At 59.5% G+C, this 57,671-nt stretch carries 48 protein-coding genes, 1 tRNA gene, 1 pseudogene and 1 riboswitch (1 of these 51 running past the window's edge); of the genes and pseudogenes, 31 read left to right on the plus strand and 19 right to left on the minus strand.

Translation table 11 applies throughout. The features are described 5' to 3' along the window. The coding region (locus BMZ42_RS12945; protein ID WP_175556715.1) for an ATP-binding protein at positions 1-191 on the plus strand (191 nt) is incomplete at its 5' end. A gap of 149 nt (positions 192-340) precedes the next feature. On the opposite strand, the pseudogene BMZ42_RS12950 reads toward BMZ42_RS12945, so the two are convergent. Both BMZ42_RS12950 and BMZ42_RS12955 read right to left on the minus strand, forming a co-directional pair. Then, positions 341-979, minus strand: a pseudogene (locus tag BMZ42_RS12950) (MmgE/PrpD family protein); the annotation flags it as partial. Then, positions 976-1,341, minus strand: coding sequence for an acyl-CoA thioesterase (locus BMZ42_RS12955; protein WP_420492470.1), 366 nt, complete (start codon positions 1,339-1,341; stop codon positions 976-978). The gene BMZ42_RS12955 and the pseudogene BMZ42_RS12950, both read right to left, overlap by 4 nt. A gap of 195 nt (positions 1,342-1,536) precedes the next feature. Here BMZ42_RS12955 and BMZ42_RS12960 point away from each other — a divergent pair, with 195 nt between their 5' ends. The 3 genes from BMZ42_RS12960 to BMZ42_RS12970 all read left to right on the plus strand — a co-directional run bounded on the left by BMZ42_RS12960 (position 1,537) and on the right by BMZ42_RS12970 (position 5,518). Beyond that, complete coding sequence (locus BMZ42_RS12960; protein ID WP_091523108.1) at positions 1,537-2,955, plus strand: short-chain fatty acyl-CoA regulator family protein; 1,419 nt, start codon at positions 1,537-1,539, stop codon at positions 2,953-2,955. A gap of 150 nt (positions 2,956-3,105) precedes the next feature. Next, positions 3,106-3,317: riboswitch (cobalamin riboswitch) on the plus strand. A gap of 97 nt (positions 3,318-3,414) precedes the next feature. Continuing rightward, complete coding sequence (locus BMZ42_RS12965) at positions 3,415-4,461, plus strand: DUF1852 domain-containing protein (protein ID WP_091523111.1); 1,047 nt, start codon at positions 3,415-3,417, stop codon at positions 4,459-4,461. Positions 4,462-4,489: 28 nt separating this feature from the next. Then, complete coding sequence (locus BMZ42_RS12970) at positions 4,490-5,518, plus strand: methionine synthase (RefSeq protein WP_091523114.1); 1,029 nt, start codon at positions 4,490-4,492, stop codon at positions 5,516-5,518. 397 nt (positions 5,519-5,915) lie between these two features. Here the strand turns inward: BMZ42_RS12970 and BMZ42_RS12975 are convergent, their stop codons facing one another. The 3 genes from BMZ42_RS12975 to BMZ42_RS12980 form a co-directional block, all read right to left on the minus strand. Next, entirely contained in the window at positions 5,916-6,617 is a 702-nt protein-coding gene (locus tag BMZ42_RS12975) for a VIT1/CCC1 transporter family protein (protein WP_091523116.1), read from the minus strand. 5 nt (positions 6,618-6,622) lie between these two features. Beyond that, complete coding sequence (locus tag BMZ42_RS18400; protein WP_280139873.1) at positions 6,623-6,754, minus strand: hypothetical protein; 132 nt, start codon at positions 6,752-6,754, stop codon at positions 6,623-6,625. A 214-nt stretch (positions 6,755-6,968) separates the two neighbouring features. Beyond that, positions 6,969-7,418 (minus strand): pyridoxamine 5'-phosphate oxidase family protein, encoded by a 450-nt coding sequence (locus tag BMZ42_RS12980; protein WP_091523118.1) that lies wholly within the window; start codon positions 7,416-7,418, stop codon positions 6,969-6,971. Between the two features lie 177 nt (positions 7,419-7,595). On the opposite strand from BMZ42_RS12980, the gene BMZ42_RS18405 reads away from it, so the two are divergent. After that, complete coding sequence (locus BMZ42_RS18405; RefSeq protein ID WP_280139874.1) at positions 7,596-7,724, plus strand: hypothetical protein; 129 nt, start codon at positions 7,596-7,598, stop codon at positions 7,722-7,724. Between the two features lie 316 nt (positions 7,725-8,040). Here BMZ42_RS18405 and BMZ42_RS12985 read toward each other — a convergent pair. Further along, positions 8,041-8,114: transfer RNA gene (locus tag BMZ42_RS12985), tRNA-Gln, on the minus strand. Between the two features lie 242 nt (positions 8,115-8,356). Here BMZ42_RS12985 and BMZ42_RS12990 point away from each other — a divergent pair. After that, complete coding sequence (locus BMZ42_RS12990; protein WP_175556716.1) at positions 8,357-9,799, plus strand: Ppx/GppA phosphatase family protein; 1,443 nt, start codon at positions 8,357-8,359, stop codon at positions 9,797-9,799. After that, on the plus strand, positions 9,796-10,542 hold the full coding sequence (locus BMZ42_RS12995) for an RlmE family RNA methyltransferase (RefSeq protein ID WP_091523124.1): 747 nt from the start codon (positions 9,796-9,798) through the stop codon (positions 10,540-10,542). Before BMZ42_RS12990 ends, BMZ42_RS12995 begins: the two co-directional genes overlap by 4 nt. Before the next feature lie 221 nt (positions 10,543-10,763). Here BMZ42_RS12995 and BMZ42_RS13000 read toward each other — a convergent pair whose 3' ends face one another. Beyond that, a complete protein-coding gene (locus tag BMZ42_RS13000; RefSeq protein ID WP_091523126.1) occupies positions 10,764-11,945 on the minus strand; it encodes an amino acid aminotransferase in 1,182 nt (393 codons plus the stop codon). Between the two features lie 132 nt (positions 11,946-12,077). Beyond that, entirely contained in the window at positions 12,078-12,491 is a 414-nt protein-coding gene (rnk, locus tag BMZ42_RS18495) for a nucleoside diphosphate kinase regulator (RefSeq protein WP_091523129.1), read from the minus strand. Between the two features lie 209 nt (positions 12,492-12,700). Between rnk and BMZ42_RS13010 the strand changes: the two genes are divergently transcribed. Continuing rightward, the gene (locus BMZ42_RS13010) at positions 12,701-13,885 is read left to right on the plus strand and encodes an NAD(P)/FAD-dependent oxidoreductase (protein WP_342028954.1); all 1,185 of its coding nucleotides are present in this window, start codon (positions 12,701-12,703) and stop codon (positions 13,883-13,885) included. A 130-nt stretch (positions 13,886-14,015) separates the two neighbouring features. Here BMZ42_RS13010 and pbpC read toward each other — a convergent pair whose 3' ends face one another. From pbpC to BMZ42_RS13030, 4 genes are all read right to left on the minus strand, one after another. After that, positions 14,016-16,109, minus strand: coding sequence for a penicillin-binding protein 1C (gene pbpC, locus BMZ42_RS13015; RefSeq protein ID WP_420492471.1), 2,094 nt, complete (start codon positions 16,107-16,109; stop codon positions 14,016-14,018). A 19-nt stretch (positions 16,110-16,128) separates the two neighbouring features. Then, entirely contained in the window at positions 16,129-21,588 is a 5,460-nt protein-coding gene (locus tag BMZ42_RS13020; RefSeq protein ID WP_091523134.1) for an alpha-2-macroglobulin family protein, read from the minus strand. Between the two features lie 112 nt (positions 21,589-21,700). Then, the gene (locus BMZ42_RS13025) at positions 21,701-22,291 is read right to left on the minus strand and encodes a transglycosylase SLT domain-containing protein (RefSeq protein ID WP_091523136.1); all 591 of its coding nucleotides are present in this window, start codon (positions 22,289-22,291) and stop codon (positions 21,701-21,703) included. A gap of 78 nt (positions 22,292-22,369) precedes the next feature. Continuing rightward, positions 22,370-23,137 (minus strand): bestrophin-like domain, encoded by a 768-nt coding sequence (locus BMZ42_RS13030; protein WP_091523138.1) that lies wholly within the window; start codon positions 23,135-23,137, stop codon positions 22,370-22,372. A 232-nt stretch (positions 23,138-23,369) separates the two neighbouring features. Between BMZ42_RS13030 and BMZ42_RS13035 the strand changes: the two genes are divergently transcribed. The 4 genes from BMZ42_RS13035 to BMZ42_RS13050 all read left to right on the plus strand — a co-directional run bounded on the left by BMZ42_RS13035 (position 23,370) and on the right by BMZ42_RS13050 (position 27,577). Continuing rightward, positions 23,370-24,737, plus strand: a complete 1,368-nt coding sequence (locus BMZ42_RS13035) for an NAD(P)-dependent oxidoreductase (RefSeq protein ID WP_091523312.1) — start codon at positions 23,370-23,372, stop codon at positions 24,735-24,737. A 2-nt stretch (positions 24,738-24,739) separates the two neighbouring features. Continuing rightward, positions 24,740-26,053 carry an NAD-dependent dihydropyrimidine dehydrogenase subunit PreA gene (gene preA, locus BMZ42_RS13040; RefSeq protein ID WP_091523141.1) on the plus strand — a complete coding sequence of 438 codons (1,314 nt, stop codon included), beginning with the start codon at positions 24,740-24,742 and terminating at the stop codon, positions 26,051-26,053. 261 nt (positions 26,054-26,314) lie between these two features. Next, complete coding sequence (locus BMZ42_RS13045; RefSeq protein WP_244523256.1) at positions 26,315-27,271, plus strand: DMT family transporter; 957 nt, start codon at positions 26,315-26,317, stop codon at positions 27,269-27,271. A 63-nt stretch (positions 27,272-27,334) separates the two neighbouring features. Further along, complete coding sequence (locus BMZ42_RS13050; protein ID WP_091523143.1) at positions 27,335-27,577, plus strand: hypothetical protein; 243 nt, start codon at positions 27,335-27,337, stop codon at positions 27,575-27,577. Between the two features lie 17 nt (positions 27,578-27,594). Here BMZ42_RS13050 and BMZ42_RS13055 read toward each other — a convergent pair whose 3' ends face one another. Continuing rightward, on the minus strand, positions 27,595-28,224 hold the full coding sequence (locus tag BMZ42_RS13055; RefSeq protein WP_091523145.1) for a TetR family transcriptional regulator C-terminal domain-containing protein: 630 nt from the start codon (positions 28,222-28,224) through the stop codon (positions 27,595-27,597). Between the two features lie 234 nt (positions 28,225-28,458). Here BMZ42_RS13055 and aptA point away from each other — a divergent pair, with 234 nt between their 5' ends. The 8 genes from aptA (at position 28,459) to BMZ42_RS13095 (ending at position 38,259) form a co-directional block, all read left to right on the plus strand. Further along, on the plus strand, positions 28,459-29,787 hold the full coding sequence (aptA, locus tag BMZ42_RS13060) for an omega-aminotransferase AptA (RefSeq protein WP_091523147.1): 1,329 nt from the start codon (positions 28,459-28,461) through the stop codon (positions 29,785-29,787). A gap of 74 nt (positions 29,788-29,861) precedes the next feature. Beyond that, the gene (locus BMZ42_RS13065) at positions 29,862-31,112 is read left to right on the plus strand and encodes a Zn-dependent hydrolase (RefSeq protein ID WP_091523150.1); all 1,251 of its coding nucleotides are present in this window, start codon (positions 29,862-29,864) and stop codon (positions 31,110-31,112) included. A 467-nt stretch (positions 31,113-31,579) separates the two neighbouring features. Next, entirely contained in the window at positions 31,580-33,031 is a 1,452-nt protein-coding gene (hydA, locus tag BMZ42_RS13070) for a dihydropyrimidinase (RefSeq protein ID WP_091523152.1), read from the plus strand. Between the two features lie 8 nt (positions 33,032-33,039). Then, positions 33,040-33,861 (plus strand): ABC transporter ATP-binding protein, encoded by an 822-nt coding sequence (locus BMZ42_RS13075; protein WP_091523317.1) that lies wholly within the window; start codon positions 33,040-33,042, stop codon positions 33,859-33,861. Between the two features lie 5 nt (positions 33,862-33,866). Next, the gene (locus tag BMZ42_RS13080) at positions 33,867-34,745 is read left to right on the plus strand and encodes an ABC transporter permease (protein WP_091523155.1); all 879 of its coding nucleotides are present in this window, start codon (positions 33,867-33,869) and stop codon (positions 34,743-34,745) included. After that, complete coding sequence (locus BMZ42_RS13085) at positions 34,742-35,857, plus strand: ABC transporter permease (protein ID WP_091523157.1); 1,116 nt, start codon at positions 34,742-34,744, stop codon at positions 35,855-35,857. The genes BMZ42_RS13080 and BMZ42_RS13085 overlap by 4 nt, the downstream gene beginning before the upstream one ends. A 21-nt stretch (positions 35,858-35,878) precedes the next feature. After that, the gene (locus BMZ42_RS13090) at positions 35,879-36,844 is read left to right on the plus strand and encodes an ABC transporter substrate-binding protein (RefSeq protein ID WP_091523160.1); all 966 of its coding nucleotides are present in this window, start codon (positions 35,879-35,881) and stop codon (positions 36,842-36,844) included. A gap of 131 nt (positions 36,845-36,975) precedes the next feature. Continuing rightward, positions 36,976-38,259 carry a cystathionine gamma-synthase family protein gene (locus BMZ42_RS13095; RefSeq protein ID WP_091523161.1) on the plus strand — a complete coding sequence of 428 codons (1,284 nt, stop codon included), beginning with the start codon at positions 36,976-36,978 and terminating at the stop codon, positions 38,257-38,259. A gap of 1 nt (position 38,260) precedes the next feature. On the opposite strand, the gene BMZ42_RS13100 is transcribed toward BMZ42_RS13095, so the two are convergent. Next, positions 38,261-39,154 (minus strand): helix-turn-helix domain-containing protein, encoded by an 894-nt coding sequence (locus BMZ42_RS13100; RefSeq protein WP_091523319.1) that lies wholly within the window; start codon positions 39,152-39,154, stop codon positions 38,261-38,263. Positions 39,155-39,268: 114 nt separating this feature from the next. Here BMZ42_RS13100 and pobA point away from each other — a divergent pair, with 114 nt between their 5' ends. From pobA to BMZ42_RS13125, 5 genes are read left to right on the plus strand one after another with little or no spacing between them, the layout of a single operon-like run. Further along, positions 39,269-40,438, plus strand: coding sequence for a 4-hydroxybenzoate 3-monooxygenase (gene pobA, locus BMZ42_RS13105; protein ID WP_091523164.1), 1,170 nt, complete (start codon positions 39,269-39,271; stop codon positions 40,436-40,438). Positions 40,439-40,459: 21 nt separating this feature from the next. Next, positions 40,460-40,855, plus strand: coding sequence for a 4-carboxymuconolactone decarboxylase (gene pcaC, locus BMZ42_RS13110; protein WP_091523167.1), 396 nt, complete (start codon positions 40,460-40,462; stop codon positions 40,853-40,855). After that, the gene (pcaH, locus tag BMZ42_RS13115; protein WP_091523170.1) at positions 40,852-41,607 is read left to right on the plus strand and encodes a protocatechuate 3,4-dioxygenase subunit beta; all 756 of its coding nucleotides are present in this window, start codon (positions 40,852-40,854) and stop codon (positions 41,605-41,607) included. The genes pcaC and pcaH overlap by 4 nt, the downstream gene beginning before the upstream one ends. A gap of 3 nt (positions 41,608-41,610) precedes the next feature. Continuing rightward, positions 41,611-42,225 (plus strand): protocatechuate 3,4-dioxygenase subunit alpha, encoded by a 615-nt coding sequence (pcaG, locus tag BMZ42_RS13120; protein WP_091523173.1) that lies wholly within the window; start codon positions 41,611-41,613, stop codon positions 42,223-42,225. Between the two features lie 12 nt (positions 42,226-42,237). After that, positions 42,238-43,296 (plus strand): 3-carboxy-cis,cis-muconate cycloisomerase, encoded by a 1,059-nt coding sequence (locus BMZ42_RS13125; RefSeq protein ID WP_091523174.1) that lies wholly within the window; start codon positions 42,238-42,240, stop codon positions 43,294-43,296. Between the two features lie 17 nt (positions 43,297-43,313). Here the strand turns inward: BMZ42_RS13125 and BMZ42_RS13130 are convergent, their stop codons facing one another. Then, complete coding sequence (locus BMZ42_RS13130; protein WP_091523177.1) at positions 43,314-44,480, minus strand: diphosphate--fructose-6-phosphate 1-phosphotransferase; 1,167 nt, start codon at positions 44,478-44,480, stop codon at positions 43,314-43,316. A gap of 149 nt (positions 44,481-44,629) precedes the next feature. Between BMZ42_RS13130 and BMZ42_RS13135 the strand changes: the two genes are divergently transcribed. The 5 genes from BMZ42_RS13135 (at position 44,630) to BMZ42_RS13155 (ending at position 51,467) form a co-directional block, all read left to right on the plus strand. After that, entirely contained in the window at positions 44,630-44,941 is a 312-nt protein-coding gene (locus BMZ42_RS13135) for a hypothetical protein (protein ID WP_091523179.1), read from the plus strand. A gap of 227 nt (positions 44,942-45,168) precedes the next feature. Next, positions 45,169-45,879, plus strand: a complete 711-nt coding sequence (locus BMZ42_RS13140) for a nitroreductase (protein ID WP_175556719.1) — start codon at positions 45,169-45,171, stop codon at positions 45,877-45,879. An 89-nt stretch (positions 45,880-45,968) separates the two neighbouring features. Then, complete coding sequence (locus BMZ42_RS13145; RefSeq protein WP_175556717.1) at positions 45,969-48,383, plus strand: mechanosensitive ion channel family protein; 2,415 nt, start codon at positions 45,969-45,971, stop codon at positions 48,381-48,383. 99 nt (positions 48,384-48,482) lie between these two features. Then, positions 48,483-48,752, plus strand: coding sequence for a hypothetical protein (locus tag BMZ42_RS13150; RefSeq protein ID WP_091523185.1), 270 nt, complete (start codon positions 48,483-48,485; stop codon positions 48,750-48,752). Positions 48,753-48,905: 153 nt separating this feature from the next. Next, the gene (locus tag BMZ42_RS13155; protein WP_091523187.1) at positions 48,906-51,467 is read left to right on the plus strand and encodes a GcvT family protein; all 2,562 of its coding nucleotides are present in this window, start codon (positions 48,906-48,908) and stop codon (positions 51,465-51,467) included. Positions 51,468-51,509: 42 nt separating this feature from the next. Here BMZ42_RS13155 and BMZ42_RS13160 read toward each other — a convergent pair whose 3' ends face one another. Next, on the minus strand, positions 51,510-52,442 hold the full coding sequence (locus BMZ42_RS13160) for a GlxA family transcriptional regulator (protein ID WP_420492472.1): 933 nt from the start codon (positions 52,440-52,442) through the stop codon (positions 51,510-51,512). Between the two features lie 541 nt (positions 52,443-52,983). Here BMZ42_RS13160 and BMZ42_RS13170 point away from each other — a divergent pair. Next, complete coding sequence (locus tag BMZ42_RS13170) at positions 52,984-53,880, plus strand: LysR family transcriptional regulator (RefSeq protein ID WP_091523195.1); 897 nt, start codon at positions 52,984-52,986, stop codon at positions 53,878-53,880. 16 nt (positions 53,881-53,896) lie between these two features. On the opposite strand, the gene BMZ42_RS13175 is transcribed toward BMZ42_RS13170, so the two are convergent. The 3 genes in view from BMZ42_RS13175 to BMZ42_RS13185 are tightly spaced (at most 49 nt apart) and all read right to left on the minus strand, a layout consistent with a single transcriptional unit that may run on beyond the window. Next, positions 53,897-54,781 (minus strand): alpha/beta hydrolase, encoded by an 885-nt coding sequence (locus BMZ42_RS13175; protein WP_091523198.1) that lies wholly within the window; start codon positions 54,779-54,781, stop codon positions 53,897-53,899. Positions 54,782-54,830: 49 nt separating this feature from the next. Next, positions 54,831-56,891, minus strand: a complete 2,061-nt coding sequence (locus BMZ42_RS13180; protein ID WP_091523200.1) for an ASKHA domain-containing protein — start codon at positions 56,889-56,891, stop codon at positions 54,831-54,833. A gap of 13 nt (positions 56,892-56,904) precedes the next feature. Next, positions 56,905-57,671, minus strand: the 3' portion of a protein-coding gene (locus BMZ42_RS13185) for a methyltetrahydrofolate cobalamin methyltransferase (RefSeq protein WP_091523202.1). The gene runs 184 nt beyond the window's last position; the window shows 767 of its 951 coding nt (coding positions 185-951); the start codon falls outside the window, past its right edge — the gene reads right to left on this strand; the stop codon is at positions 56,905-56,907.

A 57,671-nucleotide genomic window follows, 5' to 3' on the forward strand; every position in this document is an offset into this window, starting at 1 on the left:
TCCACCTCGTCTCGAAGCTTTACGAGCGCACCAGCGTCATCATCACCACCAATCTCGCTTTCGCAGAATGGCCGAGCGTCTTCGGCGACGCCAAGATGACGACCGCACTGCTGGACAGGCTCACGCACCACTGCGAAATCGTCGAGACCGGAAACGAATCCTGGCGCTTCAAAAGCCGCTCTCAAAGCTAAAGCCGAAAAGCCAATCAGCCGCGCCCGATCAGGCTGTGCAACCCCGACCAGCTTCGCCTGATCGGGCGCTAACCGGCGTGCCCTTCACAAGCTCTAACCGGGGTCCCTTTTACACGAAAAGGCGGGGTCCCGTTTCCACGGTCATTGACAATCTCGCCCTTGCGCGACTGGCGTGTGGTGGTGGTGACATGAAGTGCCTGCTGCACGGCCTGATAGATGGTCTCGACAGGCAAGCCGAGCGCTGTACCGATGCCGGCAGCGGCCGAAGGCCCGAGATGGGCGATATGGTCGATCTTGTGCTCATGCAGGCAGATGCCCTTCACCAGATTGACCTGTACCTCGTACCCGGTGGCGATGCCCTTGGCGAGCGCCGCGCCATTGAGGCCGACATGCTGGGCGACAGCGAGGATCGCCGGAATATTGTCGCCTGGATGTGAATAGTCGGCGGCGAGGAAGGTGTCGTGAAAGTCGAGTTCGCGTACTGCGACGCCATTGGCCCATGCCGCCCATTCCGGCGAAACGCGCTCCGCGGTCGAAAGTCCGAACACCGTCGCGCCGGGCAGGAAAGGATGCGCCTGCGCCTGCACACGGGCGCTGGCCACCGGACGGCGCGCCAGCGAGGCCGCGGCGACGGCTGCGTTGTCGATGATACGATTGCCGATCATCTCGATGACATCATCATCGAGCGCGACGTCATCGGCGGCAATGGAAGCAATCTTCCAGGCAAGCTGGTCCTCGCGAGCGAGATTTTCGGCGGATTTGTAAGTGCGAACCTTATGCTGCTTCACGGATGAAGCTCCTCTTTTGCTGGTTGATCTGAAACAGGCACGGGAACGGGGTGGCCCTTGTCGTCGACGGCGATCATCATGAAGCGGCCGGTGATGGCAGGGGTGGCATCCTTGCCGGTGCAATCCTCAGGCGCGATCTCAACGATCACCGTCATCGAGGACTGGCCCTGAAAGGCGATGTGCGCGCGGATCGCGATGATCGACCCCTGTGGGACCGGCCGGAAGAACTCGATACAGTCGGCTTTCGCCATCACGACCGGTCCGCGAGCATGTCGCGTGGCGCAGACAAAAGCGGCCTTGCCCATAATCTGCAGCGCATTGAGGCCGTAGAGCGGACCGTGAGCACTGGCCTGTTCCGACAAAATCATTTCCAGAAATTGGGCCTCGGGGAGGCTCGATGTGCTCGCCTGCATGTTCAATTTGAATTGCCCGGTGACTTTTCAAATTCACATTATCCGCATAGAATTAGTCCTATAAAGGACTGAAATTGCAGAGTTTTGTGAAGCCAAACTTGTGAAGATGCGAAGTTTGCGAAGTCCGAAGGAAGGAGCCTATACGTGAAGAAGGCCTTCATGGGGGTACGCCTGAAGCGGCTGCGCGAGGAGCGCAAGCTCACCCAGCAGGCGCTGGCCGACGCGCTCGGCATCTCGCTCTCCTACCTCAACCAGATCGAGAACAATCAGCGGCCGCTGACCGTCCCGGTGCTGTTGAAGCTCAACGCCGCATTCGGCATGGACGTGCAGCTCTTTTCGGACAATGACGATGCGCGGCTGATCGGCGAATTGCGCGAGGCGCTGGCTGATCCAACTGTCGGCGAGAACATCGCCCTGGCCGATCTGCGGGAACTGGCGAGCAACATGCCGGCGCTCGCCCGCGCCTTCATTTCCCAGAGCCGGAGATTGAAGCAGGCCAGCGAGCAGGCTGCTGCCTATGCGGCAAGGGTTGGAGACGACCGGCAAGGAGAGGGGGTCTCGTTACCGTCGACTCCTTTCGAGGAAGTGCGCGATTTCTTCTTCGCCAGCCGCAACTATGTCGATGCGCTCGACCGAGCGGCAGAAACCGTCGCCCAGGAACTCGGCATGCCGATCGGTCGAATGGCTTCGGCGCTGGCCGGCAGACTGGAAGTAAAGCACGGACTGCGGCTGGCTGATCTTGAGGAAGATGCAGACTCCGGCGTACAGCGAAAGTACGATCCTGCGACGCGCACCCTCCGGCTCTCGCGCCGGTTGCGTGCGGGACAGCAGGCGTTCCAGATGGCGACACAACTTGCCTTTTTAGAACAACGCGAACTCATGGATGCTCTGGTCGCAGACGGGGCGTTTTCCAACGAGGAAGCCCGCTCGCTTGCTCATATCGGCCTGGCAAACTATTTCGCCGGTGCGCTCGTTCTGCCCTATACGCCGTTTCTCCAACTGGCTGAGCGCCTGCGCTACGATATCGATCTGCTCGGCCGCGATTTCGGGGTCGGCTTCGAGACGGTCTGCCATCGGCTCAGCACGCTTCAGCGACCCGAGGCGCGTGGCGTGCCGTTCTTCTTCGTCCGCGTTGATCGTGCCGGCAACATCTCGAAGCGGCAGTCGGCGACGGATTTCCACTTCTCGCGTGTCGGCGGGACTTGCCCACTCTGGAACGTCTACGACGCCTTCTCCAATCCCGGCCAGATACTGACCCAAGTCGCGGAGATGCCGGACGGGCGCGCCTATCTCTGGATCGCCCGGATGGTGGAGAATTCGCGCGGCGGATACCGAACACCGACGAAAAGATTCGCAATCGGCCTTGGATGCGACCTGCACCACGCCGACCGGCTTGTCTATTCGCAAGGCATTGTCCAAGACCCGGTCGCACGAACACTGATCGGTGCCGGCTGCAAAGTGTGTGAACGGTCCGGCTGCTCTCAGCGAGCTTTCCCGCCGATCACGAAGACACTGGTCATCGACGACCGGCAGAGTTCATTCGCGCCGTATTCGACCGCCTGACATAGTCCGAAGATCATCGCGTGCTGGCGCCAGGAGGGCGCCTTGCCTCGGCTGCGCATCGCCAGATCGACTCTGGTAACTAGTCGTCTCATGCAAATGTAAATATATAAACATTTCTTTATATCGTATTGACTTTGCCGGCTGTTTGCCCGAGGGTGATCGTGTCATGGTTCTCTGGTCATCCTTGCGATGCGCCGGAGCTAAGAGGGAAGCCGGTGCGCGCGAATGCAATGCCGGAGCTGCCCCCGCAACTGTAAGCGGCGAGCCGAAATCCACTGATGTCACTGAGGCCTGGGCCTTGGGAAGACGGACGGAGGCTGCAACCCGCGAGCCAGGAGACCTGCCCTGACATGTAACGTCCACGGGCGGGGTGTCCCGGTGTGCCGTAGCGGAAGCCGCGTGGCGGTCTGTCTTGCTATGTGTCCGCTGATCCTTGCCCCCAACTTATTTGGGTAAGCCATGTCTCAAACCGCAACTCGAATTGCCGCCCCGGTCGTGACGATCGTTGATCCCCGGCCGAGCGCGACGGGAAACGACTTCACATTCCGCCTCAAGAGGATTCGCTTTGATGAGGATTACCGCCCCTCGGAAAATACGCGCATCACGACGAATTTTGCCAATCTGGCCAGAGGTGAGAACCGGCAGGAAAACCTGCGCAATGCGTTGAAGATGATCGATAATCGTTGCAATGCACTGGCGCATTGGGACAATCCCACGAGTGATCGCTACTCGGTAGAGCTTGAAATCATCTCCGTCGAGATGGACGTCGCTTCGGCAACGAGCGAACCCTTTCCGCTGATCGAAATGCTCAAGACGACCATCGTCGACAGGAAGACGAACCGACGCATCGACGGCATCGTCGGCAATAATTTCTCCTCTTATGTGCGCGATTACGATTTCAGCGTTGTCCTGCCTGCGTACAACAGGAACCGAACCGAATTCACCGTGCCCGACGATTTCGGTGTGCTGCATGGAAACCTGTTCAAGTGCTTCCTCGATTCCGATGTCTACAGGGAGAATTTCACCAAGCGGCCGGTCATATGCCTCAGCGCCTCGGGCAGCAGAACATACAGGCGGACGGAAAGCCGTCACCCCGTATTGGGGGTCGAATACCAGCAGGACGAATTGTCATCGACCGATCTGTATTTCCAGAAAATGGGATTGCAGGTTCGCTATTTCATGCCCCCGGACAGCGTTGCGCCTTTCGCGTTTTACCATCTTGGAGACCTGACCGGAGACTATACCAATCTGGAACTGATCGGCACGATCAGCACGATGGAGACCTTTCAGAAGATCTATCGACCCGAGATTTACAACGCCAACTCCGTCGCGGGCGTCCACTATCAGCCCAGCCTGAAGCATCAGGACTATTCGCTGACCCGCATCGTTTATGACCGCGAAGAACGTAGCCGGCTTGCCGTCGAGCAGGGAAAATTCACGGAAGAGCGGATCATCAAACCATACAAAGCCATCTTCGAGCGCTGGGTTGGCACCAATGCCCTTTGATCAACCGAACCACACAAGGTCATCTGTCTTGAAAAAACTCTTGCCCACGTCAACCGCCGGCAGCCTGCCGAAGCCCTCCTGGCTCGCGGAACCGGAAAAGCTCTGGTCTCCATGGAAGCTACAGGATGAGGAACTGATCGCAGGCAAGCAGGATGCTCTGCGTCTGTCCCTCGACGATCAGCGTCAGGCAGGCATCGATATCGTCAGTGATGGCGAGCAAACGCGCCAGCATTTCGTCACCACCTTTATCGAACATCTCGATGGCGTTGATTTCGAGAAGCGTGAAACTGTCAGAATTCGCAATCGCTATGATGCGAGCGTGCCGACGGTCGTCGGTGCGGTCTCCCGCCAAAAGCCGGTTTTTGTGGAAGATGCCAGATTTCTGCGTCAGCAGACCAGCCAGCCCATCAAATGGGCGCTGCCTGGTCCCATGACGATGATCGATACGCTTTATGATGCGCACTATAAAAGTCGCGAGAAACTGGCCTGGGAGTTCGCCAAAGTCCTCAATGAAGAAGCGAAGGAGCTGGAGGCTGCTGGCGTCGATATCATCCAGTTCGACGAACCCGCCTTCAATGTCTTCTTCGATGAGGTGAACGACTGGGGCATCGCCACCTTGGAGCGGGCCATCGAGGGGCTCACCTGCGAAACCGCCGTCCACATCTGCTACGGCTACGGCATCAAGGCCAATACGGACTGGAAGAACACGCTGGGGTCGGAGTGGCGGCAGTACGAGGAATCGTTCCCGAAACTGCAGCAATCCAGCATCGACCTGATCTCGCTGGAATGTCACAACTCGCATGTGCCGATCGACCTGATCGAACTCATCCGCGGCAAGAAAGTGATGGTCGGTGCCATCGATGTGGCGTCGAACACTATCGAGACCCCGGAGGAAGTCGCCGAAACCCTGCGAAAAGCGCTGAAATTCGTAAATGCAGACAAACTCTATCCCTGCACGAATTGCGGCATGGCCCCACTGTCCCGTCAGGTAGCCACCGGCAAGCTGAAGGCCTTGAGTGCAGGCGCAGAGATCGTCCGAAAGGAACTTTCCGCGTAAGGTTTGAGTTCAATCAGGTCCGCAGTAGGATTGTGGCGGTAAGCCTTCGCAGAAGGCGAGCCACGAGCTTTTGGGCAACATTCTGAGAATGCAGTGTAAAGGCGAACCGCGTGAAGTCGATGAGCGTGAGGGCGGTGGTCGACGCTCGCTTTCATCGCGATCGTTGAGAATCTGCCACTGACGCCAAGAGCTTAGTTCGCCGAATTGATCGGCGGGCTTGTTGGGTCGCTGCGTTTGCGGGCGACCCAATCTTGGAAGCGGCATCGTTCTGTAGAGTCATTCTTGCCACTCGCACCTGAGGCAGACGAGAGGCGATGTGAGATCATGGTACGTGCTGCTCTGATCGCGATCTAGCTAAATGTCTCGTAGGGCAGTGTCTGCGTAAGAGGCCACCTTATCAGACGCTCACGCCAAAGATCCGCCCTACACCAGCGGTGATCGCCATCGCTGCGGCTCCCCAGAAGAGCACCCGAAGCGTCGCCGGCAATTTGGGAGCACCGCCCGAATGAGCTCCCAGCGCTCCCAGCACCGCCAAGCATACCAGCGTCGATGAAACCACGACCGGAATGATTTTGTCTGTGGGTGCCAGAAGTGCCGAGGCGAGAGGAATTGCGGCAGCGACCGAGAATGTGAGCGCTGATGTGAGCGCCGCCTGTAAAGGTTTGGCAGCGTGAATTTCTGACAATCCAAGTTCCTCGCGTACATGGGCGCTGACCGCGTCGTGTTCTGTCAGCTCTCGAGCTACTAAAGCCGCGGTCCCGGCCGAAAGGCCACGAGATTCGAAGATAGAAGCAAGCTCAGCCTCTTCCTCTCGGGGGTTGTCCAGAATGGCAGCGCGTTCCCGCACGATATCCGCCCGCTCGACATCAGCTTGCGAGCTGACCGAAACATACTCGCCGGCGGCCATGGACATTGCCCCTGCCGCAAGAGCTGCGGCGCCCGCGACCAGAATTGCACTTCGACCAGGATCGGCGGCGGCGACGCCAACAATCAGCGAAGAGACGGAAACGATTCCATCGTTCGCTCCGAGCACGGCCGCGCGTAGCCAACCCGCTCTATCGATGAAGTGAGGCTCTTCGTGTGCCGATTTATATTCCATCGAAGTCAGTCTCCTGCAATGCCGTTCGGCATCTCACCATGCTGCGCGAGGATGATTGCCTCTTCCAGCACTTCACCTGTTTCTGCATCAAGCTGTTTGCAAGGCAGCGATAGCGCCAGCCGATCAACCAGCGTCACGCTCGGCCGGCTTGATCGCTTCGTCGGCGTCTTGAACGCCCATCTGCCGGGGCTGGATAATGCAAAACGTTCTTTGCCATCATCCGATATCCATTTTTGAGTTAGGCATGGGCTCTCTCCCTAGCCAAAGAGCCTGCTCTCGCAATGAATGTTTACCGCCATTCGCTGTGTTGGCGGCGCTGCTGTGAAGCGGCCGCTAAAATTAACCGTCGTTTTAGTCGTCGATGGCCTGTCTGCCTGTCATGTGCTCAATGACGATTCTGTAGAACAGATGTGGTGATATTGTTGCCAAGGGTGGTGTGACGGGCTTGAGCGCACCCGGCTCCCACCAATTGGCGTGCCTGCTCAGCAGGGACCATGCATGTTCTCGCTCGTGCTTGAAGCCAATTCTGTCTGGTAGTTCTTCAAAGACGCCATTGATGACAACGCTCTTCCAAGCTCGACCCTCGCCGAACTCGTCAATCTGAATGCACACTTTGGGATTGATCCGCATCCAGTCGACTTTTTGACCGGGCATCGAAAAGCTGTACAGGTAATTGCCAAAGAATGAGAACGTGATTGGAACGACGTATGGCTGACCATCTTTGGCGCATGCCAAGCGTCCTTGCCTGCTGGACGCTAGAAGAGCTTGAATCTGCTGTTTGTCTAACTCTCTGATAATCATCTCTCAGCCCTCAGAAAAGCCGTGCGACCCTAAAACAAATTCACCTTAAAACCGCCAAGCATGCAACATCTTGCTACCTTACGCGGAGCCCATCAAGCATGACAACGCTACCCGAAGCGCCGCGGACCCTACGCCGAGATCAACCTTCTTTCCTTTCCGTATGTGCTCCAGAAGCGTTTGCCCAAAACAGCTTTGGGCTGGCTAGGCTCGACGAATGCCGAGCTGCATGGGGCCGGCGAGGCAGCTGGCACCTATCGTGAGTATTTCATCGAGAACGCAGACTACACGACGGTCCGGTTCCATTAGGAACTGCGCATGATCACGATGCCGCCCTGACCAGAACGGGCGCGGTATTTTCTGCTAGGGTCTCGCCTCAGATGATGAGCTGCATACGGCGCTCCAGTGCAGCGGCGTCTTGTCTGCTCGAACGTGCGAGTTCCCGATCACGAATAGTTCCGGGATCCGCTGATGCCTTGGCTAGATCGCATGGCCGCGCTGGATTGGAGCGCTGTAGGGTGTCTGCAGCAGCAAGGTTTTCCACAGTCTCTTAAGCTAACAAAAGGTGCTAATGACCCCTGCTAGGGTAGAAATCTAAACATCTGATTTTGTTAAGAAAATATATTGGCTGGGGAACCTGGATTCGAACCAGGACTAACGGAGTCAGAGTCCGTGGGTCTACCGTTAACCTATTCCCCAAGAAGCGATTCTGATGCGATCCGCTTTGGTGCCGCCGCTTTGTGTTGCGGTGAACGAGGCCCGATATAGAGGCCGCGGATAAATAGTCAACCCTATTCTTGCAAGACAGGCTGCGTGTTGTGGAAAAATTGCACAGCGCTGGGTTGGTGTTTACCTCAAGCGCTGGTATCCTGACTCCAACGTAGAAAATCAAGGTGCCTGCAGCGTCCGGTTGGGCTCGCGCGGCGCTGAAGGATAATAATTTGAGAGACCCCCGAAAGGGCGCGAAAGCGTCGGATGAAGGGGCGTCAGGTGGACTGGAGGGCCCATCGCGGGCCAGGCAGCGACCTACTGAGCGGAACGCAAATGCTGTTCCTGCCAGAGACGGCCCGCATGAAGCGCGGGCTGATCAGGACGCCCATCAAGGCAAGGGCCCGCTGAAAAAGCGCCGCAAGAGGCGTCGCGGACGGAAGGTCTTTGCGCGTGACAAGGATGCGGTGCCGCCTGGGCCTGCGTCCGGGTCACCAGCGTGTGCGTCGGAAGGCAACGACACCGCGGCCGACGGCAGGCGCGTCTCAAACGGGCGGCGTGCCCCGGCGGCACACTTGTCTGGCAGCCGTTCTGAACCACGCCCCGCACAGCATCAGCCGACAGGATCCAAGGGCGGCCACGGCAAGTTTGGCAGCAGGTCTGCCGAATTGCCTGTCTACGCGGCCCTGGATCTGGGGACGAACAATTGCCGTCTCCTTGTCGCGGTTCCGACCGGGCCGGGACAGTTTCGGGTCATCGATGCGTTCTCGCGGATCGTTCGTCTGGGCGAGGGGCTTTCAACGTCAGGTCGCCTGAATGACAATGCGATGGATCGCGCTGTCGAAGCGTTGAAAGTGTGTGGCGACAAGCTGAGGGCGCGACAGGTCCGCAAGGCGCGGCTGATCGCTACCGAGGCGTGCAGAACCGCCGCCAATGGAAGCGACTTTCTGCGCAGGGTTGAGATTGAAGCGGGGCTCAAACTCGAGATCATCGACCGCAAGACGGAAGCACGACTGGCAGTTTCAGGATGCGGCTCTCTTGTCGAGCGCAATACTGATGGGGTGGTCCTGTTCGATATTGGTGGCGGTTCTTCGGAAATCGCACTGATCGACATTTCGCGTCACAGAACACCGCGCCTGGCGAATCACATTGTGTCCTGGACGTCGCTGCCGGTCGGCGTTGTCTCGCTTGCAGAACGTTTCGGCGGGCGTGAAGTGACCCCGGAAATTTTCGAGGCCATGGTTCTGGCCGTGATGCAGATGCTTGATGGCTTCGAGGGGCGTACGAAGTTGGCGCATCTGGGCGCGGACGCTCGTTTCTATCTACTTGGAACTTCCGGCACGGTGACGACACTTGCGGGGGTTCATCTCGGGCTGGAGCGCTATGACCGGCGGCAGGTCGACGGACTGTGGATGGACAATGCCAATGTCGATGCAATGATTTCCAAACTTTTGGGTTGGAATTTTGAAGCACGGATGGCCAATCCTTGCATCGGCGCGGATAGGGCCGATCTGGTTCTTGCGGGCTGCGCAATTCTCGAGGCGATTCGCAGATATTGGCCTTCCGAGCGAATCCGAGTGGCCGATCGCGGCCTGCGAGAAGGGATATTGTCCGAATTGATGGCAGATGATGGCGCCTGGCGGAATCCGCGTCGTCGAGGAGCGTTGGGTCGATGAAAAAACCTGGAAGCGGTACGCCGAAGACAAGTGGCGCACGCGTTCTCAAAACCCGTATCAAGAAGAAGCGGGGTCTGAAGAATTCGTCGCGGCGGTGGCTGGAGCGACATCTTAACGATCCCTATGTGCTGAGATCCAAGGCCGAAGGATACCGCTCGCGCGCAGCCTTCAAGCTGATCGAGATCGACGACAAGCACAAGCTGTTGCAGCCAGGTCAGAGGGTGATCGATCTTGGGGCTGCTCCTGGCGGCTGGTTGCAGGTTGCCGCGGCACGGGTGAAGTCGCCGGAGGATGCGCCAACTGTCGTGGGCATTGACTATCTTGGTCTAGATCCGGTTCCCGGCACCACGATCCTGGAGATGGATTTTCTTGATGACGACGCACCGGCGCGTTTGATGGAAACCCTTGGTGGCGCGCCGGACATCGTCATGTCGGATATGGCTGCGCCGACGACAGGCCATCGTCGAACCGACCATATCCGTACGATGCATCTGTGTGAGGTCGCGGCAGACTTCGCGGTGCAGGTGTTGAAGGAAGGAGGGCACTTCCTCGCCAAGACGTTCCAAGGCGGGACTGAAAGCACTCTCCTTGACCTGCTGAAGCGGAATTTTCGGACGGTGCAGCACGTCAAGCCACCGGCATCGCGAGAGGAATCGGTCGAGCTCTACATTCTCGCCAAGCACTTCAAGGGACGTGGTGAGGGGAGCGAAGCTGAACCTGAGGGAGAGTCGGCGGAGTCCTGAGAGACCGGCTTTGCCGATTGTCCCGTAAGTACTTGCTGTGAGGATCGCTGAGGTTGCAGACGGTTCGTTGCGGTGATCGGGGCGCGAATGGCGGGCCACCATCAGGGTGATGGTTAGCGAAAGCGCGTCGCGATCTTTCAGATTCGCTCCTTGCGCTTTAGCTTCTTGTTTTTACGCATGTCTTTGTCTCGAAACCGGTTCTCACTTTCGGAAGACATGCTTTAAAGGATCGAGATGACTTTTGCGGCAAGGTCGTCAAGCCTGTCGCCCGGCAGACCGGCGACGTTGAAGCGGCTGTCGCTGACAATGTAGACGCCGTGCTTCTCGCGCAATTCCATGACCTGTGTCTGTGTCAGGCCGAGACGGGAGAACATGCCGCGCTGGTTCGCGATAAAGTCGAAGCGCTCCGAGTTCGACTGGCGCCGCAGAGCTTCTGCAAAACCGTTACGAAGGCTCAACATACGCAGGCGGACCGATTCCAGTTCTGCCTGCCAGTTGGCGCGCAAATCGTCGTCATGCAGGACAATACGCACGCAAGCGGCAGCGTGATCGGGTGGCATTGACCAGATGCAACGTCCGACGCCGAGCAGTTGGCTGTAGGCGATGTCAGCTTCTGACCTGTTGCGACCCAGAATGATGGCGGCACCGGCGCGGTCGCGATAAACGGAAAAATTCTTGGAGCAGCTTGCCGCAACAAGCATCTCAGGGACGGTTTCTGCCAGAATCCGCACCCCGGCTGCGTCTTCCTCGAGACCTTCTCCGAAACCCTGATAGGCGATGTCGACAAGCGGAATCAGCCCTTTCCGGACCATAAGATCGGCCAGCGTTTTCCAGTGTTCCGGTGCGAGATCCGCGCCGGTCGGGTTGTGGCAGCAGCCGTGCAGCAGGACGACATCGCCCGCTGGAAGTTGCTCCAGCGCGTCGAGCATGGCATCGACGTCAACGCTGTTCGTATACGCATCAAAATATGGGTAGATGTTTGTCGTCAGGCCGGAAGCTGTGATGATTGGCACGTGGTTCGGCCAGGTTGGGCTGGGCACCCAAACCGTCGCATCGGGACGCGCGAGCCGCAGCAGATCTGACAGGGCTCGCAGCGCACCGGTTCCGCCGGGGGTCTGCGCTGCCCGCAACCGTGTGCGGTCAGCCTTGTCTCCCATCAGAAGACCGATCATCAATTCATTGAAAACGGTGTCTCCGGCAAGGCCGAGATAGCTTTTGGTCGCTTGCGTTTCATGCAGACGGCGCTCGGCTTTTCGGACTGCCTGCATGACCGGTGTCTTGCCGGTTGCGTCCTTGTAGACGCCTACGCCGAGATCGATTTTTTCCGCGCGCGGGTCGTCTCGGAACATCGACATAAGCATCAGGATGCCGTCGGGTGCAGCAGGATTAAGTGTCTCAAACATGAAAATCTACTCCACAAGCCGGCGCAACCAAGCCCCAAATCCACATGCAGTGCAACCTCTATGCGTGTGGGCAGAGTAGAAGGCTCGTGCATGTTGCAGTTATGCGTCGGTCGTCGCGCCGGGGAGAGATCCTCATGATGAGCTGTGTGGGTTGTCGACCCGCAACACGGTCAAGGCATGGCCGCGTCCGTCCGGGGTCATCCATTCCATCCCTTGTCCGGTAGACAGTCCTATCAGCGCGACACCCGCCGGTGTGAGGACAGAGACTTTTCCAGCATTTTCGTCTGCATCATCCGGGAAAACCAGTTCCGCGCGCCGGGCTTCTCCGGCTTCAGTACGCCAAACAACTGTTGAGCCCATGCGAATGACCGTGGCGGGGACGCGCGTGTCCGGAACTATCCTCGCGCGGCCAAGTTCTTCGCCCAATGTCTCGGAAAGCGTCTCATTGAGACTCGACGCCGAATTCAGGATGAGCGACAGACGGCCATGGTCATTCTCCCCGATAACTATCGGGCTTTTTCTCTCCCTGCGAAAGCTTCTCTGCATATCGGTCCGTCGGTTGTTGTGGAATGGTTCAGTGAATGTATGAAATTAAGTACAGGTTTCTGTTTTTACGCACGATTTCTGCGCCGAAAACCCGGTCTGGAACCGGGAAGATGTCTTGCATCGACAGATTTTTCTCCCGCTGCTACTGCGGTAGTTGCGGGTGAGGCAGAAAGGATAGTCGAGTGGCCGAGAGCGCGATTTCACGAGTGGTGATCATCGGAAGTGGACAGGCCGGCGTAGAGTGTGCGGCCGCGCTGAGGGCGCAGGGTTTTCCAGGCGCGATCTCCATCATCGGTGACGACCCTCATCTTCCATACCAGCGTCCGCCATTGTCGAAAGAATTTCTGAAAAGTGCAGCTGATTCATCGTTGCCACTTAAAGGTGAGGCCTTTTATGCAGCTAACAATATCGACCTATGCTTGGGCGTAGCTGTCCATTTCATTGAGCGAGATGCTGGCCGGGTCATTCTCGGCAATGGCGATGTGATCCCCTACGATCATCTCGTAATTGCCACTGGCGCCCGCAACCGTTTCCCACCTGTCGTGGGCCTCGATCCAGACAAGGTGCTGGAACTACGAACGCTTGCAGACGCCCAGGAGATGACAAGCAGACTCGATCAGCTGCGAACGATCGTGATAATCGGTGGCGGCTTCATCGGGCTTGAGGTCGCGGCGCTGTTGCGACAACGGCAGGTCGATGTGCATGTCGTGGAGGCGGCAGACCGCCTCATGTCGCGCGTTCTTACTCCGATGATGAGCGCTGAGTTCGCGAACATTCACCGGGAGCAGGGGACGCATCTGCATCTTGGCGTTGTGGCAAAGTCTGTGGACGGCAGCCGGGTTACGCTCTCTCAAGGAACCACGATCAACGCTGATGCGGTGCTGGTCGCTGCAGGTGTCGTGCCGAATGTCGAGATTGCAGCAGAGGCTGGCCTTGCGGTGCAGAATGGCATCGTTGTTGACGAGTTGCTGCTGACTTCGGACCCCAACATTTCTGCAATAGGTGACTGTTCACTTCACCCAAGCCGATGGGGATCGGGCATTATTCGTCTGGAATCTGTCCAGAATGCCGTGGATCAGGCCAAGTGTGTGGCAAGGCGACTGGTGGGGAATCCGGCACCGTATGACAGTCTGCCATGGTTCTGGTCTTATCAGGGCGAGGCCAAGTTGCAGATCGCGGGTCTGGGGCAAGGGATGGACGATGCCGTCTTGCGTGGCGATCCGGCGACCGGGAAATTTTCGGTATTTGCCTATCGTGAGGGACGATTGATTGCGGTTGAGAGCGTCAACAGTGCGGCCGACCACATGGTGGCACGGCGCCTGCTTGCCGGGGGGCGTTCGATCGACCGCGATGTTGCGGGCGATCTGTCGATTGACCTCAAGTCGTTGCTTTAGCGTATGTCTCCCGAAAGTGGGAACCGGTTTCGGGAAAAAGCTTGTGCGAATGAGGCAACTCAAGGCCTATCCGTAAAATCGCGACACGCTGCGTTGGAAATTATGAGTCTATTCAAGTCGCTGTAGGCGTTTATTCAACGAACAGCTTGACGCTGTCGGAACGCCCGGCTGCATCGATGACCGTCAGCGTCGAAAATCCCGCGCCGGTCGGCACCCAGGTCATCGTGCGGCGGCGCGACACGCTGTCAAATGCCCTACCATTGGCGAGCCATCGAAATGGCGCACGTCCTCCCTGCAGTTTGAGAGCGACAGTGTTCAGCCCGCCTTCGATCCGTTCAACCCTGGCGCCCTGCGGCGGAAAAATGATCTGCGGAGCCGGCTCGGCAAGAGGGCGCTCCTGCAGTTCCTCCTTGCCGGTTGCAAAACGTCTCAACGTAATTGGCAAATCAGAATACGAGCTGCGAAATGCACCAGTCGGCGGGCGCGGCAAAGAGAGGATGGCAACACCGGATTTCGCGAATGCCTCGAACAAGATCGGTGCGGCTGACTGATAGCCTGCCAGACCCGGTACTGGCGCACCATCGGGACGACCGACCCATACGCCGATGACATGCCGTCCATCGAAGCCAACGGACCACGCATCACGATAGCCGTAGCTCGTTCCAGTCTTGTAGGCGATGCCCTGACGTCTGGATCCTTCTGGTGGTGTAATGCCGCCGAGCATATCGCTGACTTGCCAGGAGGCTGCACTCTCCAAAAGACGTGAGCGCTGGCGCGGACCGGGAAGGTTCCCAAGGCTTGTCACCTCGCCGAGGTTTGGAAACGCAGTGTAAAGCTGGACGAGGTCGTGGAGAGAAATTCCAGCACCTCCGAGCGCGATGGCCAACCCTGGCCGCTCGAAACGGGGAAGAGCCATTTCGATACCGGCCTGCCGGAAGCGCGTGGTCAGCTTTGCCGGACCGACACTATCAAGAAGATGTACGGCAGGCACATTCAGTGACATCTGCAGCGCGGTACGGATTGATACGTCGCCCTGGTAGGCAAGATCGAAGTTGCGTGGGCGGTAGCCACTGAAGTTTGATGGCCGATCTTCGATAACAGTTTCCTGCGCTACCAATCCTTCCTCGAACGCAAGACCGTAGATGAACGGCTTGAGGGTTGAGCCCGGTGAGCGCACGGCGCGCGTCATATCCACCCAACCGGCGCGGGTTGAATCGAAAAAGCCGGCCGAGCCAACATCTGCGATCACGTCGCCATTGTGCGCATCAGCCATCACGATTGCGACAGAGATACGCGGTCCGAGTTGCGTCGCAGCCAGGTGGGCGACACGCTCAAGCGCCTCCTGAGTACGGCGGTCGATTGTCAGTTGATGACGTTTCTGGAGGGGGGCGATGGCCAGCGCGCGCTGCGCCGCGTGTGCGGCCAGAAATGGCAGCGCTAGGCGTTGGGAGGGGACAGAATCCATCATGCCCCGTTCGGCCTCTCCCTTGTCGATATGCTGTTCGGAAGCCATCCGCTCAAGCACGCGGTCGCGTGCCGCCAGAGCGTTTACCGGGTTTGTGTCTGGCCGTCGCCGCTCAGGTAATTGCGGCAATGCGACGAGCAATGCCGCCTCACTCACCAGAAGACGCTTCGGTTCCTTGCCATACCAACCCAGAGTAGCTGCCCGAATGCCCTCAAGATTGCCGCCATACGGAGCCAGAGTGAGATATCGTTCCAGAATTTCGTCTTTGCCGAGACGCCGCTCGATCTGAACAGCCCGCAACATCTGCCGAATTTTGGCGGACAGGGAACGCTTTTCACGCGGCTCGATCAGGCGTGCCAACTGCATGGAGATGGTCGAGCCGCCTGACACGATGCGGCCATTTGTGACCAACTGGAGCGCCGCCCGTCCTATCGCGATCAAGTCGATGCCACGATGAGCGTAAAATCGTCGATCTTCGTATGCGATCAGCATGTCGACAAACCGAGGGTCCACATCGTCCAATGCGACGGTGAATCGCCAGACACCTTGCGGCGTGGCAAGCGAACGCAACAGTGCGCCGTTGCGGTCCACCACCTCCGTTGAAACGTCGAAATGATCCAGAGGCGGCGGGTAGGCCGCATCCAGCGATCGCAGCGTTGCCATCAACGTCATGCCGATGATGGCGGTCGCGCCCAGCGCGAGCACTGGCCATCTTCGGCAGGCGCGGGCCTGCATGATCAGCTTCGTAGGGAGTGCCATCGCCATAGTGGCCGTGAAATCATTGTGCCGCGACTACCTCCATCATGCCGGAAGCAGAGCGTGCATTGAACTGCGGACGATACATGTCTTCGACAACCGCAGCCGGGTGAGAATAGATTCCGGGCGTGACGGCGCGAACGACGTAGGCGACGACGAACTCGCCGCCATTGTCACGATCGAAGGCCGCAACGAACCGGTCGTCGCGGAATTCGCTGTGCGCCGCGCCGGGTTCTCCGAGCCATTCGAAGTTGGATAGCTCTGCACTGCCTATCAATCCTGGATTGTCGATCTCCAGTCCCGCTGGCAACAGGTCCGTGATGACAACTCGTGATGGCCAGTCATTGTTCTCGACGATGCGAAGTACGACGACATATCGCTCGTTCTGCGTCGCTTCAGTGATGTTGGCTTCCTCGCCATCGAGGGAATAATAGGTGCGCTCTATGGTAAAGCCGTCGCCTCCTGCGGGAAGAGGGTCCGCTGGTGCGCCGACGGTCGTAATCACCGCATCAACAGGCTGCTTTCCCCGGTTGGAGATCTTCAACGCGGTTGCCTGCAGTTCGTCGCCCTCGATACGCCGCGCGAAGCTTCCTGCGTGAGGGATGCCGTCAATCTCCAGCTGGATGTTGCTGTCATTGTCGTTGATCGCCCGTGCGGCAAGCAGCATCCAGACCTGCTCCTGTGTCGACAGGTAGGACTTCTCCTGCCGCTGTTGTGCCACGAAACGCGTCAATGCGGGGATCGCGGCGGGTGCAGGACGCGTTTCGGCGGCCAACGCCAAAACCGCAGCGCTATCTCGCAAGGTAGAGCCGTAGTCGGACCGATAGAAGCTATCGTTCGACCCGCTTTCAGCCGCGCGCAAGGCGGCCGCAAAGGTGCGTTCAGCGCGGGGATTGTCCCCGTAGAGCGCCAGCGCCGCAGCAATCTGCGCCCGCGCCATCGAGCTTGCGAATTCTTCGATGCGCGCGTCTGCGTAATAACGCAGATCTCCCACCGACGCCTTGCGATTGCGTGCCAGCACATAAAGAGCGTAGGCGATTTCGGTGCCGCGATCCTGAATGTCGGTCGTGTAGGCAAGCTGATTCTGCAAATTGTCGAGCGCTGCGGTAAAGCCCTGTACAGGAACCAGATAGCCTGCCTCGCGCGATCGGGTCAGGAACTCGGCAATGTACGCGTCGAGCCACATGTCGCCGTAGCCCGGTCCCCAGAGGCCGAATGTCCCGCTCGACGTCTGCGCGCTCAACACTCGCCCGATTGCATCCTGTACTCGCTGTCGCAGGGCTGGGTCGTCCGCTACGCCACTCGCCTTCGCCAGTTCGCTGACATAGAGCAGGGGCATCGCGCGCGAAGTCGTCTGTTCGGTGCATCCATAAGGATAGCGGTCGAGTGAAGTCAGCATCGACGGAATGTCGAGCGCGGCCAGTGGTGAAATCCCGATGGATATGGATGCGCCGTCCATCAGACTGTCCGAGAGCAATTGCTCGTCTATTTGAAGCGTGCCGCCCGCAGGAACACTTACTGTCTGCCTGCTGGTCAGTGGCATCGATGGTTGGCGGACGGGAATGAACAATGTGCGCTGAACGGTGGTGCCATTGTTGTTGGTGAGTGCAACCGTCAGGGTTGCGTCGCCGGTGGTCAGCGCAGTGATCGGCAGATCGACCACAGCGCGTGCGCCAGTCTCCAGGTTGACACTTTCTGGTGCGGAACCGAGGTCGAATGTCGCTTTTCCGTCAGTTGCGATGGAAAGTGCGTAGTTGCCCGAAGGTCCGTCAGTGTTGTGTATGTCGAGACGGATGGACGCCTGGTCGCCGGCAGCAAGGAACCTTGGCTGACCGGCGGTTACCACCAGCGGATCACGGATCACGACGTCGCCGCTTGCCTGGCCGATGGCGGATTTCGACCAGGCCACTGCCATCACACGTGCGGTGCCGTTGAATTCGGGGATGGGAAATGACACCTGGGCTTTGCCGTCGTCACCCACCTGTACCGGGCCTGAAAAGAATGCGACGAGCTTTTCGGTTGGCGGATTGCCTTGAACCGCCATTCCGCCGCCATCGCCGCCCGTCCGAAGGCGGCCAAAAGCGCCCATCGATCCATCGATCAAGCGACCGTAGAGATCACGCAGTTCGAGGCCAAGGCGTCGCTGTCCGAAATACCAGCCTTGTGGGTCCGGAGCAGAATAGCGCGTCAGGTTGAGAATGCCGACATCGACGGCCGCGACCGTGACATAGGCTTCCTCCCCCGGCGCAAGTCCCGATAGCGCGACGGGTATGACCAGCTCTTCGCGCGGTGAGGTTTGAGATGGAAGGTCCAGCGTCACTCCAAGCGAGCGCTTGCCGGGATCAATCGACAGCCATTTCACGCCGATTGCGCGTGACGGCATGCGATTTTCCTTGGCATCGCCGGGGCGAAAGAGTGCTGCCGTCACGTAGGCGCCGCCGCCCCAATCCTGTGACACGGGAATGGCTATCTCTGCGCCTTCCGACGGGATTGTCTGTGTAAGCGTCGTGAACAAACGGTCGGAGCCGACCGTCACCAGCAATTCTCCGGCAAAACGCGGCGATACTTTCAGCCGTGCAGTTTCGCCTGCCTCATAGCGCTCCTTGTTCAACGCAATTTCGAGGCCGTCGGGTGTCTCGGTCGAGGCGGCTTCGACAAACCAGCCGGCGTTGAACTCAAAGCTTGCGGCAGGGCCGTCAGCGTTGTCACCTTCAACATCGAGGCGATAGCGGCCCCAAGCTACGCGCACGCCCAGCTTGGCCGGTTCATCGGCGCGAATGGCGAGCTTGCCGCTGTCGACACGACTTTCCGTGGTGATTGCCTCATAGTTCCAGCTGTTGTTGGAACGATACCATTGATAGCTGCGCTCAATCTTGTTGAGGGTCCAGTTAACGGATGGCAGCGAGATTCTCTCTCCATCAGGAGAAACCGCTATGATTTGCAGTGCGGCGGTGGAGTTTTCGGGAACTTCCTTGCCGCCAAACTCGGGGCGAATGCCCAAAACGGTCTGTTCCGGGGTTATCGTAACCGGTGTGCGCCGTTCGACGGCTCGGCCACCACCTTCACGCATGCGGACGGCTACTTGGGCCTCCAGCAGGGCAGTCGTCGCGGGCAGGGGGGCAAGAACCGCTTCAAAGCTGCTGTGACCGTCTTCGTCTGCCGGGTTGATGTCGAGGGGTATGGAGACGGCGTCAACTTCCTCGTCTGAAAGACCGAAGAAGTAACCGGGGAAACGCTCCCAATCGCGCTTGAGGCGAACAGAAACCTCGCCTTCGAATTCGAGTCCGGCCGCCGGTGCGCCGTAGAGGTAACGGCCCTGAACTTCCATGCGTATGGGTTCGTCCGCCGCAACCGACGTTGTCAGAGCGTTCAAATCAAATTCTATACGATCCGGCACGAACTGTTCGACCAGAAAACTCGCCTGAGCGACGGCAGGCATTTTCGGGTCGGTGTGGACCGCCATGCTCCATGTGCCGAGCATGGCTGTTGGTTCCAGCGCAAGCGGCGCATAGTGCCCGCCAAGCGCGGCGTGGTCGCTGACAATACGTTGGTCTTCAACGCCGTCGGGGCGGGAGTAGATGAACGTCAGCGGCAGGGCTTCGACGGCCTCGGCACTGTCATCTCTTGCGAGTGCCGCGCCATGAACCGTCTCACCAGCGCGATAGATGCCGCGTTCCGTCCAGGCAAAGACATCCAGCGCGCCGGGCGCTGTTCTTCCCGTCACGCCACGATCTGAAAGATCGAAACCCGGCTTTGTCATGTCGAGAAACACGGAGCCTCCCGCTGGCAGTGATGCTGTCAGGACTGACGGTGCCATTCCCGACGTGCCGCGAATCAATCCGGGAGTGAAGACGACACGACCGTCCTCGTCGGTGGTGGCGGTTCCAAGAATCTCGTTGTTGCGTGCCAGAAGCTGTAGTTCGACACCGACCATCGGCTTTGCCGTAGCAAGGGAGCGGGCAAAGACAGTCAGGCCATCCTCTCCGGTGTAGGTCGAGAGCCCGATATCCGAGACGACAAACCATTGCGTTGCCCGCGCATCCCAAGCCTGGCTTGTGTCTCCTTCAGGCGTGGCGCTGAGAACATATACGCCGGGTTGGCGCTCTGGCAGAGCCTCCGAAATGGGGAAGCTCGTCACAATCTCCTTGTTGAGATCGTTTTCAAGCTCGATCGCGCCCTCCCACATCAGTTCGCCGCTCTCGGTCGTCAGATTTTCCAGCGCATAGGCGTCGAGCTGGCGCAGGAACTGATAACCGTTCACAAGGCTGGCAAGTGATCGGTCACCGATACGGTACAGTTTAAGATCCGCAGTGGCTGAATTGACGCTGACCATCGGGATGCCGTGGCGTCCCGCCGATGGCAGCACGAAATTTTCACCGGAGAAGCGGATCGAAGGCGCGCGATCTCTTACATAAATTGCCAGGGCGACGGGAGCTTCTGTGACCTCGCCTATCGCTGCGGGCAGCCCCTGACGAACATTGATCCGGTAGTTTTCACCGTGACGCAGTCCTTCAATGCATATTTGCTGGCCCTTGGCTTCAACAGCTTGCGGCGGTCCGTCGTTGATCGTGATGAAAGGGGCGTAGTCCTGACCAGACTTGGCGAGCTGTTCGGAGAACTGAATGCAGGCTCGCGGCGTCGCACTATCGGTCTCGACCGTATTTCCAATCACGCGAAATCCCTTGCGTGATTTCAGGTCGAGATAGGCCGCCCGCACAGTCGCATCATTGCTGAGCGTCAGGCTCGCCTCATATGCCTGCAGGGCAGGGCGATAGAGGTCGCGCCGGTCCAGCGCCTTTGCCAGCACCGCAAGGCTTTGCGCACGTTGGGAGACGGTGCGGGTCAATTCGTATCCGATTGCAGCCGCAGACGACGCATCGCGTGAAAGTTCGGCAGTTTCGTCGCTGTTTTCCGGCTGAATTGCCAGCAATGCTTCGGCGAGACGGGACCAGACGTCGCTTTGATCGTCGGCGATTGCGAGCGCGGCGCGATAGTTCTGTGACGCCGCGCGAGCGTCGCCTGCTTGCATCGCACTGTCTCCCGCCGAGGACAGGTAGACCAGACCGTCTTCCTGATTTTGAGTCAGGTCGGATATGGTTTGCCGGTAGCGACGAACTTCATCCGAAAAATAGCTGGGCAAAAAGCCCAGCTTGGACGGCGCACCGATGTCAGTGTCGCCTGCAAGATTGACGACACGCCCTGCGACAGCGCCGGCGAATGGTTTCATCACACTGTAGTCGGACTTCAGGAAACACCATTGCGCCTTGGTGTTGTAGGTGTAAGCGCGGCAGTCGCCATCAGCGAGGCAGATTGCACTGCACTGGTCCAGGGAGACATCGCGTTCAGTACGCAAGTCGAAACCGAAATAGTCGCTGTCAGGCGTCGTGATGACGGAGCGCTCGACGGACTGGGAAAAGCCCAGTGTCGGGAATGCGAGCAGGGTCAGAACAACGGAAAACCAGCGGGCCGCGCGCAATGACATGATGTCCTCCAGATGCTCGCAATGTCCCCTAATCGGGCAACTGAGCAGCCTTGGCGGAAATTTGTCAACACACGCAAGAGGCCCACAGCAAAAACATCGGGCTTATCAGCAGCTATCGGCAGCGTTGCATCTGACCGGCATAATTGTTCGCCATTGCCGCAGTCTTGCGCGCGTAAGCCTGAATGTTGCTGTTGGAGCGCCAGCTGCCACGCGCATATCCGGCATGGCCTGAATAGTAGGCGAGGTAGAGGCTCTGGGTATCGCTGGACGCGATGCCCAGCGTATTGACGGATTTGCGATGATACCATCCGACAAAATCAGCTGCGTCGGAGAAATTGCTGCGGCGCGCACCGTGACGACCGGTTTCGCGTTGATATTGCAGCCACGTGCCGTCCAGCGCTTGCGAGTATCCGTAGGCGCTGGACGCACGCGGGCCAGGAATGAAGCCGAGATACATCTTGCGGGCAGGACGGGCACGGCCATCGAAGCCTGATTCCATCCTTATCGTGGCCATCACCACATGCAGAGGGATCCCATGCCTGCGCGAAGCGGCCGTTGCCTCCTGACGCCAGCTGCTGATCCACCCATCATTCTGGGCAAACACGGCACACACGTCGTTGATGCGTTGTGGCTTGGACGCGCAGGCAGAAACTGCCAGAACCAGCAACAGGGAAGCGAAACGCAGAACAGATGAGATACGCATACGCGCAACGTATCTCGTTGACGTAAATTAAAGCTTTCTACGAGTTTTAACTAATAAGGCATTGTTGTGGATTCGCTTTCATCCCTCGGACCGGAGAGTGAGCTCGTCAAATCTGATCCCTGCTGACCCTGAATAGGGGGTAGCGTGCAATGCGAGAAACCACAGGCTGACGACCGCTGCGACCATGAAAATGCCAAGCGCATTGCGCGCTGCTGCTGGCCGATCTGCGTGAGTGGCGGCAATGGCAACCATTGATAGAAGCGTGAGGAAAAGCACCAGGTTCCATTTATGGGTGCTTACTGAACTGTTGCCGATAGCGAGCCGCTTGTTGCGTGCATCCTGCAACTCATCGAAATCGCGCGTCATTTTTCCGATCAGAGGGCTGGGGATTCCCTCCCGTGCCAGCTTCACGATTTCGACGCGTATCCGCTGAAGTGAAGCATCGACGGAGGCCACGGGTACGCGATTCAGGCCGGTCCCCCATTCTTTTTCTTCTACCTCATGCTTGTAGTCCGCAATCGAACTCATGATTTCGGGAAGGCCGAGCGCGTCCTCTTCAGCAATGCCAACGAGGCGAATGATTGCCGAGCGCTCTTCGCTCAACGCCTGATCCGCATTGGCACGGGCGGCCCATACGTCTGCAGCCACAAAACCAAGTGCCAGAGCCCAGGCTGTTGCGATTGTCCCCACAAAGGTGGGCGCGGGCACCGCTCTGGAAAGGTTGCGGTGGCGATGCCTCAGCAGTCTCAGATAGCCCATTGCCAGAGCGTAGCAGAGTAGCCCGAAGCCGGTCAGGAGAAGCAATTGCACGATTGCCGATTGCCAGAAGAATAAGTTCAAAAGCATCGTCCAGCACTCCGATCCTGCGAATTGGCGGATGAATGCGTGAATTTAGAGCTGAATGGTAAGCAAAAGCCTTCCCGGTTGCTCCGACGATCTCAGGACTGCGATAAAAACATGACTAACATACTCATGTTTTTGCTGATGAAAAACAATCACTTACCAAAAATTTGACCGATTGATAAAAAAATTGTTCGTGCTAGCATTTCCCCAAAACCAATAATGGGGAACATTGATGATGGCTGAAGGCCAGTTGAAAGAAGGCATAGTCGCCGGTCGACTATCGTCTATGGAGTATGCCGACAATTTTTCCGACCTAAATGCGCCGCTAGATGCGCATGAGGCTCGGGTGGAGGCGGACCGTTGTTACTTCTGCTATGATGCACCGTGCATGACGGCGTGTCCGACCTCGATCGACATTCCACTCTTCATCCGGCAGATTTCGACTGGAAATCCGCTCGGAGCTGCCAAGACGATCTTTGACCAGAATATTCTGGGCGGGATGTGTGCCCGTGTCTGTCCGACCGAGACGCTGTGCGAAGAAGTCTGTGTTCGCGAGACGGCTGAGGGCAAGCCGGTCCAGATCGGTCGCTTGCAACGTTACGCTACCGACGAGGCGATGGAGCGCTCCAAGCAGTTTTACACGCGGGCGGAGGCGTCCGGCCGCAAGGTGGCGGTGGTGGGAGCCGGGCCTGCCGGGCTTGCTTGCGCACATCGCCTGGCCGTCAATGGACATGATGTCACGATCTTTGAAGCCCGGCCCAAGTCGGGCGGTCTCAACGAATATGGCATCGCTGCCTACAAGACGACCGACAATTTTGCGCAGGCGGAAGTCGATTATGTCACGGCCATCGGCGGTATCGAGATCCGGCATGGGCATGCCTTGGGCAGGGACGTTTCCCTCGCTGAGCTTGCGGATGGCCATGACGCCGTATTTCTGGGCATGGGCATGAGTGGCGTCAACGCGCTGCGCGCCGAAGGTGAAGACGCGGAAGGCGTTGTCGACGCCGTGGATTTCATTTCCGAGTTGCGTCAGGCCGATGATCTGTCGACGGTCGCGATTGGCAGGCGTGTCGTCGTTATCGGCGGTGGCATGACGGCGGTCGATGCCGCGATACAGTCACGACTTCTCGGTGCTGACGAGGTGACGATCTGTTACCGTCGCGGTCAGGAAAATATGAATGCTTCCGCCTATGAGCAGGATCTGGCCAACGTCAATGGCGTCATGATCCGTCATTGGCTTCAGCCAAAGCGCGTTCTGACCGAAGGCGGACGCACCGTCGGGGTTGAGTTGGAGTATACCAGGCTTGAAGGCGACCGCCTTGTCGGTACTGGTGAGATGCTGGTGATCCCCGCCGATCAGGTGTTCAAGGCGATTGGTCAATCATTTGAAGCTGCTCCGCTCAACGGCAGCGGCAGTGCTATCGCCCTGGAGCGGGGGCGTATCAAGGTCGACGCAGAAGGTCGTACTTCGATGCCGAAGGTCTGGGCGGGAGGCGACTGTGTCGTCGACGCGAGGGAGGACCTGACTGTCGCCGCAGTCGCAGCCGGGCGCGATGCTGCGGAAGCCATACACCGGTCACTTACCGCCAATGGGAGGGCATGAGCATGGCCGACATTCGCAACAATTTCATCGGTATCAAGTCGCCTAATCCATTCTGGCTCGCGTCCGCTCCGCCGACCGATAAAGCCTACAACGTTGTCCGCGCTTTCAAGGCGGGTTGGGGCGGTGTCGTCTGGAAAACACTGGGCGAGGAAGGTCCGCCCGTCGTTAACGTCAACGGGCCGCGCTATGGCGCAATCTGGGGCGCCGACCGTCGCCTGCTGGGCCTCAACAACATCGAGCTGATCACCGACCGCGACTTGCAGACCAATCTGCGCGAGATGAAGCAGGTCAAGATGGATTGGCCCGACCGCGCGCTGATCGCCTCGATCATGGTGCCGTGTGAAGAAAACGCATGGAAGAACATCCTGCCGCTGGTCGAAGAAACCGGTGCGGACGGTATCGAGCTGAATTTCGGCTGCCCGCATGGCATGAGTGAACGCGGTATGGGCGCTGCTGTCGGGCAGGTTCCCGAATATGTCGAAATGGTCGTGCGCTGGTGCAAACAATACACGCGCATGCCGGTCATCACCAAGCTGACGCCGAACATCTCGGATATTCGCCAGCCGGCGCGTGCCGCTCTTGCCGGGGGCACCGATGCTGTCTCGCTGATCAACACGATCAATTCGATCACGTCGGTCAATCTCGACTCATTCTCGCCGGAGCCGTCGATCGACGGCAAGGGTACCCATGGCGGTTATTGCGGCCCGGCGGTCAAGCCGATCGCGATGAATATGGTCGCAGAGATTGCGCGTGATCCGCAGACCCAGGGGCTGCCGATCTCCGCTATCGGCGGCATCACCACCTGGCGCGATGCTGCCGAGTTCCTTGCGTTGGGGGCAGGCAACGTTCAGGTGTGCACGGCCGCGATGACCTATGGCTTCAAGATCGTCGAGGAGATGATCGAAGGGCTGAAGAGCTGGATGGACGAAAAGGGCCACGCAACCCTCGATGACATTATCGGACGTGCAACGCCCAACGTCACCGACTGGCAATATCTCAACCTCAACTATATCGCGAAGGCGCATATTGATCAGGATTCCTGCATCAAATGTGGCCGCTGCCACATCGCCTGCGAGGACACCTCCCATCAGGCGATCACCAGCATGGTCGACGGGGTGCGTCACTTCGAGGTGATCGAAGCCGAATGCGTTGGCTGCAATCTCTGCGTCAACGTTTGCCCGGTTGAGAACTGCATCACCATGGAGCCGCTTGCGGTAGGCGCGCTGGACCAGAGAACGGGCCAGACGGTCGAGCCAACTTATGCGAACTGGACAACGCACCCGAACAACCCGATGGCCCGCGAGGCTGCCGAATAGTTCCTCCCAGCGCGAGGTCGCCCAAGTTGCGTATCGGGTAGCCTCGCGCGCAAGAGAGTTCGGGCATTTCCGCTTTCTTCGAGTTGTGGAATTGCTCCAACTCTCTATTTTTCCGTGTTTCCGAACGCGAAACCGCTTCGCAATTGATGAACTGCTCTGGCAGGCAGGTTCCAGCCATAAGACCACAACGGCTGGCCTGCTGTTTCCACTAGGCAGACTGCAGTCACTCGGCTAAGTCCTGTATACAGTGGAGGGCCGAGAATGAGCCAGACGACAGCGACGACCGTTTCTACCGTCATTCAGGATGCTCCCGAGCAAGCGCCGGCCACGCTGCGCGGCCACCTCGCGATGATCTTGTTTACGGCGCTTGTGTCGGGTTCCTATTCTTTTGGAGGGCTTGCCGCCCCCCATATCGCGCCTGGCGCCGTCAATGCGATGCGCTTTGCGGTCGGCATAGGCTTCATGGCGGCGGTTGTGGTTGTGCTCTATCGCGGGCGAATTCCCGCGCCCAGCTCTTCATGGCGCTATCTCCTGCTAGGCGGATTGATGGCCGTGTTCTTCATCACCATGTTCATGGCTTTGGGGCTGACTGATCCGGTCTCCACCGGCGCAGTTTTTACGCTGATGCCACTGATGTCGGCGATCTTCGGCTATTTCCTACTTCGCCAGATCCCGCGTCCGATTGTTGTTGCCAGCCTTGTCGTTGCCGCTTTGGGGTCGATATGGGTGATCTTCGGGGGTGATCTTGCTGCCATTCGTTTGTTCGACATCGGCCGTGGTGAGATCATCTTTTTCGTTGGCGTCATCTGCCACGCGCTTTATTCGCCGCTGGTCAAGAAGCTCAATGATGGGCGCGAGCCGCTCGCCGTGTTCACGCTCTACACCATGATGGGGACGGGGCTCTGCATCGCGATCTACGGGGCGCGTGAGGTGCTGGAGACCGATTGGGCTGCACTGCCACCTGTGGTCTGGCTCGCGATTGGCTATCTGGCCGTCTTTACAAGCGCCGGCACCACCTATCTGGTCCAGTATGGCGCGATGCGGCTGCCGGCCGCCAAGGTGATGGCCTACACCTACCTCTCGCCGTGCTTTATCATCGTCTATGAGGGGATGCTGGGCCATGGATGGCCAAGCTTTGCGGTGCTTGCAGGGGTGGTCGTGATCGTGCTCGGCCTTCTGGTGATGGCGCTGTCGAAAGACCCGCAAGTTTCGCGATAACGCATCATTAACCCAAATCGGCAAGCTTCGTATCAAGGTGAAGGTGATGCGCGGAAGGTCGGCATGATCGTTATAAGAGCGAGCGGGAAGACCGATGTCCGGGCTTTGCGCAAATTGGCGACCCAACTTTCAGCGGATGAAGTCGAAGTTGCACCGCAGGAAGTGGAGGCGGCGACGCGTCGTCGTGACCGAAAGCCGCCCGTGAGTACGCTGGCTGGTGCCAAGGTCTCCGCTGAGACGCAGAGCGCCTTGATGGATTTGCGCCCTGTGGAGGGTGTGACGGCGGGCGAGTATGATTTCGCCTGACTGAACCGGGTTCGTGATCAGTCGGGCTGGAGTCCATCCACGAAGATCTGTTCCAGAAAGCGGGCTGCGTCTTCAAACCGCTCCTCTCCGCCGCGAAGTGGACCGAGGACGGTTCGCACCTGAACGTCGAAGTCGGCATAGTGCTGCGTCGTTGCCCAGATCGAAAAGATGAGGTGGTACGGGTCTGTGTGGATAATGCGGCCCGACCGCATCCAGCCAGAAATTACCTCTGCCTTCTCATCGACCAGAGTCTTCAGCTCGCCCTCGATCATGGGCATGATGCGAGGTGCACCCTGAAGAATTTCGTTGGCGAACAGGCGACTTTCGCGCGGGTAATCACGCGCCATTTCTAGTTTGCGCCGAATGTAGCTGCGTAGTTCGGAGATTGGATCTCCGACGTCATCCAGCTCACGCAACGGCGCGAGCCAGGTCGTGAGCAGTCGTTGCATCAGCGTGATGTGGATTTCTTCCTTGGAGCGAAAATAGTAAAGCAGGTTTGGCTTCGACATGCCTGCGCCGTCGGCGATCTGGTCGATAGTCGCCCCGCGAAAGCCATGCTGGGAGAAGATCTCGAGCGCGGCGTCGAGAATCAGCTCGCGCTTTTCCGTCTGGATTCTGGTCCTGCGTCGCGGCTTTTCGGCCTCCATGCTTTTGTCCTCCCGCACGCTTTCCGTGCTGTTTCTGGCCTAATCCATCTGGACCAGTTTTCTTCAGTCCTGTGGAGCGCGCGCAGGTCCATAGAAATGCGCTAGTAATGGCTTGACCGCCCGACTGGCGGTGCTAACGTTTGTCCAATTGGTCAAAAAAATGCGTAACATGATTGCGCTCCAAGAACCAAGCGTTGGCCGTATCGAACTGGAACTCAAAGGGGAAGCTTGGTTATGTCCAACAGGCTCAACGTTGCGCCAAACGATCTTAGCGCATTTTGGATGCCGTTTTCGTCCAATCGACAGTTCAAGCAGGCTCCGCGCATGCTGGTTGCTGCGAAGGACATGCACTATACTTCGTCTGATGGCCGGCAGATACTTGACGGCACCGCAGGCTTGTGGTGCGTGAATGCGGGCCATTGCCGTCCGAAAATTACCGAGGCGATCCAGAACCAGGCAGCGCAGCTTGACTATGCGCCTGCGTTCCAAATGGGGCATCCGCTCGTATTCGAACTGGCAAACCGTCTGGTCGATATCGCGCCAGAGGGAATGGACCATGTGTTCTTCACGAATTCCGGATCGGAATCGGTCGACACCGCGCTGAAGATCGCGCTGGCCTATCAGCGCATCAAGGGTGAGGGGAGCCGTACACGTCTGATCGGTCGCGAGCGCGGCTATCACGGTGTGAATTTCGGTGGCATCTCGGTTGGCGGTATCGTCACCAACCGGAAGATGTTCGGCACGCTGCTGACCGGCGTCGATCACATGCCACATACCCACATGCCGGCCAAAAACAGCTTTACGCGTGGTGTGCCTGAGCACGGCGGCGATCTTGCCGACGAACTCGAGCGTATCGTCACGCTGCACGATGCTTCGACCATCGCTGCCGTGATTGTCGAGCCGGTTGCAGGGTCCACCGGCGTGCTGATCCCGCCGCAGGGCTACCTGCAGCGTTTGCGCGACATCTGCAGCAAGCATGGCATCCTGCTGATCTTTGATGAAGTGATCACCGGTTTTGGTCGTCTCGGTACGCCGTTTGCCGCTGACTATTTCGGCGTCATTCCTGACATCATGGTCACCGCCAAGGGCGTCTCCAACGGCGTGATCCCGATGGGCGCGGTGTTCGTGAAGAAGGAGATCCACGACGCGTTCATGACCGGTCCGGAACATCTGATCGAGTTCTTCCACGGCTATACCTATTCGGGCAACCCGATTGCTTCGGCTGCGGCCATCGCCACGCTCGACACCTACAAGGAAGAGGGCCTGTTGACCCGCGGGGCCGAGCTTGCTGGCTATTGGGAAGATGCACTGCATTCGCTGAAGGATGCGCCGCATGTGATCGATATTCGCAATATCGGTCTTGTTGGTGCAATCGAGCTGCGCTCGATTGATGGTCAGCCGTCAAAGCGTGCATTCTCGGCATTCGTGAAGGCGTTCGAAAAGGGTGTCCTGATCCGCACCACAGGCGACATTATTGCGTTGTCGCCGCCGTTGATTGTGGAAAAGGGCCAGATCGATGAGATTGTCGACTGCGTGCGCAGCGTCTTGCAGGCAATAGACTAAGCCTTACCAACCTATTCGGGCCGGGGACCAACGTCACCGGCCCGTTTCGTAACTGACTGACAAAGGACTTACTAATGGCCGCACCCGGCGAAAACCTGCGCATCAACCCAGATCGGTTGTGGGACACTCTGATGGAGATGGCCAAGATCGGACCGGGCGTTGCAGGTGGTAACAACCGCCAGACGCTCACCGATGAGGACGGCGAGGGCCGCCACCTCTTCAAGAAGTGGTGCGAGGAAGCCGGCATGACCGTCGGCGTCGACAAGATGGGCACGATGTTTGCTTACCGCGAAGGCACCGACCCATCGCTGCCGCCTGTTTACATGGGGTCGCATCTCGACACTCAGCCAACTGGCGGAAAGTTTGACGGCGTGCTGGGCGTGCTCGGCGGCCTGGAAGTGGTGCGCACCCTCAACGACCTCGGCATCAAGACGAAGCATCCGATCGTCGTTACCAACTGGACCAACGAGGAAGGCACGCGGTTTGCACCGGCGATGCTGGCGTCCGGAGTGTTTGCCGGCGAGCACACGCTCGAATGGGCCTATGATCGCGTCGATGCCAAGGGCAACCGTTTTGGCGACGAACTGGAACGAATCGGCTGGAAGGGCGACAAAGAAGTCGGCAACCGTCCGATCAAGGCGTTCTTCGAACTGCATATTGAGCAGGGACCGATCCTTGAAGACGAGGGCATCGACATCGGCGTCGTCACCCACGGGCAGGGGCTGTGGTGGCTCGAAGTGACGCTGACCGGCAACGATGCGCATACGGGCTCGACGCCGATGCACAAGCGCCGCAATGCTGGCCTGGGTCTTGCCCGCGTTACCGAACTCGTCCACGAAGTGGCGATGGACTACCAGCCCGACGCAGTCGGCGCGATCGGCCATATCGAGGTTTATCCTAACTCGCGCAACGTGATTCCAGGCGAAGTCGTGTTCACCATCGATATTCGCTCTCCCAATGCGGAAGTGCTGAACGAGATGCGTGCACGCATCGAGCAGGGCATCGAACTGATCGCGGAAGCGCTTGATATCAGTTCGGATGTTGAGGCGGTCGGACATTTTGAACCTGTGACGTTCGACGAGAATTGCGTCAAAGCCGTTCGCGATGCTGCAGAACGGCTGGGCTATTCTCATCGCGATATCGTCTCGGGTGCAGGGCACGATGCTTGCTGGATCAACCGGCTTGCGCCGACCGCCATGGTGTTCTGCCCGTGCGTCGATGGGTTGTCGCACAATGAGGCCGAGGAGATTTCCAAGGAGTGGGCTGGCGCTGGCGCCGATGTCCTCTTCCACGCTGTCGTCGAAACCGCTGAAATCGTGGAATGATCGACAGGCACTGACAATTGCTGGGTGGGGAAGATAAACTCTCCACCCAGACGTTCCCGAAATGGGAAGGCGACGAGAAATGCTCTCGAAAAGAGAGCGCATGCGACGGCTATTCACAGGCCGAGGAACCCTGTGAATAGCCGCAGTCGAACGAGATAGTCTCTCTTTTGGGGAGACGGGTGGGAGCGCTGGCACGCGCCATTGACCGCAACAACTTCACCGCCCCGGAACGAGCAGATCCGGGAGACGGGAAATGCGGTGGGTGTTGGTGGCAATCTCGCCGAAGAGGCTCCCGTAGCCGGGAGTCGGGCCGTGCTACTCGCAGGAAGAGGAACCCTGCTGGCAAGCACTGTCGCACCAGTTTTTCCTTCCCGTTACGGGGAGGGTGAGGGTGAAGATTGTCCTTCGCCATTCACGATCTGCAGATCGCCCGCAAGAGGCGTCGTAAGAATAGGGGAACTGAAAGTATGACAAAAGTCATCAAGAATGGCACCGTTGTTACCGCTGATCGCACGTACCAGGCCGACGTCCTGATTGACGGGGGAAAGATCGTTGCGATTGGCGCGCAACTCGATGGTGACGAGGTCATAGATGCCACCGGCTGCTATGTGATGCCGGGTGGGATCGACCCTCATACCCATCTTGAGATGCCGTTCATGGGCACTTATTCCGCCGACGATTTCGAGAGCGGCACACGGGCCGCCTTGTCCGGTGGGACGACGATGGTAGTCGATTTCTGTCTGCCGTCGCCGGGCCAGTCGCTGCTTGAGGCGATTACCATGTGGGACAACAAATCGACGCGCGCCTGCTGCGACTATTCCTTCCATATGGCGATCACCTGGTGGGGCGAGCAGGTGTTCAATGAAATGCCCGAAGTCGTGGCGCGCGGCATTCCGTCGTTCAAGCATTTCATGGCCTATAAGGGCGCGCTGATGGTTGACGACGATGAGATGTTCTCGTCGTTCCAGCGCTGCGCTGAACTCGGTGCGCTGCCGATGGTTCACGCCGAAAACGGCGACGTGGTGGCGCAATTGTCCGCGAAGCTGCTCGCTGAAGGCAATAACGGTCCGGAGGGCCATGCTTATTCCCGCCCGCCGGAAGTCGAAGGCGAGGCGACCAACCGCGCCATCATGATCGCTGACATGGCGGGCGTGCCGCTCTATGTCGTGCACACCTCCTGCGAGCAGAGCCACGAAGCGATCCGCCGCGCCCGCCAGAAGGGCATGCGGGTCTTTGGCGAGCCGTTGATCCAGCATCTGGTGCTCGACGAAAGCGAGTATTTCGACAAGGACTGGGACCATGCGGCGCGCCGGGTAATGAGCCCGCCCTTCCGCAACAAGCAGCATCAGGATTCGCTGTGGGCGGGGCTGTCGTCGGGCTCGCTGCAGTGCGTCGCGACCGACCACTGCGCCTTCACCAGCGATCAGAAGCGCACCGGCGTCGGCGACTTCACCAAGATACCCAACGGCACCGGTGGGCTTGAAGACCGTCTTCCCGTGCTGTGGACATTCGGGGTCAATACCGGCCGTCTGACGATGAACGAATTCGTCGCCGCGACCTCGACCAACATCGCCAAGATTCTCAACATGTATCCGCAGAAAGGTGCGATCCTCGAAGGGTCTGACGCCGACATCATTGTCTGGGACCCCGAGCGTTCCAAGACAATCTCGGCCAAAACGCAGCAGTCGGTGATCGACTACAACGTTTTCGAAGGCATCGAGGTCAAGGGCCTGCCGCGACATGTCTTCACGCGCGGCGAGGCGGCAGTTGTCGACGGCACCGTTCAGGCGACGCCAGGCCACGGCCAGTTCGTCTCCCGCGAGCCAAACATGGCGGTAAACAAGGCGCTGTCGACGTGGAAACAGGTGGTTGCACCGCGCAAGGTGGAACGCACCGGCATTCCGGCAACGGGCGTGTGATCGACCAGATGAACGCACTTGCCAGCCAGATCAAGCCAGCAACCGCAGTGTCAGTTCCGGTCGTCGAGGCCAAAGGTCTCGGTCTCACCTTTGAGACGAATGACGGTCCGGTCCATGCACTGTCCAACGTCAACCTCACCATAAACAAGGGCGATTTCGTCTCGTTCATCGGCCCATCGGGCTGTGGCAAGACAACCTTTCTACGCACCATTGCCGATCTCGAGCAGCCGACCGCCGGGACGCTGTCGGTGAATTCCATGACTCCACGCCAGGCGCGCGAGGCGCGCGCTTATGGCTATGTGTTCCAGGCGGCGGCCCTGTTGCCGTGGCGCACCATCGAGCGCAACGTCGCTTTGCCTCTGGAGGTAATGGGCTTTTCGCGCACTGATGTCGCCGAGCGCATCCACCGCACGCTTGAACTCGTCAATTTGACTGGGTTCGAGAAAAAATATCCGTGGCAATTGTCCGGCGGCATGCAGCAACGCGCTTCAATCGCGCGCGCGCTCGCGTTCGATGCCGATCTGCTTTTGATGGACGAGCCCTTCGGTGCGCTTGATGAAATCGTGCGCGATCACCTCAACAGCCAGTTGCTGGAACTGTGGGCGCGTACGTCGAAGACGATCTGCTTCGTGACGCACTCGATCCCCGAGGCGGTGTATCTGTCGACAAAGATCGTGGTAATGTCGCCGCGACCAGGACGGGTGACCGACGTGATTGAGTCAACCCTGCCGAAAGAGCGTCCGCTGGATATCCGCGAAACGCCGGAATTCCTCGCTATTGCGGCACGGGTTCGTGACGGCCTGCGTGCCGGTCATTCCTACGAGGATTGACCGCCATGGACAGGTTTCGTGACAAGATCATCCCGGTTCTGACGATCCTGATGGGGATCGTCATTGCGTGGTATATCGGCGCCTACGCACTTAACGCGCCGTTCCAGCGCGATCTCGACCGGCGGGCGGGTGAAACTCCGACCACATATGAGTTCGTCGTCAAGACGATGACGCAGCCGAAGCCGACGCTGCCAGCACCGCATCAGGTGGCGTCGAATTTTTTTGAGAACACGTTTCTACGCAAGGTCAGTTCAGCGCGCAGCCTTGTCTATCATGCAGGCGTCACTCTTGCCTCGACGCTGAGCGGTTTCGCTCTCGGTACTTTGCTTGGCATTTTGATTGCCGTTGGCATCGTTCACGTGACGACGCTTGATCGCAGCCTGATGCCGTGGATCATCACCTCGCAGACGATCCCCATTCTGGCGCTGGCGCCGATGATCATCGTCGTACTGGCGGCGGTCGGCATTACGGGGCTGATCCCCAAGGCGCTGATTTCGACCTATCTTTCGTTCTTCCCCGTCGCCGTCGGCATGGTGAAGGGGCTGCGCTCGCCAGAGACGATGCATCTCGATTTGATGCACACATACAACGCCAGCAAGGCCGAAACCTTCTGGAAGCTGCGGCTGCCGGCCTCGGTGCCGTTCCTGTTTGCGTCGATGAAAGTGGCGGTTGCGGCCAGTCTGGTCGGCGCGATCATCGGCGAATTGCCGACAGGTGCTGTCGCCGGTATCGGCGCCAAGCTGCTTTCCGGCTCCTACTACAGCCAGACCATCGACATGTTCTCGGCACTTGTCGCCGGTGCAGTCGTTGCCGCCTTGTTGGTGACCTTGGTTGGCGTTGCCGGAAAACTTGTTGAACGGGCGATGGGAGCGCGGCCGGCATGACCAGAGTCTATCACAATTGGCAGGCGCTGGCTGTCCTCGTGCTGGTTGCCAGTTCCGCTCTCTCGCTGCCGTTGATGTCGGGTCTTCCGTCGGGGGGTAGCACGGCCATCATCATGATCAGTCTGATTGCCGGAGCGCTGGCGGCCATGGCAACGCAACTGTCGCTGCCGCGACTGGCGGTGTTGGCAGTCGCGCCGCATCTGGCAGCTTGGTTGCTGCTGGCACAAGCGGGGCAAGCGCCGGGGCAGGCGACAGCATCATTCTGGGTGTTGCTTGCCGCCAGCTGGTTGCTGGCGTGGCGGCTGGCAAGCAGCCTGTCGGCGATCAAGGCGCGGACCCGTGGCGTGGATCTCGCCTTGCGTCTGATCATACCGACATTGTTCGGCGTGTGGATCCTGCTCCTGTGGGAAGCCATCGTGATCGGAGCGGGCATTCCGTTCGTGCTGTTGCCGCCACCCTCGGCGGTCGCCGCGCGCTTTGCGAATTCGCTGCCGGTGCTGGCCGCTGACGTCAACCAGACGATCTTCAAGTCGGTGCTCATCGGTTACGTTCTTGGCTGTTCGACGGGGTTTCTCGCAGCGATCGTTGCCGACAGGTTCGTGTTCATCCGTCGTGGGCTTCTGCCGGTGGGCAACATGGTCTCGGCCCTGCCGATCATCGGCATTGCTCCGATCATGGTGATGTGGTTCGGCTTCGACTGGCATTCGAAGGCAGCCGTCGTCGTGGTGATGACCTTCTTCCCGATGCTGGTGAATACTGGGGCCGGGCTGGCGGCAGACGGGCACATGGAGCGCGACCTGATGCGCACCTATGCCTCGGGCTACTGGCAGACGCTGGCCAAGCTGCGTTTGCCCGCAGCGATGCCGTTCATCTTCAACGCTTTGAAGATCAATTCGACCTTGGCGCTGATTGGTGCCATCGTAGCTGAGTTTTTCGGAACACCAGTCGTCGGCATGGGCTTTCGTATCTCCACCGAGGTCGGGCGCATGAATGTCGACATGGTTTGGGCGGAAATTGCGGTGGCAGCACTCGCGGGTTCCGTCTTCTATGGCGTGATAGCTCTCGCAGAAAGAGCAATCACGTTTTGGCATCCGTCTGTCCGTGGGGGATAGACGTAACCAGAGGGTAACAAGATGAAAAAATACATCGTTTCCGCTTTGGCCGGGGCAATGTCCCTGGCAGCGATGCAGGCATGGGCGGCAGATGCCGTCACCCTGCAAACCAAATGGGTAGCGCAGTCACAGTTTGCCGGCTACTACGTTGCGCTCGACAAGGGGTTCTATGAGGAAGAGAACCTCGACGTCACCATCAAGCCCGGCGGACCCGACATTGCGCCCGAACAGGTGATCGCCGGCGGCGGTGCCGACGTCGTGGTGACCTGGATGGCCGCAGGTCTGGCCGCGCGCGACAAGGGCGTGCCGCTGGTCAATATCGCCCAGCCTTACAAGAAGGCCGGTATGCAGCTCGTCTGCCCCGCCGATGGGCCGATCAAGACCGAAGCCGATTTCAAGGGCCACACGCTTGGTGTCTGGTTCTTCGGTAACGAATATCCGTTCTATGCGTGGATGCACAAGCTTGGCCTGCCGACCGAAGGTGGCCCTGACGGCGTGACCGTGCTGAAGCAGTCTTTCGACGTCCAGCCGCTGATCCAGAAGCAGGCCGACTGCATCTCGGTGATGACCTATAATGAGTATTGGCAGGTCATCGACGCGGGATTCAAGCCGGAGGATCTGATTGTCTTCAACTATACCGAGATGGGCAACGACCTTCTGGAAGACGGTCTCTATGTCATGGAAGACAAGCTGGCCGACCCTGCGTTCAAGGAGAAGATGGTGCGCTTCGTGCGTGCGTCGATGAAGGGCTGGGCCTATGCGATGGAGCATCCGGAAGAAGCCGGGGCGATCATCATCGACAATGGCGGTCAGGACGAAAACCACCAGGTGCGCATGATGACGGAAGTCGCCAAGCTCATCGACAAGCCGGACGCCAAGCTGATCCCGGCTGCCTATGAGCGCACAGCCAAGGCGCTGCTCGATCAGAAGATTATCGAGAAGGCCCCGGAAGGTGCCTACACCACCGAAATCACCGACGCGATGTAAATCGTTCGTGTATTCGACAATTGAAAGGGGCGTTATCGCCCCTTTCCCTTTTTGGTAGCAAATATTTCGCAGACCCGCCTGTGTCGAAAAGATAGGGTGGAAGCAATCTTGCTTGAAATCAGGAGTAGATCATGGCGGCGCCCCGTCCCTCGAAAACGCATATCGGCAATCACAGGTTGCACCCCGAAACCCTTATGCTCAGCTATGGGTTCGATCCTGAATTGTCGGAAGGCGCGGTCAAGCCGCCGGTGTTCCTGACCTCGACCTTTATCTTCCGCTCCGCAGAAGAGGGGCGCGATTTCTTTGACTATACGTCGGGACGCAAGGAACCGCCGCAGGGGACAGCGGCGGGGCTGGTCTATTCGCGTTTCAATCACCCGAACAGCGAGATCGTCGAGGACCGCCTCGCCGTTCACGAAGGCACCGAGGCGTGCATCCTGTTTTCGTCCGGCATGTCGGCGATTTCGACAACGCTGCTCGCCTATGCGCGTCCCGGCGACGTGGTGCTGCATTCGCAGCCGCTCTATGGCGGCACCGAGACGCTGCTGGTCGGAACGCTGTCGAAATTCGGCATCCAGACGGCTGCATTCTCTGATGGTGTCGACGCAGAGGCGGTACGCAAGGCTGCCGACGAAGCCATGGCGAAGGGACGTGTGGCGGTGATCCTGATTGAAACGCCGTCGAACCCGACCAATACGCTGGTCGACATCGCCCTGATGGCGCAGGTGGCGTCCGAGATTGAAGCGCGGCAGGGCCACCGCCCGGTCGTCGTCTGCGACAACACGTTGCTCGGCCCGGTGTTCCAGCGCGCAACCGAGCATGGCGCAGACATTTCGGTCTATTCGCTGACCAAATATGTCGGCGGCCATTCCGATCTGATCGCCGGTGCTGCGCTAGGGTCGAAGGCGATGACGCGCCCGGTCAAGGCTCTGCGGGGCGCAATCGGCACGCAGCTTGATGCGCATTCCTGCTGGATGCTGGGCCGTTCGCTGGAAACGCTGACCTTGCGCATGGAAAAGGCCAATGCCAATGCCGCGCTGGTGGCGCAATTCCTTGACGATCACGCCAAGGTGACGAAGGTGCATTATCTGCCGTTTCTTGATCCGGCCTCCGCAGCGGGCAAGGTGTTTGCCAAACAATGCAGCGGTGCAGGCTCGACATTTTCGTTCGACATCGCCGGGGGCGAACCGGCTGCCTTCCGTTTCCTTAACGCGTTGCAGATCCTGAAGCTGGCGGTCAGCCTCGGCGGAACGGAATCGCTGGCGAGCCATCCTGCTTCGACCACCCATTCAGGCGTGCCGGTCGAGGTGCGCAATCGCATAGGGGTGTTGGATACCACTATCCGCCTGTCGATTGGCGTCGAGCATCCCGACGATCTGCTCGCCGATCTCGCACAGGCGCTTTCGGCAGCTTGACTCAGCTGCTGCTCAGCGCCAACCGGCGTCGCTCGTCGTCGCGAAATGCGGCGGGCGACATGCCGGCATGTTTGCGGAAGAAGCGGCTGAAATAGGCCGGATCGGAAAAACCGAGCGAATAGGCGATGCCCTGCACCGGCGTTGGCGTGAAGACGAGATCACGCCGCGCTGCCTCGACGATGTGTGTTGCGATTAACCCCAACAGCGATAAGCCGGTGGCCGTGCGCGTCAGTCGGTTGAGATGGGTTGTCGAGACGCCAAGTGCCGCGGCGTAGAATTCGGCCGGCTTGTGAGTTCGGAAATGGGCGGAAATCAGCGTCGTCAGCTGATCGAGACGATGACGCTCCGGCTCTGACAGATGGCTCTCTGCACCAGTCTTCCCGGCGCGCGCCAGCCCGACGATCGCGCCTGTCATCAGCGGCTCGAGCAGCAACAGGCGGCTGGATGTCCGGCTATGGAGTTCGTTGTGCAAACGCGCGATGCACTCCGCCGCATAGTCGGCATCGTCATCGCCTTCGGGCAGGGCAACGACGCGCGTTTGCGCAGTGAAGCTCGCGATATGGCGGTCGGCGGCAGCCAGCGAGCGCAGCCGGTCGCCCAGAGCGGTAATCACCAATCCGTCGACATCGAGCTGATAGGAGAAGCCGTGAACCGCGCCGGGTGGAATGAACACCGCACAGGGCGCCTGCATTATCGTCGCGCCGTGTGGCTCAACGATCTCGCCGCTGCCGACCGTGAGGTAGAAAATCTGGAAGAACGCATCGTGGCGATGTTGCGCGATATGCCAATTGTGCAGGTGCGTGCGCACCGGGATCGTCTCGCTGTGAATCCAGAAATCGCCAGACTCGCCTGATTTTTCACGATAAAGCCGGTAGGTCGGAACGGGTCTAGTCATCTCGGCGTCCGTTGGAGCATGTTCGGATTGTGCAAGCGAATGCACGAAATGTCCATTGTTTCGCGACCAGCGCCGGCTCTAGTATACAATTTCAGTTTCGCGGAGGAGTGTAGGATGCGAACGCAGGTGGCCATTATTGGCTCGGGCCCGTCGGGACTGCTTCTGGGTCAACTTCTGGCCGATGCCGGCGTGGATACGATCATTCTGGAGCGGGCGACGAAGGACTATGTTCTCGGCCGTATTCGCGCAGGTGTGCTGGAGGAGGGCATGGCCGACATGCTCGACGAAGCCGGTGCCGGCGCGCGTATGCGCAGGGAAGGCCTGCCGCATGACGGATTCGACCTGACCTTTTCCGGCCGTCACCACCGCATTGATCTTCATGCTCTGACTGGCAAGCGCGTCGTCGTCTACGGCCAGACCGAAGTCACGCGCGACCTGATGGATCGCCGCGAGGCCACAGGTGGGGTAACGATCTACGAAGCGCAGAACGTCCAACCCCACGATTTCGACGGCGCATCGCCGTATGTGACTTATGACAAGGACGGTGTGACGCACCGCATCGATTGCGATTTCATCGCTGGATGCGATGGCTTTCATGGCCCATCACGCAAGGCTGTAGAAGGTAAGGGATTGCAGACGTTCGAGCGTGTCTATCCGTTTGGCTGGCTCGGCATCGTTGCCGAGGTGCCGCCAGTCAGTCATGAATTGATCTATTGCAACCATCCGCGCGGATTTGCGCTGTGCTCGATGCGCTCCAACACCCGCAGCCGCTATTACGTCCAATGCGCGCTCGATGAAAAGGTCGAGGAATGGTCGGATGACCGGTTCTGGGACGAGATTCGCCGTCGCCTGCCAGCGGAAACGGCGGAGGCGGTGACCACAGGACCGTCGATCGAGAAGTCAATCGCGCCGCTGCGGTCGTTTGTGGCCGAACCGATGCGGTTTGGGCGTCTGTTCCTTGTGGGCGATGCCGCTCATATCGTGCCGCCTACCGGGGCTAAGGGGCTCAACCTTGCTGCCAGCGACGTGCGCTATTTGTTTGACGGCTTGCGCGACTATTATGCGGACAAGAGCGACAGCGGGATCAATGCCTATTCCGAGCGCGCGTTGCGGCGGGTGTGGAAAGCCGAGCGGTTCTCGTGGTGGATGACCAACACGATGCACCGGTTCCCCGATGCGGGACCGTTCGGGCAGCGGATGCAGGAAGCTGAACTCGACTATTTGTCGGGCTCGATCGCAGCGCAGACCTCGCTGGCGGAAAATTATGTCGGCCTGCCGTACTGACGCGGCAAACCGGAGAGAGTGATGACCGAAAAGACCAAACGTTACGAAGAGGGCATGGCAACGCGCCGCAAGGTGCTGGGCGACGCCCATGTCAATCGCGCCGAAGCGGCAAAGACCGCTTTTGATGAACCCTACCAGGATCTGATCACCGAGGCAGCGTGGGGCCATGTCTGGTCGCGCGACACCATTTCGAAGCGCGAACGCTCGATGATCACGTTGGCTTTGCTGGCAGCACTTGGAAACCTTGAAGAAGTCGCCATGCACACTCGCGCGACCGCCAATACAGGCGCGACGCGCGACGACATCATGGAAGCGATGCTGCATGTGGCGATCTATGCCGGCGTGCCGCGCGCCAATCACGCAATCAAGATCGTCAGGGAAACCCTTGATGCTATGGACAAGGAGCAAGCGCAATGAGCGAGGGTAAGCTCTCCAACCGCAGGCCGGAGACGGGCGCGTTCTACCAGCGCGACCTCGACTGGCACCCCAAGGCATTCACGCCAGGCTATAAGACCTCCGTCTTGCGCTCGCCGCAGAAGGCGCTGCTGTCGCTGGACGGCACGATTTCAGAGACGACCGGCCCGCGCTTTGGTCACAACATCATTGGTGAACTCGACAACGACCTGATCCTCAATTTCGCGCGTCCCGGCGAAAGCGCTATCGGGCCGCGCATCATCGTTTATGGACGGGTGCTCGACGAGAATGGCCGTGGCGTTCCCGGCGCTCTGCTCGAATACTGGCAGGCCAATGCCGGCGGTCGCTACCGCCACCGCAAGGAAGGCTATCAGGCGGCGCTTGATCCGAATTTCGGCGGTTGTGGCCGCTCGATCACTGACGAGGACGGCGGTTACTACTTCCGTACCATCCAGCCCGGACCTTACCCATGGCCGAACGGCCCCAACGACTGGCGTCCGGCGCACATCCACTTCTCGGTGTTCGGGACGGGCTTTGCCCAGCGCCTGATCACGCAGATGTATTTCGATGGCGATCCGATGATCCCGCTGTGCCCGATCGTGCGCACGCTCAACGATCCGCAGGCCGCTGCCGCCCTGACGGCAAAGCTCGACATGCAGTCGACGCTGCCGATGGACAGCCGCGCTTACAAGTTCGACATCGTGCTACGCGGCCGCCGCTCCACCTTCTTCGAGAACCGTCGCGAAGGAAACTGATCCATGTTCCAGTCTCTTAATCGTCTCAAGGAAAGCCCGTCGCAAACGGCTGGTCCTTACGTTCATATCGGCCTGACGCCGAATTTCGCCGAGATCACCGGCGTCTATCCGGACGACCTCGGCACGTCGATGGTCAACGACAAGACCAAAGGCGAGCGCATCACCATCACCGGTCGTGTGCTCGATGGCACCGGCACGCCGCTAAAGGACGCGCTGGTCGAAATCTGGCAGGCAGACGCCGACGGTCTCTACAATTCGCCGTCCGAAATGCGTGGCTCCGCCGACGCCAACTTCACCGGCTGGGGCCGTTGCCCCTCCGGCATGGACGATGGTGTCTTCCGGTTCGAGACGATCAAGCCAGGCAGGGTTCCGTATCCGGATGGCCGCATGCAGGCGCCGCATGTCACCTTGTGGATCGTCGCGCGCGGGATCAATATCGGCTTGCAGACGCGGATGTATTTCCCCGAAGAAGAGACAGCCAACGCCGAGGATCCGATCCTCGGGCGTGTCGAGCATCGCATCCGGGTCGGCACGTTGATTGCGCAGAAGGTCGAGGGCGGCTACAGCTTTGACATTCACCTGCAGGGTGACAAAGAAACTGTCTTCTTCGACATCTGAGCTGAAAACGCTGTGACCATATCCCCGTTCGACCATCCTGTGCTTGGCGGCCTGCTCTCAGATGAGGAGGTCGCTGCCGCGTTCACCGCGAAGGCCGAACTCGACGCGCTGCTTGCGTTCGAGATTGCTTTGGCGCAAGCGGAGGCCGAAACGGGGGTCATCCCGGCTGAGGCAGGGGCTGGTATCGCGCAGGCCCTTGCGACCGTCTCACCCGATATTGCCGCCTTGCGGCAGGGTGTGGCGCAGGATGGCGTCGTCATCCCGCAATTCGTCACCCAGTTGCGCGCTGCGGTCGGCGACAAATTTGCACCGCATGTGCATTTTGGCGCGACCAGCCAGGATGTCGTCGACACGGGACTGGCGCTGCGGCTTGGTCCGGTGCTGCACCTTCTCGACACGCGCCTTTCAGCGGTGATTGAAACACTAGCCGCGCTCGAAGCCCGCGATGGCGAGATCGAAACGATGGCACATACCCGGATGCAGGCGGCGATTCCGGTGCCTGCATCGCGCAAGATCGCCAGCTGGCGTGAGCCGCTGGTGCGTCATCGCGAGCGTCTTGGCGATGTGCGTGACGAAGTGTGCGTCCTCAGCTTCGGTGGCGCAGCCGGAACTTTGGAAAAGCTCGGAGACAGCGCGCAGGCGGTGCGTGACGCGTTGGCCCGACTTTTGTCTCTGCGTGCGGTATCGCGCCCGCGTCACAGCGAGCGCGACGGCATTGTTGCGCTGGCCTCATGGCTTTCGCTGGTCAGTGGCAGCCTCGGCAAGATGGGGCAGGACGTAGCTCTTCTGGCGCAAAGCGAGGTCGGCGAGGTCAAGCTCGCCTCCGGCGGCGGTTCCTCGGCGATGCCGCACAAGGTCAATCCGGTGGGGGCCGAAACGCTGGTGACGCTGGCGCGTTTTAACGCGACGCTGGTGTCCGGCATGCACCAGTCGCTGGTGCACGAGAACGAGCGCTCGGGTGCCGCGTGGACGCTCGAATGGCTGTTGTTGCCTCAAATGGTCATGGCGACCGGCAGCGCGCTCAGGACAGCGCAGACATTGCTGCAGTCCCTGTCGTTTCAACGGCGCTAAGCTGCTTCCGGCCAGATTTACACGAATGGCATTCCAGGCTCGTATCTGCGCGGCAGGAGCCGTGCCAGGTAATGGTACCCATTTTCCGACAATTGATTTTCATCCGGTTGCAGAAAATCGGCCGGCATATGGCGCGTCTTGCCGGCAACGTTCTCGAGCGGCACCTTGCGTAGCACTGTCTCGCCGCCTTGTTCTTGTAGCGCCACCGAACCGCCGCCTTGCGCGGCCACCTCGATGGCAAACCGTCCAGCTTCAAACGCTTCGCGCGCATCTACCTCGTTGATCATTCCGATATTGCCGCGCGGCAGATAGCCAAACGTATCGACGCGCGCGCGCTTGCCTTTCAGATCCTCGGCGAGGATATGTTCGATTGCATGGGCAAGGTCGGTGCCCGACAGTTTGACGTTGCCATGAGCGTCATATTCCAGTCGGTCGTGAGTGGTCAGTTCTTCCACCAGAGACTTGCCCGATGGCGAGGTGATGCCCTCCGACAGCGCCACGATGCAGCGACCGTGCCGTGCCATCGTCCGCTTGATGTCGTCGACGAAGCGTGCGCGCTCGAAAGCGCGCTCGGGCACGTAGATCAGATGTGGGCCACTTTCATCGTCCAGCCGCCATGCCGCAGAAGCGGCAGTCAGGAAGCCGGCGTGCCGGCCCATCACGATGCCGCAATAGATGCCGGGCAGGGCGCGGAAGTCGAGATCAACCGACAGGAACGCGGACGCAACAAATTCTCCGGCGGAGATAAAGCCCGGCGTGTGGTCGTTGTCGACGAGATCATTGTCGATCGTTTTTGGAGCGTGGACAAATGCGATGCTGGAGCCGGCCGCATCGCGCAGGATGGCCTGCGTGCCAGACGTGTCGTTGCCGCCGATGTAGATGAACGCATCCGCGTCGACTTCACGCAAACCCTGCAGGATCAGCTCGCAATAGGCAGCGTCAGGCTTGTCGCGGGTGGAGCCCAGCGCCGCGCTCGGCGTGGCAGCAATCCGTAAAAGCGCGTCTTCGGGTTGAAGGGAGAGGTCGACATAATCACCGTCGCGGATGCCCCGAACACCGAAGCGCGCTCCGAGTACGCGGCATCCGGGATGTCGTCGCCGTGCTTCCAGCGCGGCGCCGACCATGGTCTGATTGATTACGGCGGTCGGCCCGCCTCCCTGAGCTATTACAAATGTCTGGGGCATCACTGTCATCCTGGCTGCGCGTGATTGCGAATCTGACACGAAACACGCGAGTTCGAAAGATGTTGAAGCAAAGTTCTGACCGCCTCTTTCCTTCAGATCTTCAGGCGATACATAAGTCATCTAATGCAGAAGCGCGAAGGAGAGAGCCGATGAGGCGTCATGTTTTGCTGACCGCCGCAATGGTTTGTGTTGCAACTTTTGCCTATGCCCAAGGGCGGCGCCCAGATACCCGGACGATGAATTGTGAAGAAGTTCAGTCAATGATCGCCCAGCGTGGCGCCGTGGTCATGTCGACGGGACGACACACGTATGATCGTTATGTCAGTGACAGGTTCCAATGTTCTTTCAGCAGTGAGGTTGCGGTACGTACCTATGTGCCGGCCCTTGACAGGCGCAGCTGTCCCGTTCGCCGCTGTGAAATGTACGACCCGGAAGATCGCTTCGGTGATTTCATGAACTGATCGTTTTCCAATCGAGCGAGAGGAAGACCGCCGTCAGCCTTCAATGCCGAGCATGCTCATTCGGCCGTTTGAGCAAGTGTGCGGCGTGGAAATGAGCGTTTCAGCTCTACGTAAGGAATGCGCGCCGCGCCAAAGGATTTGCTTGCCCGACCGGTTTGGCCTATGCGATGCCTCGTTTCTTGCATGATGCTTCAGGGGTTATCCCGTGGCACAGCGAAAGGCTCGACATGCTGGCTCCCGACGGGACAAATCACACCACTGACGAAACCGCGATTATCGACGACGCGATTATCTCGCGGCGGTCTGTGCGCGCATTTCTCCCTACGCCGGTGGAAGACGATGTAATCCGTGAAATCCTGCAGGTTGCGGCACGAGCCCCATCTGGCACCAACATGCAGCCCTGGAAAGTGTTTGTTGTTTCTGGCGATAAGAAACAGGCAGTGACCGACGCGATCCTCAATTCCGGTATTCGTCCCGAAAAAATAGCATGGGATGAGTACAAGTATTATCCTGACCAGTTTTTTGAGCCTTACCAGTCACGCCGTCGCGCCAATGGATTTGCTCTTTATGGCCTGCTCGGCATTGGCCGTCGCGAGGTGGAGAAGATGCGTGCGCAGCACGATCGCAACTTCACCTTCTTCGATGCGCCGGTTGGATTGATCTTCACGATCGATCGCAGGCTCAATGTCGGTTCGTGGCTTGACCACGGCATGTTCCTGCAGTCGATCATGATCGCGGCGCGTGCACGTGGGCTCCATACTTGCCCGCAAGCGGCATTCGCGCCCTATCACCGTCTGATCCGTCCGATCCTCGAACTGCCTGACGAGGAGATCGTGGTGTGTGGCATGGCACTTGGTTATGAGGACGAGAGCAAGCCCGAAAACAGCTTGCGTAGCGAACGCGCACCGCTTGAAGAGTTCGTGACCTTCGTCAAGTAAACATGTGCTGCCTGGTGCAGCGCGGCTTGCCGCTGCGGGCGCTGTCGCATATCAACAGCTATTGGTCCTCACGGAATTTCGTTCATCGCATGAAGTGGACGGCGTCTTTATTCCTCCGGCTTCTCGTGCTGCTGATGTTGGCGGCGGGTTCGAATGTTGCCCTGGCGCAGACGCAAGGAGCCGTCGAGACCAATGGCGCGCAGCCTGAAGCGGGACCAGCGCGGACATCGGATCCCGACATCGTCGCCGAACAGGGAGAGAAAATTGCCTGGATTCGTGAGCGGGCCGAAATTCTCCAGGCGCGGGTGGCAGGCAATGCCGACAATGATGCCGTGCTGGTTGAAATTCGCACGGAACTTGATGCGCTCGCCCGAGACCTGATCGCTGCCGGCGTTTCATTTCGTCCGCGCCTCGCTGCTATCAATGCGCGATTGGATGAAATCGGTCCATCGCGAGGCGAGGGAGAGCCGGCCGAGCCAGAAACTCTGGCTCGCGAACGTCAGAGCCTGACCGAAGAGAAGTCGCATATCAATGCGCTGCTGGGCGAGGCCGAGCGCCTGTCGCTTCGCGTAACCCGCTTGATCGAAGAAATTGCTCAGACGCGGCGTGCGTTATTTAGCAGTTCCCTGTCGAGGCGCTACGATATCTCCTCCGCCCTCAGCCCGGACGTCTGGCACGACGCACGGACGGAAACGCGCAAACTGAAGAACGCGGTGTCTTCCTGGTTTGTGTTCATGCTCAGATACAAGCTGAATTCTGCACTTCTGGCAGCGTTGTTTGCCTCTGCAGCGGCAGCTGTTCTGTTCATCGGCGGCAGGAAAATTATTGGTCAACTTGGCAAGCCCGACCCCGCGCGCGCCGAGCCAAGCTATCTTGCGCGGCTTTCGGTTTCGTTCTGGTCGACGGTGCTTCCTTCTTTGTCTCTCGTTGCATTTCTGGGCGCGACGTATTTTTTCTATAGTTATTTCGGACTTCTGCGCAGCGACATTGCGCAAATGATGGCTGGTCTCTTCACGGTCGTCGCGGTGCTTTTTGCCGTCTGGTCGTTGCTGCATTCGGTATACGCGCCGGCTCTGCCCAACTGGCGCATGGTTCCGGTATCGGACAGCGGCGCCCGCTTGTTGCTCGGCCTTACTTTCCTGATGGTGCTCGTCACAGGGGTTGATCACCTGGCCAGTCGCATCAACCAGGTGCTGGGCTCGCCGCTGACCCTGACGGTCGCAAAGAGCCTCGTCTACACGGTGCTGGTCGGCGTGCTACTTGGCATCATCGGGCTTGTGCTGCCGAGGACGAGAAAAGACGGCAGTCCGCCAAGCCGCTGGGCAACGCTGTCACGCGCCGTGATTTTCCTGCTTGCAGGCGGAACCATCGCGGCGGCGCTGCTCGGCTATATCGGTCTGGCCCGTTTCATAGCCCAGCAGGTGGTTGTCACAGGCGCAATTCTGGCCACGATGTATCTCGGCTATCAGTCGTCTTCCGCCGTTTCGGATATTGGAGCGTTTGGGCGCACGGGCCTTGGCCGGTTTCTGGACCGAAAATATCAGATCGATGAAGCGACGAAGGATCAGCTTGGTCTGGTCTTCGGCATGCTGATCAACCTGCTTGTGTTGGCCATTGGTTTGCCCCTTATTTTCCTTCAGTGGGGCTTTCAGTGGGGCGATATTGAAGCATGGACCTATAACGCCGCTAACGAATTGCGCATCGGCTCGATTTCGATCTCGTTGGTTGGCATAGTCACCGGTATCGTGGTGTTCCTGCTGGGTTACTTTGGCACCCGCGTTTTCCAGCGCTGGCTCGATGGCAAGGTGATGGCACGGGGCCGGGTGGATCCTGGCCTGCGCAATTCGATTGGTACGGCTGTCGGTTATGCCGGTATTGCGCTTGCCGGGCTTGTCGCCATCTCGGCTGCCGGGCTTGACCTGTCCAATCTGGCGCTCGTCGCCGGTGCCCTGTCGCTGGGTATCGGCTTTGGGCTACAGAATATCGTCAACAATTTCGTTTCCGGGCTGATCTTGCTTGCGGAGCGGCCGTTCAAGGTTGGCGACTGGATTGTCGCCAGCGGGGTTGAGGGCTCGGTCAAGAAGATCAGTGTGCGCGCTACTGAGGTTGAAACCTTCCAACGACAGACGGTTATCGTACCCAACTCGTTGCTGATCAACGCCTCGGTTGCGAACTGGACGCATCGCAACAAGCTCGGCCGGGTCGAGGTGAAGGTTGGTGCATCCTATGAAAGCGATCCTCGTCGAGTACAGGAACTGCTGCTGGAAATAGTCCGCGCGCAACCGAACGTCCTGAAAAACCCTGAACCGGTCGTGCTGTTTTTGGGGTTCGGGGTATCGTCGCTTGATTTTGAACTGCGTGCCTTCCTTGCGGACATCACGAGTCAGAGCGCCTTCCTCAACGAGGTGCGCTTTCAGATTTTTGAGCGTTTCAAAGCGGAGGGCATTGATTTGCCCTATACTCAACCGACCGGACTTGTGCGGCCGGTCGCCCCGCTCGTCTAGACCGTTCAGGTGGTGTTCAGGTGAGAACATCTATATGTACACTCACTCGGGCCATGGTGGCTTAGAGACTATCGGGAGCGACTTCCTGTCGTAAATGTCATGATCAGACTTCTCGCTGCCACAACAGCCGTCGCGTTTGTTGCATTTCCGGGGCTCTCATTGGCCGCTACTGTGATCAACCACGATGCGGTTCCCTATACATTGACGGTGACTGAGGCCGGGCAGCAGTTCGAAGTCGTTGTCAGTGCGGGCGATACTGTCGAAATCTGTCCCGCCGGGTGTTTTGTGGTCATGCCAAACGGGGACCGGGAGGCGCTCACCGGCTCCGAGCGCCTTGAAATCGAATCCGGCCGCGCCACCATTTTCTGATCAAGCCTGTCCGGCGGTCTGCCGGACGACTGGCGTCGTCTTTCTTGATCCTGTCTCTGTCGCGGCTCGCGTGGGCCATGTCGCAAACAGGCTTCGTCCATTTCATCGGCCCGTTTATTGTCTCCCCGTACAATCGCGGAGGAGGCGTGGGACATGGCAGAATTTCCGCAGCGGGCGAGGGTGGTGGTCATTGGCCTCGGCGGCATCGTCGGCGCGTCGGTGGCGCATCACCTGATCGAGCGCGGCTGGGACGACATTGTCGGCATCGACAAGTCGGCAATCCCCACCGACATCGGTTCGACCGCCCATGCGTCGGATTTCTGTTACACCACCAGCCACGATCTGCTGTCGGTCTATACCACCCAATATTCGATCGATTTCTTTGAAAAGATGGGTCATTACGCCCGCGTCGGCGGCCTCGAAGTCGCGCGCACCGGCGACCATGCCTGGATGGAGGAGATCAAGCGCAAGCTGATGTCCGCGCGCGCCTTCGGGACCAATGCCCGCTACGTCTCGCCGGCCGAAATCAAGGCGCTGTTCCCGCTGATTGAGGAAGACCAGGTGATGGGCGGCATGTTCGACCCCGACGCCGGGCTCGTCGTGCCGCGCTCGCAAACCGTCGCTGGCAAGCTCGTTGACGCTGCCGAGAAGACCGGCAAGCTCACCGCCTTCGCCAACACCCCGGCGCAGTCGCTGCTGGTCGAAGATGGCCGCATTGCCGGCGTCGTCACCCATCGCGGCACCATCCGCGCTGATCACGTCGTCGTCTGCACCGGCCTGTGGGGGCGGCTGATCGCCGAGATGGTCGGCGAGGACCTGCCGGTGATGCCGGTCGACCACCCGTTGACCTTCTTCGGTCCGTTCAACGCCTTTGAAGGCACCGGCAAGGAGATCGGCTATCCGCTTTTGCGCGATCAGGGCAATTCCGCCTATATGCGCGATACCGGCGACCCCAAATCCACCGAGGGCGGCCAGCTCGAATGGGGCTATTACGAGACTGACAATCCCCGTCTCGTCCATCCGCGCGACCTGCTCGAAAAGCACGAGGCGCGGCTGTCGCCCTCGCAGCGCGACCTCGACATGGAGCAGATCCTTGAACCGCTGGAGCGCGCCATCGAGCTGACGCCGATCCTCGGCGAGATCGGCTACAACGAAAGCCATTCCTTCAACGGTCTGTTGCAGGCGTCGGCCGCCGGCGGCGCGTCCTGCGGCGAAAGCCAGAAGGTGCGCGGCCTGTGGTATTGCGTCGGCATCTGGGTCAAGGATGGCCCCGGCTACGGCAAGCTCATCGCCGACTGGATGACCGACGGGCGCACCGAAGTCGACCATAACGGCATCGACTATGCCCGTTTCTATCCGCATCAATTGCAGGAAGATTTCATCGAAAATCGCGGCGGCGAGGCGGCGCGCAAAATCTACTACCCGGCGATCCACCCGCGCGAACCCTATGCGACCAGCCGCAACATCAAGCGTTCGCCGTTCTACGATCGCGAGGTCGAGTTGGGCGGCTACTTCATGGAACTCGGCGGCTGGGAGCGCGCCCACGGCTATGCCGCCAACGAGCATCTGCTTGAAAAATACGCCGACCGCGTCCCGGTGCGCGAAAACGAATGGGACAGCCGCCATTTCTGGCGCGTCTCCAACGCTGAACATCTGGCGATGAGCGAGGATTGCGGCATCGTCAATCTGTCGCATTTCTTCATCTTCGATGTCGAAGGCCCCGACCACGTCGCGCTGATGGAATGGCTGTGTGCGGCCAAAATCGGCGGCGACGCCAATATCGGCAAGGGCATCTACACCCACTTCCTCGACCAGGAAGGCATGGTGCGCGCCGATCTGACCGTCATCCGCATGGCAGACCGCTGTCGCATCATCGACGGCGCCGACGCCGGGCCGCGCGATTTCCACTATGTCCGCCGCGTCGCGCAGGACAAGGGCTTTGACGTCACCGTCACCGATGTGTCGGAGCAAAACGTCACCATCGGCATCTGGGGACCCAACGCCCGCGCCACGCTGAAAAAGGTCGTCGCCGACCCCGCCGCGCTTGAGCCGGACAACTTCCCCTTCGCCGCGATCCGCCCGATCGAGATTGCCGGCAAAATGGTCACTGCCTTCCGCATTTCCTATGTCGGCGAGCAGGGCTGGGAACTGCATATGGCCTATGATGACGGCCTTGCCGTCTGGGATGCGTTGCGCAGCACCGGCGTGATGGCGTTCGGCGTCGAGACCTACGCCAATTCGCGCCGCATGGAAAAAAGCCTGCGCCTGCAAAACGCCGACCTGCTCACCCAGTACAATCTGCTCGAAGCCGATCTGGCGCGCCCCAAGGTCAAGGACGCCGATTTCCGCGGCAAGCAGCAACACCTCGCCTACCGCGCCCGCGAACACCAACCGGCGATGCTGTGCACGCTCGTCCTCACCGACACCACGGACGCAAACGGCGTGGTGCGCTACCCTGTCGGCATCATGCCGGTGATCGACCCCGCCACCGGTGCGGTTCTGGTCGACGAACTCGGCCGCCGCTCCTACACCACCTCGGTCGCCTACGGCCCGACGCTCGGCAAAAACATCGCGCTCGCCTACATTCCGTGGAGCCATTGCCAGCCGGGCCGGGTGCTGTCGGTCGACTATTTCGGCGAAACCTTCCCCGCCGAAATCGCCGCCGTTGGCTACCAACCGCTCTATGACCCGGAGAACACGAAGCCGCGCAGCTGAAGTTTTCCACATTGCGTAGAATCGAGGGGAAGCGGAAAAGTTCTATGCTGCCAGCTTTCGATCGGCACGTTCCTGCTGCGGTGAGCGGGCGTAGAGTTCGCGGTAGCATTTCGAAAAATGCGAAGCGGAAACAAAACCGCATGCAACCGCTACTTCGACTACTGGCAATGTCGACTGAATCAGAAGATGCCGCGCGCGATCCAGCCGGATTTCCAGATAGTAGCGTGCAGGCGAGCGACCCATTTCCTGGCGGAACAGCCGCTCAATCTGCCGTCGCGAAAGCCCCACGTGGTCGGCAATTTCGATCAACGAAAGGGGCTCTGCAAGGTGAGCCTCCATCAGTTCGATAATGGTCAGGATTTTCGAATTCTGCACGCCAAGCCGTGCGCGCAGAGGCAGGCGCTGTCTGTCGGTTGGGCTGCGTACGCGGTCGGTCAGTACCTGTTCACATACGCGATTGACCAGGTTGTCGTCGAAATCATCGCCAATCAGCTTCAGCATCATGTCAAGAGCTGCCGTGCCGCCGGCGCAGGTGTAGATGTTGCCATCAACCTCAAAAAGATCGGCGTAGACGTTAGCTTTTGGAAAAGTTTCCGAAAAACCTGGGAGGTTCTCCCAGTGAATGGCGCATCTTCTGCCGGATAGCAGTCCTGCCTGAGCCAGCACATGCGCCCCTGTGCACAGGCCGCCTATCGCAACGCCGCGATTATACTCTTCGCGCAGCCAGGCAAACACGGTGCGTTGGCTGTATTTCTCGACGTTTAAACCAGAGCAGACGATCACCATGGATGGGCGGTCTTGCCCAGCCATCTTGCGCCGCTCCTCTTCGAGTGACGTGTTGGCGGCGCATTCGACCCGATTTGAGGCATATACCGGCTTCCCGTCCACGCTTGCGATACGCCAATGATAGGCCTCGTAGCCGAGCATCCGGTTTGCCGCGCGCAACGGTTCGAGCGCGGTCGCGAACGCAATCATGGTGAAGTCGGGTATCAGGAAGAAAACGATCGAGCGTTTGACGTTCTTGGATGGGGTCACTTGTGCCTCCCAGCGGTAAAGCGGCCCGCAGACAGGTCATGTCGCGATCAGCAAAGCGTCATCCGAAATATGATGGACTGTCAATGGCCTGGCCCATCTTCAAGAGACAAATATTTTAGTGCGAATGAATTCATTCGTATCAACAACACTGTCAGGCGCCCGATCAGCCCGGCTCAATATTCGTTTCTTGAATGAGCGTCTTGCTCTACCCGCTCGAGAGCTTCCATCCAGCCAATATCCTTCTGGATTTCAACCGGCAAGGAGCGGAGCGTTACATAGTTGTAGTAGCGCCGGCGCCGGGCTCGGTAGTCCGAAGTAAGGTTCGCTAGTGCCTGAAAGATAGACATAGCCGACTCCATTTCCGGGGAGGAAAGATGCTGTTCAATGCATCTTGTCTGACTTGACTATGGGGAAATGAGGGTATTCAATCAAACGAAATCAAGTGATCCTTTTGTTCAAGAATATTGAATCGTAGCGCACCATGAACGCCCCCTTGCATCACCCATTGCCGCTGCTGGATTTGGAAGTGCTGCGCACTTTCGTTGCAATTGCGGAAACCGGAAGTTTTACGACCGCGGCAAATGCGGTGTTCAGAACGCCGTCCGCAGTTTCCATGCAGATCAAGAAGCTTGAGGAGATTCTCGGTGTATCCGTTTTCTGGCGTGATGCGCGATCGGTTACTCTGACGCCGGACGGCGAAATCCTGCTGGGTTACGCGAGGCGTCTTCTCGCGCTCAACCGCGAGGCAGTAGCCAAGTTCGTGCTGCCGGACATTTCAGGTGTAGTGCGGCTTGGGTCGCCTGATGACTTTGGCGAGCGTGTTTTGCCCAATGTTCTCAAGCGGTTCGCGCGTTCTCATCCATGCATCGCCGTGGATGTAACCATTGATATGTCCGCCAACCTGCACAAGCGCATGAATGAACGTTCGCTTGATATTGTGCTGGTCACTGCGTGTCGCAATATTCCGGTCGGTGCTGAAGTCGTATTGACCGAGCCAATCGTATGGGCTGGGGCACGCGGTGGCAGCGCTCATCTACGCGCGCCTTTGCCTGTCTCGCTGTGGGAGGAGGGCTGCGTATGGCGTGCCGATGCTTTGGAGGCGCTTGGACGCGCTGAGCGTGAATACCGGGTTGCCTATATGAGTGCACATACAGCCGGTCAGCGTGCCGCGATCCTTGCCGATCTCGCAGTCGCGCCTTTGCCCAAGTCCTTTATTGGCGATGAGATCGTTGCTCTAGGACCAGAAGAAGGGCTGCCGCCGCTTTCGCGATACAATCTAGCGATGATCATCGCACCAGACGCATCTGCACCAGTCCTTGCCGCGGCTGATCACATTCGGGCGACCTTTGACTCTTTTCGCGAAACCGGAAAGTTTTAGCACGTCGCCGCCGCGTCTACCCGGCCAGAAACGCCACCATTCTGTCGCGTGCCGCGCGCGCTTCGGGGATGGGGAGCAGGGGCCAGACGTGGATCATTCCATCGCCTGTCACCAGTTCGACTTGCGCGCCGGCCTTCGTCGCCTTTTGCGCGAACACTTCCGTGTCGGGATAGAGCAAATCGCGGGTGCCGGAGAACACCAGCGTTGGCGGCAGTGCGGTGAGGTCACCATAGGCGGGGCTGATGCGCCAGTCGGAAAACTCGAGGCCGCCGGCATAAATCCGCACGGATTCGCGCCCGCCGTCGACGTCGAGCCACGGGTCTCGCTTGGCGGCTTCCAGTGTTGCTGGGTTCTTCAGCGTCATGTCGACGCTCGGCGACAGCAGCGCCAATCGGCTGGGAAGCTTCCAACCTTCCTCGGCGGCCATCAGCGTCAGAACCAGCGCCATGTTGCCGCCGGCGGAATCGCCGGCCAGAACCACCTCTCGCTCGTCTGCCATAACGTCCTGATAGACAGCGCGCGCCATGCCGTAGATCACGTCGAACTGGTGTTCCGGAGCCAGCGGATAGATTGGCACCGTTACCTGCGCGTCGAGGCGTTCGGCCAGTTCCGCGACAAGGTTCCAGTGAAACGGCGTCATTTCGAAGCAATAGGCCCCGCCATGCAGATACAGCACCCGCCGCGTCGCGCCGCCTGATTTCGGCCACGCCTCATAGACGGGAAATGCCTGCACCGCCCGTGTCTCGATTACCAGACGCTGCGCAATTTTTGCCGGCGGGCAATGGTCCTGTTTCGGTCGCGATTTGGCGATCCACGCGTGCAGCCCGTCGGCACTGCGAAACGCCTTCTTGCGGGTGTTCTTCAGGATGAAGGCAAACAGATGGGCTTTCAGGCTCGGCATGGGATCCCCCGCAATCGTGCCGAAACTGAAACCTGTTCACCGCATCGCGTCAAGTGCGGCTGCGCCGTGCCGCGCGATCCTCGCGCGAGCGGCGGCGCTGGGCGGCGCTGTCTGTCCCGTCGCCGGCATCCTGCTCGATCTGGCGCGGCGGCAGCGTCACCTGCTGCGCCAGAAACGGGAACGGATCGACCTTGTTGGGCAGCGCCATCGCATTGATGAAGATTCTCTGGAAATTCGGCTCCAGCGCGGTCTCGATCTTTTCGATGTGGGTGACCGTGTCCTCGATCTCGCGACGATGGTCGCGGTTGAGCAGCGCCATCAGCGCGCCGTGCCCAGCGGCATTGCCGACCGCCTTGACCTTGTCGAGGTCGCAATCGGGGATCAGCCCCAGCACCATCGCATAGGTCGGGTCGATGAAGGTGCCGAACGCGCCGGCCAGGCTGATCCGGTCGACATGGTCGATGCCGAGCTTTTCCATCAACAGCTTGATCCCGGCATAAAGCGCCGCCTTGCCGAGCTGGATCGCGCGTACGTCGTTTTGCGTCACAGTGATGCGCGGCGTGCCGTCATGCAGCAGATACGACCAGGTGCGGCCGTTCTGCAGGATGCGCGGCGTCTTGTCGGCCAGCGCGCCGTCGATCACGCCGTCCTCGGAAATCACCCCCGACAAATACATTTCCGCGATCACTTCGATGATCGCCGAGCCGCAAATGCCGGTGACGCCCAATTGGGCTGAGGCTTCGGCAAAACCGTCCTCGTCCGACCATGTGTCGACGCCGATGATCTTGAAGCGCGGTTCCAGTGTGTCCTTGTCGATGCGCACGCGCTCGATTGCGCCGGGCGCGGCGCGCTGGCCCGACGAGATTTCCGCGCCCTCGAAGGCCGGGCCGGTTGGCGACGACGCCGCCACCACCCGGTCGCGGTTGCCAAGCACGATCTCGGCGTTGGTGCCGACATCGACCACCATCATCATCTCGTCCTGCCGGTGCGGTCCCTCGCACAACGCTGCCGCCGCCGAATCCGCGCCGACATGTCCCGCGATGCACGGCAGCAGATAGACGCGCGCGCCCGCATTGGCGCTCAAGTCCAGCGTCGAAGCCGGCACATCGACCGCGCCGGACACTGCCAGCGCAAACGGTGCCTGTCCCAGCTCCGTCGGGTCGATGCCGAGGAACAGATGGTGCATGATCGGATTGCCGACAAACACCATGTCGAGAATGTCGTCGCGCGCCACGTCGCCCTCGGCGCAGACTTTTCCAATCAGCTCGTTGGCGGCTTCGCGCACCGCCGTCGTCATCGCCTCCCGGCCGTTGGGGTTCATCATCACATAGGAGACGCGGCTCATCAGATCTTCGCCGAAGCGGATTTGCGGGTTTGACGCGCCCGACGAAGCCACGATCCGCCCCGACAACAGCGACACCAGATGCATCGCAATCGTCGTTGAACCAATATCGCAGGCGATGCCATAGGCTTCGTTGTGCAGCCCCGGCCACAGCGCGATGATCGTCGGCCGCGCGGTCGGTCCGTCGCGATGGATCGCCGCCGTCACGCCCCATTCGCCCTTGCGGAGGATTTTTTGCACCTCGTGCAGCAGATGCGGCGCGACCTGCAGATCGTGATAGTGCCAGTCCTGTTCCAGCATCTTCTTGAGCCGGTCGAGATCGCCGAGCGGCTTGTGCATGTCGGGCTCGTCCAGCTCGACATAGCACAATTGCACCGCCGGATTGCGCTCGATCACCCGGTCGAGCGCCGCCTTGCGGACCACCTGCGCGTTGATGACGGTATCCTGCGGCACGTCGATGACGAGATCACCCTCGATGGTGCTCGAACACGACAGCCGCCGCCCATCCGCCAGCCCGCGCACCCGCTCATAGCGCTCTTCCTTCGCGCCCCGGGCCGACAGATGGTCGTTGGCCGAGGTGATGCCGTGCTTTGCGAAATTTCCCTCCTGCACGATGACCTGGCACCGCCCGCAGGTCGCGCGCCCCCCGCAGACGCTCTCGACATAAACGCCCAACTCCCGCGCCGCATCCAGCACGACGGTCCCCTTGGCAAACCGCCCCCGTTTGCCCGACGGCATGAACAAAACAAGCGGATCGGTGGTGGCCATCTGTCGTGCGTCCTTAAGCCTTCGCCATCCGTGCCTCGCGACCGCCACGCCGGCGGGTGGGGGCGGCGTCGTTGGCGACGGGGGCAGGGGCGGCGTGTTCGCCCGGCTTGAAATCCTTGTAGGTCTTGATCCATGTCGTGCAGTCGCGATCTGTTCCAGCCAGCACGTTGGCGCCGCGCACGGCTTCCATCTCCTGCGGGCGGCAGGGGTTCATGATCGCGCTGGTCATGCCGGCGCCGATCACCATCGGGATGAAGGCGGCGTTGATGCCGTGGCGATGCGGCAGGCCGAACGAGATGTTGGACAGCCCGCACGTGGTGTTGACCTTCAGCTCCTCGCGCAACCGGCGCAGCAGCGCGAACACTTGGCGGCCGGCATCGCCGAGCGCGCCGATCGGCATCACCAGCGGGTCGACCACCACGTCTTCCGGCTTGATGCCGTGATCCATTGCCCGCTCGACGATCTTTTTCGCCACCGCAAAGCGCACGTCCGGGTCCATCGAAATGCCGCTCTCATCGTTGGAGATCGCCACCACCGGCACGTCGTATTTCTTTACCAGCGGCAGGATCGCCTCGAGTTTCTCCTCTTCGCCGGTTACCGAATTGACCAGCGGCCGGCCCTTGGCGACGCGCAAGCCCGCCTCGATTGCCGCCGTCACCGACGAGTCGATCGATAGCGGTACGTCGACCAGGCTTTGGACGATTTCCAGCGTTTGCACCATCAGCCCCGGTTCTGTGGCGTTGGGGTCGACGGCGGTGACGCCGGCATTGACGTCGAGCA

The sequence above is a fragment of the Aquamicrobium aerolatum DSM 21857 genome, assembly GCF_900113935.1.
Taxonomy (GTDB): Bacteria; Pseudomonadota; Alphaproteobacteria; order Rhizobiales; family Rhizobiaceae; genus Aerobium; species Aerobium aerolatum.

Excerpts from the sequence above, each read along its gene's own strand:
- BMZ42_RS13095 (WP_091523161.1), top strand. The coding sequence starts at position 36,976 with ATGGCGGCGCCCCGTCCCTCGAAAACGCATATCGGCAATCACAGGTTG.
- pcaC (WP_091523167.1), top strand. The coding sequence starts at position 40,460 with ATGACCGAAAAGACCAAACGTTACGAAGAGGGCATGGCAACGCGCCGC.
- BMZ42_RS13100 (WP_091523319.1), bottom strand. The coding sequence starts at position 39,154 with ATGACTAGACCCGTTCCGACCTACCGGCTTTATCGTGAAAAATCAGGC.
- BMZ42_RS13160 (WP_420492472.1), bottom strand. The coding sequence starts at position 52,442 with ATGATTGCGTTCGCGACCGCGCTCGAACCGTTGCGCGCGGCAAACCGG.
- BMZ42_RS12995 (WP_091523124.1), top strand. The coding sequence starts at position 9,796 with ATGAAAAAACCTGGAAGCGGTACGCCGAAGACAAGTGGCGCACGCGTT.
- pcaG (WP_091523173.1), top strand. The coding sequence starts at position 41,611 with ATGTTCCAGTCTCTTAATCGTCTCAAGGAAAGCCCGTCGCAAACGGCT.
- BMZ42_RS13170 (WP_091523195.1), top strand. The coding sequence starts at position 52,984 with ATGAACGCCCCCTTGCATCACCCATTGCCGCTGCTGGATTTGGAAGTG.
- hydA (WP_091523152.1), top strand. The coding sequence starts at position 31,580 with ATGACAAAAGTCATCAAGAATGGCACCGTTGTTACCGCTGATCGCACG.
- BMZ42_RS13180 (WP_091523200.1), bottom strand. The coding sequence starts at position 56,891 with ATGGCCACCACCGATCCGCTTGTTTTGTTCATGCCGTCGGGCAAACGG.
- BMZ42_RS13140 (WP_175556719.1), top strand. The coding sequence starts at position 45,169 with ATGCTGGCTCCCGACGGGACAAATCACACCACTGACGAAACCGCGATT.
- BMZ42_RS13080 (WP_091523155.1), top strand. The coding sequence starts at position 33,867 with ATGGACAGGTTTCGTGACAAGATCATCCCGGTTCTGACGATCCTGATG.
- BMZ42_RS13135 (WP_091523179.1), top strand. The coding sequence starts at position 44,630 with ATGAGGCGTCATGTTTTGCTGACCGCCGCAATGGTTTGTGTTGCAACT.
- BMZ42_RS13055 (WP_091523145.1), bottom strand. The coding sequence starts at position 28,224 with ATGGAGGCCGAAAAGCCGCGACGCAGGACCAGAATCCAGACGGAAAAG.
- BMZ42_RS13030 (WP_091523138.1), bottom strand. The coding sequence starts at position 23,137 with ATGCTTTTGAACTTATTCTTCTGGCAATCGGCAATCGTGCAATTGCTT.
- BMZ42_RS13175 (WP_091523198.1), bottom strand. The coding sequence starts at position 54,781 with ATGCCGAGCCTGAAAGCCCATCTGTTTGCCTTCATCCTGAAGAACACC.
- BMZ42_RS13075 (WP_091523317.1), top strand. The coding sequence starts at position 33,040 with ATGAACGCACTTGCCAGCCAGATCAAGCCAGCAACCGCAGTGTCAGTT.
- BMZ42_RS13050 (WP_091523143.1), top strand. The coding sequence starts at position 27,335 with ATGATCGTTATAAGAGCGAGCGGGAAGACCGATGTCCGGGCTTTGCGC.
- aptA (WP_091523147.1), top strand. The coding sequence starts at position 28,459 with ATGTCCAACAGGCTCAACGTTGCGCCAAACGATCTTAGCGCATTTTGG.
- pcaH (WP_091523170.1), top strand. The coding sequence starts at position 40,852 with ATGAGCGAGGGTAAGCTCTCCAACCGCAGGCCGGAGACGGGCGCGTTC.
- BMZ42_RS13035 (WP_091523312.1), top strand. The coding sequence starts at position 23,370 with ATGGCTGAAGGCCAGTTGAAAGAAGGCATAGTCGCCGGTCGACTATCG.
- pobA (WP_091523164.1), top strand. The coding sequence starts at position 39,269 with ATGCGAACGCAGGTGGCCATTATTGGCTCGGGCCCGTCGGGACTGCTT.
- BMZ42_RS13000 (WP_091523126.1), bottom strand. The coding sequence starts at position 11,945 with ATGTTTGAGACACTTAATCCTGCTGCACCCGACGGCATCCTGATGCTT.
- rnk (WP_091523129.1), bottom strand. The coding sequence starts at position 12,491 with ATGCAGAGAAGCTTTCGCAGGGAGAGAAAAAGCCCGATAGTTATCGGG.
- BMZ42_RS13130 (WP_091523177.1), bottom strand. The coding sequence starts at position 44,480 with ATGCCCCAGACATTTGTAATAGCTCAGGGAGGCGGGCCGACCGCCGTA.
- BMZ42_RS13025 (WP_091523136.1), bottom strand. The coding sequence starts at position 22,291 with ATGCGTATCTCATCTGTTCTGCGTTTCGCTTCCCTGTTGCTGGTTCTG.
- BMZ42_RS13045 (WP_244523256.1), top strand. The coding sequence starts at position 26,315 with ATGAGCCAGACGACAGCGACGACCGTTTCTACCGTCATTCAGGATGCT.
- BMZ42_RS13020 (WP_091523134.1), bottom strand. The coding sequence starts at position 21,588 with ATGTCATTGCGCGCGGCCCGCTGGTTTTCCGTTGTTCTGACCCTGCTC.
- BMZ42_RS13085 (WP_091523157.1), top strand. The coding sequence starts at position 34,742 with ATGACCAGAGTCTATCACAATTGGCAGGCGCTGGCTGTCCTCGTGCTG.
- BMZ42_RS13155 (WP_091523187.1), top strand. The coding sequence starts at position 48,906 with ATGGCAGAATTTCCGCAGCGGGCGAGGGTGGTGGTCATTGGCCTCGGC.
- BMZ42_RS13150 (WP_091523185.1), top strand. The coding sequence starts at position 48,483 with ATGATCAGACTTCTCGCTGCCACAACAGCCGTCGCGTTTGTTGCATTT.
- BMZ42_RS13065 (WP_091523150.1), top strand. The coding sequence starts at position 29,862 with ATGGCCGCACCCGGCGAAAACCTGCGCATCAACCCAGATCGGTTGTGG.
- preA (WP_091523141.1), top strand. The coding sequence starts at position 24,740 with ATGGCCGACATTCGCAACAATTTCATCGGTATCAAGTCGCCTAATCCA.
- pbpC (WP_420492471.1), bottom strand. The coding sequence starts at position 16,109 with ATGGCACTCCCTACGAAGCTGATCATGCAGGCCCGCGCCTGCCGAAGA.
- BMZ42_RS13090 (WP_091523160.1), top strand. The coding sequence starts at position 35,879 with ATGAAAAAATACATCGTTTCCGCTTTGGCCGGGGCAATGTCCCTGGCA.
- BMZ42_RS12975 (WP_091523116.1), bottom strand. The coding sequence starts at position 6,617 with ATGGAATATAAATCGGCACACGAAGAGCCTCACTTCATCGATAGAGCG.
- BMZ42_RS13145 (WP_175556717.1), top strand. The coding sequence starts at position 45,969 with ATGAAGTGGACGGCGTCTTTATTCCTCCGGCTTCTCGTGCTGCTGATG.
- BMZ42_RS12980 (WP_091523118.1), bottom strand. The coding sequence starts at position 7,418 with ATGATTATCAGAGAGTTAGACAAACAGCAGATTCAAGCTCTTCTAGCG.
- BMZ42_RS12965 (WP_091523111.1), top strand. The coding sequence starts at position 3,415 with ATGTCTCAAACCGCAACTCGAATTGCCGCCCCGGTCGTGACGATCGTT.